43 protein-coding genes and 1 pseudogene (1 of these 44 running past the window's edge) are annotated in these 57,671 nt (G+C 65.6%); 28 read left to right on the forward strand and 16 right to left on the reverse strand.

All coding sequences use genetic code 11. The annotated features are described in order from the left end of the window. Positions 1-277 precede the first annotated feature (277 nt). The 10 genes from F2P44_RS16625 (at position 278) to F2P44_RS16670 (ending at position 23,940) form a co-directional block, all read left to right on the forward strand. Positions 278-2,974: a phosphocholine-specific phospholipase C gene (locus F2P44_RS16625; protein ID WP_167088168.1), complete on the forward strand. Its 2,697-nt coding sequence runs from the start codon at positions 278-280 to the stop codon at positions 2,972-2,974. Positions 2,975-3,000: 26 nt separating this feature from the next. Beyond that, on the forward strand, positions 3,001-3,654 hold the full coding sequence (locus F2P44_RS16630) for a hypothetical protein (protein ID WP_167088169.1): 654 nt from the start codon (positions 3,001-3,003) through the stop codon (positions 3,652-3,654). A 102-nt stretch (positions 3,655-3,756) separates the two neighbouring features. Beyond that, on the forward strand, positions 3,757-4,215 hold the full coding sequence (locus tag F2P44_RS16635) for a GNAT family N-acetyltransferase (RefSeq protein ID WP_167088170.1): 459 nt from the start codon (positions 3,757-3,759) through the stop codon (positions 4,213-4,215). 103 nt (positions 4,216-4,318) lie between these two features. Next, a complete protein-coding gene (gene mtoX / locus F2P44_RS16640; protein ID WP_308610180.1) occupies positions 4,319-5,647 on the forward strand; it encodes a methanethiol oxidase in 1,329 nt (442 codons plus the stop codon). Between the two features lie 10 nt (positions 5,648-5,657). Continuing rightward, entirely contained in the window at positions 5,658-6,311 is a 654-nt protein-coding gene (locus F2P44_RS16645; protein ID WP_370662709.1) for an SCO family protein, read from the forward strand. Between the two features lie 604 nt (positions 6,312-6,915). After that, positions 6,916-16,146 carry an SdrD B-like domain-containing protein gene (locus F2P44_RS16650; RefSeq protein ID WP_167088172.1) on the forward strand — a complete coding sequence of 3,077 codons (9,231 nt, stop codon included), beginning with the start codon at positions 6,916-6,918 and terminating at the stop codon, positions 16,144-16,146. Further along, complete coding sequence (locus F2P44_RS16655) at positions 16,136-19,513, forward strand: porin family protein (protein ID WP_167088173.1); 3,378 nt, start codon at positions 16,136-16,138, stop codon at positions 19,511-19,513. Before F2P44_RS16650 ends, F2P44_RS16655 begins: the two co-directional genes overlap by 11 nt. A gap of 21 nt (positions 19,514-19,534) precedes the next feature. Further along, positions 19,535-20,566, forward strand: a complete 1,032-nt coding sequence (locus F2P44_RS16660) for an OmpA family protein (protein ID WP_167088174.1) — start codon at positions 19,535-19,537, stop codon at positions 20,564-20,566. A 397-nt stretch (positions 20,567-20,963) separates the two neighbouring features. Continuing rightward, entirely contained in the window at positions 20,964-23,018 is a 2,055-nt protein-coding gene (locus tag F2P44_RS16665; RefSeq protein ID WP_229423583.1) for a S9 family peptidase, read from the forward strand. A gap of 1 nt (position 23,019) precedes the next feature. Beyond that, positions 23,020-23,940 carry a YqhG/Tai3 family protein gene (locus tag F2P44_RS16670; protein WP_167088175.1) on the forward strand — a complete coding sequence of 307 codons (921 nt, stop codon included), beginning with the start codon at positions 23,020-23,022 and terminating at the stop codon, positions 23,938-23,940. 39 nt (positions 23,941-23,979) lie between these two features. On the opposite strand, the gene F2P44_RS16675 is transcribed toward F2P44_RS16670, so the two are convergent. Both F2P44_RS16675 and F2P44_RS35575 read right to left on the reverse strand, forming a co-directional pair. After that, entirely contained in the window at positions 23,980-25,164 is a 1,185-nt protein-coding gene (locus F2P44_RS16675) for a glycosyl hydrolase family 18 protein (RefSeq protein WP_229423584.1), read from the reverse strand. Positions 25,165-25,218: 54 nt separating this feature from the next. Further along, the gene (locus F2P44_RS35575) at positions 25,219-27,081 is read right to left on the reverse strand and encodes a glycoside hydrolase family 64 protein (protein WP_229423585.1); all 1,863 of its coding nucleotides are present in this window, start codon (positions 27,079-27,081) and stop codon (positions 25,219-25,221) included. An 824-nt stretch (positions 27,082-27,905) separates the two neighbouring features. Between F2P44_RS35575 and F2P44_RS16685 the strand changes: the two genes are divergently transcribed. Continuing rightward, a complete protein-coding gene (locus tag F2P44_RS16685) occupies positions 27,906-28,280 on the forward strand; it encodes a YajD family HNH nuclease (protein WP_167088176.1) in 375 nt (124 codons plus the stop codon). Positions 28,281-28,659: 379 nt separating this feature from the next. Beyond that, positions 28,660-29,595 (forward strand): calcium-binding protein, encoded by a 936-nt coding sequence (locus F2P44_RS16690; protein WP_167088177.1) that lies wholly within the window; start codon positions 28,660-28,662, stop codon positions 29,593-29,595. Positions 29,596-29,653: 58 nt separating this feature from the next. On the opposite strand, the gene F2P44_RS16695 is transcribed toward F2P44_RS16690, so the two are convergent. The 4 genes from F2P44_RS16695 to F2P44_RS16710 are packed head-to-tail and all read right to left on the reverse strand — an operon-like array spanning position 29,654 to position 31,491. Then, positions 29,654-30,070, reverse strand: a complete 417-nt coding sequence (locus tag F2P44_RS16695; RefSeq protein ID WP_167088178.1) for a hypothetical protein — start codon at positions 30,068-30,070, stop codon at positions 29,654-29,656. 27 nt (positions 30,071-30,097) lie between these two features. Beyond that, positions 30,098-30,850 (reverse strand): DUF4386 domain-containing protein, encoded by a 753-nt coding sequence (locus tag F2P44_RS16700; protein WP_167088179.1) that lies wholly within the window; start codon positions 30,848-30,850, stop codon positions 30,098-30,100. Between the two features lie 41 nt (positions 30,851-30,891). Then, entirely contained in the window at positions 30,892-31,149 is a 258-nt protein-coding gene (locus F2P44_RS16705) for a hypothetical protein (protein WP_167088180.1), read from the reverse strand. 9 nt (positions 31,150-31,158) lie between these two features. Then, a complete protein-coding gene (locus tag F2P44_RS16710) occupies positions 31,159-31,491 on the reverse strand; it encodes an ArsR/SmtB family transcription factor (RefSeq protein WP_167088181.1) in 333 nt (110 codons plus the stop codon). Positions 31,492-31,868: 377 nt separating this feature from the next. Here F2P44_RS16710 and F2P44_RS16715 point away from each other — a divergent pair, with 377 nt between their 5' ends. From F2P44_RS16715 to F2P44_RS16755, 10 genes and pseudogenes are all read left to right on the forward strand, one after another. Continuing rightward, on the forward strand, positions 31,869-32,987 hold the full coding sequence (locus F2P44_RS16715; RefSeq protein ID WP_167088182.1) for an acyl-CoA dehydrogenase family protein: 1,119 nt from the start codon (positions 31,869-31,871) through the stop codon (positions 32,985-32,987). Between the two features lie 10 nt (positions 32,988-32,997). Continuing rightward, positions 32,998-33,852 (forward strand): phosphate/phosphite/phosphonate ABC transporter substrate-binding protein, encoded by an 855-nt coding sequence (locus F2P44_RS16720; protein WP_167088183.1) that lies wholly within the window; start codon positions 32,998-33,000, stop codon positions 33,850-33,852. Beyond that, a complete protein-coding gene (locus F2P44_RS16725; protein WP_229423586.1) occupies positions 33,830-35,032 on the forward strand; it encodes a ferritin-like domain-containing protein in 1,203 nt (400 codons plus the stop codon). Before F2P44_RS16720 ends, F2P44_RS16725 begins: the two co-directional genes overlap by 23 nt. 74 nt (positions 35,033-35,106) lie before the next feature. Beyond that, positions 35,107-35,487: a hypothetical protein gene (locus tag F2P44_RS16730; RefSeq protein WP_167088185.1), complete on the forward strand. Its 381-nt coding sequence runs from the start codon at positions 35,107-35,109 to the stop codon at positions 35,485-35,487. A 31-nt stretch (positions 35,488-35,518) separates the two neighbouring features. Further along, positions 35,519-35,935 (forward strand): hypothetical protein, encoded by a 417-nt coding sequence (locus F2P44_RS16735; RefSeq protein ID WP_167088186.1) that lies wholly within the window; start codon positions 35,519-35,521, stop codon positions 35,933-35,935. Positions 35,936-36,126: 191 nt separating this feature from the next. Next, positions 36,127-36,861 carry a PEP-CTERM sorting domain-containing protein gene (locus tag F2P44_RS16740; protein ID WP_167088187.1) on the forward strand — a complete coding sequence of 245 codons (735 nt, stop codon included), beginning with the start codon at positions 36,127-36,129 and terminating at the stop codon, positions 36,859-36,861. A gap of 64 nt (positions 36,862-36,925) precedes the next feature. Continuing rightward, positions 36,926-37,075, forward strand: a complete 150-nt coding sequence (locus tag F2P44_RS35580) for a hypothetical protein (protein ID WP_229423587.1) — start codon at positions 36,926-36,928, stop codon at positions 37,073-37,075. A gap of 12 nt (positions 37,076-37,087) precedes the next feature. Continuing rightward, positions 37,088-37,438, forward strand: a pseudogene (locus F2P44_RS35585) (protein-export chaperone SecB); the annotation flags it as partial. A gap of 124 nt (positions 37,439-37,562) precedes the next feature. Beyond that, on the forward strand, positions 37,563-37,748 hold the full coding sequence (locus F2P44_RS16750; RefSeq protein WP_167088188.1) for a hypothetical protein: 186 nt from the start codon (positions 37,563-37,565) through the stop codon (positions 37,746-37,748). Between the two features lie 24 nt (positions 37,749-37,772). Next, a complete protein-coding gene (locus F2P44_RS16755) occupies positions 37,773-38,354 on the forward strand; it encodes a hypothetical protein (protein WP_167088189.1) in 582 nt (193 codons plus the stop codon). A gap of 106 nt (positions 38,355-38,460) precedes the next feature. Here F2P44_RS16755 and F2P44_RS16760 read toward each other — a convergent pair whose 3' ends face one another. Next, complete coding sequence (locus F2P44_RS16760) at positions 38,461-39,726, reverse strand: GNAT family N-acetyltransferase (protein WP_167088190.1); 1,266 nt, start codon at positions 39,724-39,726, stop codon at positions 38,461-38,463. A gap of 288 nt (positions 39,727-40,014) precedes the next feature. Here F2P44_RS16760 and F2P44_RS16765 point away from each other — a divergent pair, with 288 nt between their 5' ends. Then, positions 40,015-40,743: a YhbY family RNA-binding protein gene (locus F2P44_RS16765; RefSeq protein WP_167088191.1), complete on the forward strand. Its 729-nt coding sequence runs from the start codon at positions 40,015-40,017 to the stop codon at positions 40,741-40,743. Then, the gene (locus F2P44_RS16770) at positions 40,740-41,069 is read left to right on the forward strand and encodes a hypothetical protein (protein WP_167088192.1); all 330 of its coding nucleotides are present in this window, start codon (positions 40,740-40,742) and stop codon (positions 41,067-41,069) included. The genes F2P44_RS16765 and F2P44_RS16770 overlap by 4 nt, the downstream gene beginning before the upstream one ends. A gap of 97 nt (positions 41,070-41,166) precedes the next feature. On the opposite strand, the gene kefC is transcribed toward F2P44_RS16770, so the two are convergent. The 4 genes from kefC to F2P44_RS16790 are packed head-to-tail and all read right to left on the reverse strand — an operon-like array spanning position 41,167 to position 46,057. After that, positions 41,167-42,975 carry a glutathione-regulated potassium-efflux system protein KefC gene (gene kefC / locus F2P44_RS16775; protein ID WP_167088193.1) on the reverse strand — a complete coding sequence of 603 codons (1,809 nt, stop codon included), beginning with the start codon at positions 42,973-42,975 and terminating at the stop codon, positions 41,167-41,169. 25 nt (positions 42,976-43,000) lie between these two features. Next, positions 43,001-43,558 carry a glutathione-regulated potassium-efflux system oxidoreductase KefF gene (gene kefF / locus F2P44_RS16780; RefSeq protein ID WP_370662705.1) on the reverse strand — a complete coding sequence of 186 codons (558 nt, stop codon included), beginning with the start codon at positions 43,556-43,558 and terminating at the stop codon, positions 43,001-43,003. Continuing rightward, positions 43,555-44,874, reverse strand: a complete 1,320-nt coding sequence (locus tag F2P44_RS16785) for a glycoside hydrolase family 18 protein (RefSeq protein WP_167088194.1) — start codon at positions 44,872-44,874, stop codon at positions 43,555-43,557. Before F2P44_RS16785 ends, kefF begins: the two co-directional genes overlap by 4 nt. Before the next feature lie 13 nt (positions 44,875-44,887). After that, the gene (locus F2P44_RS16790; protein ID WP_167088195.1) at positions 44,888-46,057 is read right to left on the reverse strand and encodes a DUF5009 domain-containing protein; all 1,170 of its coding nucleotides are present in this window, start codon (positions 46,055-46,057) and stop codon (positions 44,888-44,890) included. A 210-nt stretch (positions 46,058-46,267) separates the two neighbouring features. On the opposite strand from F2P44_RS16790, the gene F2P44_RS16795 reads away from it, so the two are divergent. After that, positions 46,268-46,879 (forward strand): PEP-CTERM sorting domain-containing protein, encoded by a 612-nt coding sequence (locus tag F2P44_RS16795; RefSeq protein ID WP_167088196.1) that lies wholly within the window; start codon positions 46,268-46,270, stop codon positions 46,877-46,879. Positions 46,880-46,938: 59 nt separating this feature from the next. Here F2P44_RS16795 and F2P44_RS16800 read toward each other — a convergent pair whose 3' ends face one another. Both F2P44_RS16800 and F2P44_RS16805 read right to left on the reverse strand, forming a co-directional pair. Beyond that, entirely contained in the window at positions 46,939-47,229 is a 291-nt protein-coding gene (locus F2P44_RS16800) for a hypothetical protein (RefSeq protein ID WP_167088197.1), read from the reverse strand. A gap of 184 nt (positions 47,230-47,413) precedes the next feature. Then, positions 47,414-48,283, reverse strand: coding sequence for an alpha/beta hydrolase (locus tag F2P44_RS16805; protein WP_167088198.1), 870 nt, complete (start codon positions 48,281-48,283; stop codon positions 47,414-47,416). Between the two features lie 167 nt (positions 48,284-48,450). Between F2P44_RS16805 and F2P44_RS16810 the strand changes: the two genes are divergently transcribed. Beyond that, the gene (locus F2P44_RS16810; protein ID WP_167088199.1) at positions 48,451-52,482 is read left to right on the forward strand and encodes a response regulator; all 4,032 of its coding nucleotides are present in this window, start codon (positions 48,451-48,453) and stop codon (positions 52,480-52,482) included. On the opposite strand, the gene F2P44_RS16815 is transcribed toward F2P44_RS16810, so the two are convergent. Next, positions 52,445-53,275, reverse strand: a complete 831-nt coding sequence (locus F2P44_RS16815; RefSeq protein ID WP_167088200.1) for a universal stress protein — start codon at positions 53,273-53,275, stop codon at positions 52,445-52,447. The genes F2P44_RS16810 and F2P44_RS16815 overlap by 38 nt on opposite strands. Before the next feature lie 173 nt (positions 53,276-53,448). Here F2P44_RS16815 and F2P44_RS16820 point away from each other — a divergent pair, with 173 nt between their 5' ends. Further along, positions 53,449-56,139: a bifunctional acetate--CoA ligase family protein/GNAT family N-acetyltransferase gene (locus tag F2P44_RS16820; RefSeq protein ID WP_167088201.1), complete on the forward strand. Its 2,691-nt coding sequence runs from the start codon at positions 53,449-53,451 to the stop codon at positions 56,137-56,139. Positions 56,140-56,333: 194 nt separating this feature from the next. Here F2P44_RS16820 and F2P44_RS16825 read toward each other — a convergent pair whose 3' ends face one another. Next, on the reverse strand, positions 56,334-56,993 hold the full coding sequence (locus F2P44_RS16825) for a carbohydrate kinase family protein (RefSeq protein ID WP_167088202.1): 660 nt from the start codon (positions 56,991-56,993) through the stop codon (positions 56,334-56,336). 30 nt (positions 56,994-57,023) lie between these two features. Continuing rightward, entirely contained in the window at positions 57,024-57,353 is a 330-nt protein-coding gene (locus F2P44_RS36590) for a PfkB family carbohydrate kinase (protein ID WP_167088203.1), read from the reverse strand. A 188-nt stretch (positions 57,354-57,541) separates the two neighbouring features. On the opposite strand from F2P44_RS36590, the gene F2P44_RS36595 reads away from it, so the two are divergent. Beyond that, on the forward strand, positions 57,542-57,671 hold the 5' portion of the coding sequence (locus tag F2P44_RS36595) for a GNAT family N-acetyltransferase (RefSeq protein ID WP_167088204.1). The gene runs 125 nt beyond the window's last position; 130 of the gene's 255 nt are visible here — the first part of the coding sequence; it begins with the start codon at positions 57,542-57,544; the stop codon falls past the right edge of the window.

Below are 57,671 nucleotides of genomic sequence, written 5' to 3' on the forward strand. Positions count from 1 at the left end.
TAACTTCTGCACCATCCGCTCCTGCCTCGACACCCTACGCAAACAAGGGCACAGCATGCTGGAAGTGCTGCGCCGTGCATTTGCTGGCGATCCGATCAGGCCAACTGCGTAGCGGCTGAATAGTTACTTTAAGTGCTGCAAGCGGTGCCTCGAAGCGGAATCCATGTCGGAAAGTCCCACTTGGCGTGACGGTCACGCCATCGGCGCCGTGCTGACACGCTGCTGTCATATTTGGCAACTATGATCGACAACTTTCCAGCGCATCCACGGAGCACCGATGTCCACCAGCCGCCGTACCTTTCTCAGCCTGGCTTCAGCCGGCGCCGCCAGTTCCTTGTTCCCCGGCCTGATCCGCGAAGCGCTCGCCGTGCCGGCCAATAACGTGACCGGCACCATCGCCGACGTCGAGCACGTGGTCATCTTCATGCAGGAAAACCGCTCCTTCGACCACTATTTCGGCAGTTTTCCCGGGGTGCGCGGTTTCGACGATCCGCGCGCGATCACGCTCCCCGGCGGCAAGCCGGTCTGGTACCAGCCCGACGCCGCCGGCGGCCATGTGCTGCCGTTTCACTTCGACGCCAAAAACACCAGCGCGCTCTCGCTCGGCACCGACCACTCTTGGAAGGGCTCGCAGGCCAGCTGGCAGGGCTGGGATGCCTGGGTCAAGAAAAAGTCGCCCCAGAGCATGGGCTATTTCGACCGCGGCGACCTGCCGTTCTACTACGCGCTGGCGGATGCCTTCAGCATTTGCGACGCCTACCACTGTTCGATTTTCGGCCCCACCGATCCCAACCGCTTTTACTCGCTGTCGGGTACCAGCCGCGGGCGCATGGGGGCGCTGGGCGGGCTGTACAACGTGAGCGGCGCTGGCTATTACAATAACGATCCCGCGCGCGACAACCTGGCGCCCGCCGTCACCGCCAGCGCACCCACCTGGCGCACCTATGCCGAGGTGCTGGAAGCGAACGACGTCAGCTGGAAGGTCTACCAGGAGTGGGATAACTACGGCGACAATTACCTGGCGTATTTCCGGCAATTCCGCGTCAATCCGGACGGCAGCCGCCTTGCGCCCGACAGCCCGCTGGCGCGCAAGGGAAGGGCGCTGGCGCCCGGCTCGACCGAGGCCAATTCGCGCGGCACCAAAGGCGACTGGCTGGTCGCCGACTTCGCCAGCGACGTGCGCGACAAGCGCCTGCCCAAGGTGTCGTGGATCGTCGCGCCCAACGACTACACCGAGCACTCGCCCAACTCGCCCAATGCCGGCGAAAACCTGACGGCGCGCCTGCTGGCGGCACTGGTGGCCAATCCGGCGGTGTGGTCGAAGACGGTATTCCTGCTGACCTACGACGAGAACGATGGCTTCTTCGACCATGTGCCGCCGAATATTCCACCGCTCGATCCGTCCATGGGCCGCACCACGCTGGCCGAGATCGGGGCCGATGAAAACCTGGCCGGGGTGCCGGTCGGGCTGGGTCCGCGCGTGCCGATGCTGGTCATTTCGCCATGGAGCAAGGGCGGGCGGGTGTGCTCGCAAGTGTTCGATCACACCTCCAAGCTGCGCTTCCTGGAAGAATGGCTCACGCTCGGCCTGAAAAAGAACCGTGCCAGCGTCACGCTCGACAATATTTCGCCGTGGCGGCGCGTGGTGTGCGGCGACCTGACCTCGGCCTTCGATTTCAAGTCGCCCAACAGCGCCTGGCCGGCCAGCGTGCCGGCGTCGACCCGCTACGAGCTGGTGTCCGGCAAGCCCTATCCGGCGCCGCCGGCGCAGCAGAGTTTGCCGCTGCAGGAACCGTGCAAGACCGTCACGCGCACGCGCCATGCCTGTGCGCTGCCGTATGTGCTGAGCGCGCACGCGGCGGTCACACCCGGCAAGCAGCTGGAACTGTCGCTGCACAACAGCGGCAAGGCTGGCGCGGCCTTCATCGTGTATTCCAGCGTACGCAGCGACGGGCCGTGGTACTACACGGTCGAAGCGGGCAAGCGCATCGACAGGGAAGTGTGGAACTGGAGCGGCGGCCAATATCACCTGAGCGTGACTGGTCCCAATGGCTTTCTGCGCGAGCTGGCCGGCAATCTGGCGGCCAGCGCCGCGCGGCCGGAAGTGCAGCTCAACTACGACCTGGCTGGAGGCAACGTGGAGCTGCTGCTGTCGAACGCGGGCGGCACGGCGGCCTGCACCTTCACCGTAGTGGACAACGCTTACGGCGCCGGCGCGACCACCTGGACGGTGGCGGGCGGCCGCCAGCAACTGGTGCAGTGCCAGCTGGCGGGCAGCTTCGGCTGGTACGACTACAGCATCGGCTGCGATGCCGATCCGCGCTTCCTGCGCCGCGTGGCGGGCCATGTGGAGAGCGGGGCGCCGGGCCGCACCGATCCGGCCATTGGCGCCAACCGGCGCCGCGTGGTGCTGACGGCCAGCGCATCGGTAATCCAGCGCGGCGCAAGCCTGGGCGTGACCTACGCGGCGCCGGCGGGCAAGCGCGATCCGAAAAACTGGGTCGGCCTGTTTGCCGCCAACGTCACGCCGGGCAGCGCCGGCCAGGCCGCGCTGCAATGGGCCTACGTGCCGGCGGCGAACGGCACCCACACGTTCACGACGGCGGCGCTGGCGGTGGGCGACTACGCCGTCTGGTATTTCCACCAGGGCGGCTACACGGCCCTGGGCGAGGCGGTGACGGTGAGCGTGACGCAGTTTGCCACCAGCACGCCAGCGCTCACGCGCGGCGCGCCGCTCGTGTTCACCTTCGCGATTCCGGCCAGCCGCGTCAGCGCCAAGAACTGGATCGGCGTGTACCGCGCCGGCACCGCGCCGGGGGCGGGTAGCTCGGCCATCTGGCAGTACGCGGCGCAAGCCGGCGCCAGCGTCACGTTCGACAGTAGCAGCCTGGCGCCGGGCACCTACAGCGCCTGGCTGCTGCACAACGATGGCTATGGCGTGCTGGGCGGGCCGCTGGCCGTGAGCGTCGCATGATGTCTTCACTTCATCGGAAAACCAGTATGTTCAAGCACATCCATCGGTTCGTCATCGGCACCACCTTGCTGGCGCTGTGGACGGCCGGCGCCAGCGCGGGCGTGCTGCGCATCGGCCAGCGCAGCAGCCTGGAACAGGCGGGCCAGATTTTGCAGCGCAGCGACTTCGACGATTTCGGCGCGGGCTTTCACTTTCCCGGCAGCGCCTTCGCGCGCGGCGGCATCCAGTACACTTCCGCCGAAAACCTGGTGGTGGGCGCTGGCAGCGGCCTGTCCATCGGCCAACGGCGGGCGGTGATGTCGAACGAGTACTGGTCGCCGATCAGCGCCAGCATTGCCAGCGAGGTCCCCTATACCTTGTTCGGCTTCGATGCGGCGGTCACGCAGGGCACGGTCGACCTGATCGTGGCCACCAACCTGGGCAGTTATCGCTTCGATGGCATCGCCTTGCACGATGGCGCGCGCAGCCTGGACTTCCTCGGTTTCCAGGCCACCGGCGGCGAGTATTTCACCGGCTTTGAATTGCGCAGCATGGGCGAGGGTTACCTGGCCGGCATCACCAACGTCGCCCTGGGCAGGACGGGCACGGCGCTGCCGGAGCCGGGAGGCATGGCCTTGTTCCTGCTCGGCGGGGGCATGCTGGCGCTGGCGGGAATCGCCCGGCGCCGTGCCGCGCGCTGACAGCCTGGGCGTCAACAAAAACACGGCGCGCGCGTTGGTGGTTATGATGATGCTGGAGCCGCGCGCTCCGTGTCAGCAACAACCTCCAACAAGAAAATGCACATGAAAAAAATCACCACCCGCCTGGCGACGATGGATGACATCGACCAGCTCGCCGTCATGTTTGACGCTTACCGCGAATTCTACGAACTCGCGCCGGACCTGGCCTTGTCGCGCCAGTTCATCCTCGACCGCATGCTCGGCTGCGAATCGGTGCTGATCCTGGCCGTGGATGAAGAGGGCGTGGCCGCCGGTTTCTGCCAGCTCTATCCGACCTTTTGCTCGCTCGCCGCGGCGCCCATCTACGCGCTGTACGACCTGTACGTGCGGCCCGAGGCGCGCAAGCTCGGCGCCGGCCGCGCGCTGCTGCTGGCCGCCGAGGCGCATGCCATGCGCAACGGTGCCGTGCGGCTCGACCTGACCACCGCCAAGACCAACCTGGCGGCCCAAAGCCTGTACCAAGCCCTGGGCTGGCAACGCGACGATATTTTCTTCGCCTACAGTAAAACTCTGGCTGCGTAGCTTGATCTGGCGCAAGCCCAGGCGATATCTTTTTCACCCATTGCGGAGCAGGGTCAAACAGGCGTACATTAGCGTCTTCATAAGCTTGATCAGGAGATCAGCAATGGGTTCCAGTAAATTGATGCGCTTGAGTTTGCTTGTAGCTGTCGCCCTGGGCGTCACCGCCGTTCCGCTCGCCTCGCGGGCGGATGAAACCTGTAATTCCCCGTACATGTCGGGCCTGATCAAGGGGCAGGAAGATTTCCTGTACGTGTGGACCCTGGGCGTGAAGGGCGTGGGCGACGGCTTCGACAAACTGGTCACCATGGATGTCAATCCGGCCTCGAAAAAATTCGGCCAGGTGATCGGCCACGTTTCGGTCGGCAAGCGCGGCGAAGCCCATCACATGGGCTTTACCGATGACCGCCGCTTCCTGTGGGCGGGCGGTCTGGACGATAGCAAGATCTATGTGTTCGACGTGCACACCAACCCGGCCAAGCCGAAGCTGGTCAAGACGATCGACGACTTCGCCAAGCGCTCCGGCCTGGTCGGTCCGCACACCTTTTATGCGCTGCCGGGACGCATGCTGATCGGCGCGCTGTCGAACGACAAGGACCGCGGCGGCGTGACCGGCATGGCGGTCTACAACACCAAGGGCGACTTCATCGCCAGGCACGCGATGCCGACCACCGGCGGCGGCGACGGCTACGGCTACGATATCGCCATCAGCCCAAGCAAGAACGCGATGCTGACATCGAGCTTTACCGGCGCGGTGAACTACATGACCGATCTGGGCAAGCTGATCAAGGACCCGGCCGCCATGAAGCAGTTCGGCAACACCATGGTGATGTGGAACCTGAAATCGATGCAGCCGGAAAAAGTGCTCAACGTGCCCGGCGCGCCGCTGGAAATCCGCTGGTCCCTGAACGAGGGCGACGAGTGGGCCATCACGGCCACCGCGCTGACCTCGAAAATCTGGCTGGTCAAGAAGGATGCCAGCGGCGCCTGGCAAGCCAAGGACGTGGCCACCATCGGCGACCCGGCCAAGGTGCCGCTGCCGGTCGACTTGTCGATCACGGCCGACGGCAAGGGCTTGTGGGTGAATACCTTCATGGATGGCACCACGCGCTACTTTGACATCAGTAATCCGGAAGCGCCCAAGGAAACCTATTCCAAGCGCACCGGTTCGCAGGTGAACATGGTCTCGCAAAGCTGGGACGGCAAGCGCCTGTACGTGAGCAGTTCGCTGCTGGCCAACTGGGACAAGAAGGGCGCCGACGACGAGCAGTTCGTCAAGCTGTTCGCCTGGGATGGCAAGGAGCTCAAGGAAACCTTCAAGGTCGACTTTGCCAAGCTGAAACTGGGCCGCGCGCACCACATGAAGTTCGGCGCCGCAGGCGCCAAGCTCAGCGCTGATGCGGGGCAGGGCGCAGCGCGCATGGCGGGCCGCTGACTTGCGGCGTGTGCACGGGTGGGCGCTGGCGGCACTGAGCGCGCTGGCGCCGTACGCGCTGGCGGCGCCGGCGCGCCAGTTCGTGCTGCCGGCGCCGGGCGCCTACAAGCTCGAACGCATCCTCAAGGCGCCTGACGGCGTCGTCCTCGACAGCGACGGCAGCCGTCACCGGCTGGCGGAATACACCACCGGCAAAGTCACGCTGTTTTCCTTCATCTATACCTACTGCACCGACGCGCGCGGCTGTCCTCTGGCCTACGCGACCTTGCATACGCTCAAGAAAACCCTGGGCAAGGATGCGCGCACGCGCGACCGGGTGCGCTTTGTCAGCATGAGTTTCGATCCCACCTACGATACGCCGCCCGCCATGCGCAGCTACGGCGGCGCGGATGCGCGCGACCGCGCCAGCGTGGAGTGGCGCTTCCTCACCAGCCCCGCCAGCGCCGCACTGGCGCCGCTGCTGGACGGCTTCGGCCAGGATGTGTCGGTGGCCGCCGAACAGGCGCCGGGGCAGCGCCTGCCGACCCTGAGCCACCTGCTCAAGGTCTATCTGATCGACGCTTCCGGCAGCGTGCGCGAAATCTATTCCACCTCGTTTCTTCAGCCCGATGTGGTGCTGAACGACATCCGCACCTTGCTGCTGGAAAACGCCCCCAAGCGCTGAGCAATACTGCGTTTATAGCAATAAGATATTTATGTCAATTTCCAAAAAAGTATAAATTATGGCGAAACGCATGTTTTTCGTGATGGCTTAATATTGCTTTTAAGAAATTCCAACTTGGCAGCTTGTGTTGTCTCCGCTGTAAGGGCGCTCCGCACGGACCGTCCGTCATAGGGGAAACCTGGGTCAAGACGCGCGCCCGGCGCCAGCCGGGACGCCGTCTTGACGCTCCTATGACGCGCCCATTTTCATTAAAAAATTCCCTTTTGGAAACATCTAGAATGTTAATACTATGCGCACAGAGTTGTCGGTGTTGCATATTTGTATCATTTCCATTAAGAACTTTGTAAGTCGTTGCTTATCTGAATATAATGTCGACGCGCAAGAAAAGTGTTGTCGATGCATCCATGTCCGCAGTGTGCCTTTCCTCCGCGTCGTTCCCGTTTTAATTCCCAATCGCAAAGCGATGCCGTGTGCATGGCGGGCGATTTGTTGTCGTCCGCATTCTTAATTGATGAAGCCAATAATGTTCAAAAGCGCCTTACAAGTGGTGAAGTCCCGATCCTCGCGTGTGTTCGCATGCCTGCTCCGGGTATCAGCGATTGCCTTGCTGGGGCTGCCTTTGCAGGCAGCCGCGGTCGACCTCCTGATATCGCAACTGACCGACACGCCCGACCCGGCCGTGCGCGGCGGCACCATCCTGTATTCCGCTTCCGTCACCAACAACACCAGCGACGTCGCCAATAACGTCAAGGTGGTGTTCACGCTCGATCCGCAGACCAGCTTCGTGTCGGTGTCCGATCCGGCCTGCGTGCACGATGCGGGCACCAACAAGGTCACTTGCAGCTACGCCAAGGTGGCGGGCGATGGCGCCGGCGCCGGCACCGCCGACCTGCTCGACATCGACCTGACCGTGCGCACCCTGGCCACGGCCGGCCAGACGGTCAACCTGCTGGCGGCGGTCAGCACCACCGATGCCGACAGCAACGCCGGCAACAATTCGCTGTCGCAGCTGACCACGATCGACAACGGCGCCGACCTGTCGCTGGTGCTGAACGGCTCGCCCGCCAGCCTGATGGCCAGCGGCACGCTGGTGTACACGGCGAACCTGACCAATAACGGTCCCGATGCGGCCGGCGCCACCCGTGCCACCTTCACCCTGAGCCCGAACCTGAGCTACCTCTCGGCGGCCGGTTCCGGCTGGTCGTGCGGCGCGGCGGGGCAGGTGGTGACGTGTAACCGTCCGAGCGCGGCCAAGGGCGCCTTGCCGGACATTATCATCAACACCAAGGCCACCGGCACCATCACCGGCACCATCACCAGCACCGGCGTGGTGACCATCAGTGGCAGCGCGACCGACTTCAACAACGCCAACGATGCCTCGTCGGCGAATACCACCATTACCGTCGGCACCGACCTGGCCGTGACCAAGACCGTGTCCCAGGCCCTGGTCGGCAGTGGCCAGCCGGTCAGCTTCACCCTGGCGCCACGCAACCTGGGCCCGATGCCGGCCACCAACGTGGTGGTCAGCGACAGCGTGCCTGCCGGCTTCGCCATCATCAGCGCGAGCGGCACCGGCTGGACGTGCACCGTCAACGGCCAGAACGTCAGCTGCACGCGCGCCAGTTTCGCGGTCGGCACGCTGCAGGACATCGTCATCAGCGCCACCGCGCCTGTGGTTGCCGCCCAAACCGCTGCCACCAACAGCGCCAGCATCGGCAGCGATACGCCGGATGGCGACCTGACCAACAACAGCGGCTCGGTCAACATCAGCATCGTGCCGGACGGCGTCGATCTGTCGATTACCAAGGCCAAGACCCCGAATCCGGTGGCGCAGGGCGCCAATATGGTCAGCACCATGCGCGTGACCAATCACGGCCCGCGCGCGGCCGCCGTCGGCGAAGTCAAGATCGTCGAAACCTTGCCGCCCGGTGAAACCTTTGTCAGCGCCAGCGGCGCCAACTGGAGCTGCGCCGCGCAAGTCGGCCAGGATATTACCTGTACCTATAACGTGGCACTGGCGCTCAATGCCTCGACCTCGAACCTGGGCCTGACCACCACCGCCACCCTGTCCGGCACCCTGACCAATACCGCCTGCGCCGTGTTCACCGATAGCGGCGGCGTGCAAGCCGATCCGGTGCCTGCGAATAACTGCGCCAGCGCCACCTCGGTATCGACCCTGACCCCCAACTCGGCCGACTTGCAGCTGACCAAGAGCGCCGCTCCCGGCACCCTGGACTGGAATGCGCCGACCATCACCTACCTGTTGACCATCACCAATGCCGGTCCGGCCGAATCGACCAATGTGATCCTGTCGGACTTGATTCCTGGCCATATCGCCGGCAAGACCGTGGTGAATGCCTCGAAAACCGGCGGCACCAGCCCGGCGGGCTTCACCTGCACCACCGGCGCGATGGTCACCTGTTTCCTCAGCAGCGGCACCATGGCGCTCGGCAGCACGGTGGAAATCAGCGTGACGGTGACCCGTCCGCTGCTCGACAGCAGTGGCGAGCCCGGCAATAAATGGGTGAACTCGGCCAGCGTGCGCTCCAACGTACAAGGCGATCCGGTGCCGGCCAACAACGTCGCCACCGCCGACGTGATCGTCGACCCGGTCGCCGACCTGACCATCACCAATACCGTCACCCCAGGTTCGGTGCCTGCCGGTACCAACGCCACCTACGTGTTGACGATCAATAACAACGGTCCGTCCACGGCGAATGGCGTGACCGTGGTCGATGTATTCAATATTCCGGAAGGCTCGATGACCTTCATCTCGGCCGTCGCCAGCAATGGCGGCAGCTGCGCCTATGACGCCGCGGCCAAGACCCTGAACTGCACCATGGGCAACATGGCGTCGGGCGCGACCCGCACCGTGACCATCACCGTGCGTCCCGACTATATGGACAACGCGCCGAATCCGCGCAATATCGGCAGCACCGCCACGGTGGCCACCAGCAGCAACGAAAGCGACTACGCCAACAACAGCGGCACCAATGCGCTGGCGGTCACCGCGGCCACGCTCGACCTGCTGGTCAACAACACCGACAACGTCGATCCGATGGGCTTCGTGCCGGCTGCCGCCGGTCCGGTGTTCCCGGACAATGTGGTCACCTACCGCAACACCATCACCAACCGGGGTCCGTCGGTGGCGACCCACCTGGTCCTGACCTATGTGATGAAGCCGCCTGTCGGCAAGAGCATGACTTTCCTGGGCGGCAAATTGCTGCCGGACGGCCAGGTGTATACCAATTACTGCACCCAGGTCGGCAATGCGGTCACGGGTCCGGCGCAGATGAGCATCACCTGCAATTTCCCGACCAGCGACATCTTGATGGGCAACAACGCCAACACCGACTTGTATCTCGACTTCCACGTGGACACCCAGCCGACCGGTTCGGGCGACACCTACCAGTCGACCGTCAGCGTGTCGTCGCGCGAGCCGGAACAACTGATGCCGAACAACTCGGCCGACCAGAGCACCACCATCAAGATGCGCGTCGACCTCAAGCTGACGAAAGCCGCGTTCGCCTATAACGGCAGCACCAATGCGCTGGCCACCGCGGTGCAGCTGCGCGAACCGTTCTTCTGGGTCCTGACCCTGAACAACGCCGGTCCCGGCAACAGCAGCGGCACCGTCGTCAGCGACAGCCTGCCAGCCGGCCTGACGCTGTACACCGGCGGCGCGGCCGCGCCCTACAACGCGGCGCCATACACCGCCGGCCTGACCTGGAGCACCAACAACGGTGCCCCGACCAGCGGCACCTGCAGCGCGGGCGCCACGATCAGCTGTAACGTCGGCCTGCTGGAAAGCGGCAAGGCGGCCACCGTGCGCATTCCCGTGATCGCCACCGCCGTCAATGCGGCGTTGGAAAACTGCGGCAACGCCACCACCAACGATGTCGAGCGCAGCGCGGTCGATAACCGTGGCTGTGCCACCGTTGCGGTGCAGCGCTCCTCGATCGCCGGCTTCGTGTATGAAGACGGCAACAACGACGCGGCCAAGGGCGCGGGCGAAAACGGCATTACCGGCGTCACCCTGCGTCTGGATGGTGTCGATATCTACGGCAATACCGTCACCAATGTCACCACCACCACCACGGCTGGCGGCGCCTATCTGTTCGACAACCGCTCGCCAGGCACCTATAAAGTGACCGAAGTGCAGCCCGCCACCTACCTCGATGGCAAGGAAGCTGCTGGCAGCGTGGCCGGCACCGCCAGCGACGCCAGCGGCGACGAGATCAGCAACATCGTCCTGCCGGCTTCCACCAACGCCACCGGCTACCTGTTCGGCGAACTCAAGCCGGCGACCCTGTCGGGCTTCGTTTTCGTCGACCTCGACACCGACGCCGTGCGCGACGTGACGAACGTACCGGCCACCGACGAAAGCGCGGGCGTGACCAGCGTGACCATGACCCTGACCGGCACCGATGATCTCGGTCCGGTGAACGCCACCGTGCCGACCGGCGCCAACGGTGCGTACAGCTTTGCCAACCTGCGCCCTGGTACCTACCAGGTGGTGCAGGCGACCCTGCCGGGCGTGACCCACACCGGCATGACAATCGGCAGCAAGGGCGGCAATGACGGCGCGACCGCGCTGGCCGCCAACACCCCGGTCATCGGCGCCACCAAGCGCACCATCGGCAATGTGCCGCTGGTGGCGGGCGACGCCGCCGTCAACTACAACTTCGGCGAAAGCGGGCAGGGCCTGGGCGGCATCGTCTATGCCGACCTGAACAACAACGGCATCAAGGATGCGGGCGAACCGGGCATTGCCGGCGTCTCGGTCACCCTGTCGGGCAATACCTCGACCGGCACCAGCGTGTGCGTGGCGATTTCGCCAAATCCGTGTACCATCGTCACCGACAGCAGCGGCGGCTACGGCTTTGCCGGCCTGCCAGCCAGCGATGCCACCGGCTACGTGCTCACCGAGCAGAGCCAGGCCAGCGCGCCGCTGTCGAGCTACGCCGACGGCATCGACACGGTCGGTACCGTCAATGGCGTGGTACGCGGCAGCAAGACCAATGACAGATTCAGCGGCATCGTGATCGGCACCGGCCAGTTCGGCAGCAATTACAACTTCGGCGAATCGTCCGCCAGCCTGGCGGGCAAGGTCTACCTCGACGCCGACCGCAGCAATACCCTGAACGGCGCCGACACCCTGCTGCCGGGCGTGACCGTGACCCTGTCGGGCACCACCGCGACCGGCGCCAATCTGTGCACCATCGTGAGCAACTGCGTGGGCACGACTGACGCCAACGGCAACTACTTGTTTACCGGCCTGCCGGCGAGTAATGGTGCCGGCTATACCGTCACCGAAACCCAGCCGGTCGACTTCATCGATGCCACCAACACCCTCGGCACCGGCGCCACCGTGCCCGGCAACCTTGGCTTGGCACCCGGCAACAGCGCCTTCACCGGCGTCGTGCTCACCGGCGGCCAGAAGGGCATCGATTACCTGTTCGGCGAAGCCACCGGCAAGCTGAGCGGCTTTGTGTATGCCGACAAGAACAACAATGGCACGATGGATGCGGACGAAAGCGGCATTGCCGGCGTGACCCTGAACCTGAGCGGCACGGCGGCCAGCGGCGGCAATGCCTGCGGCACGCCGACCTGCGTGGCCACCACCGGCCCGGACGGCGCGTACACCTTCAGCTTCCTGCGTAACGCCAACGGCGCCGGCTACACCGTCACCGAAACCCAGCCGGCCGCTTACCTCGACGGCATCACCCGCAAGGGCAATGTCGGCGGCGCCGCCTGCGCGGGCTGCGTCGATAACGTTGCCAACGTGATCGGCACGATTGCGTATGCCGTTGCGACCACGCACACCGACTTCAACTTCGGCGAACTGGTGCCGGCCAGCATCAGCGGTACCGTGTATGCGGACAGCAACCAGGATGCCAGCGTCACCACTGGCGAGCAGATCGCCGGCGTGACCGTCACCCTGAGCGGCACCGACGACCGCGGCGCGGCCGTCAGCCTGAGCACGACCACTGCGGCCGATGGCACCTACCGCTTCGACAAGCTGCGTCCGAGCAGCGGCGCCGCTTACACCGTGACCGAAACCCATCCGGCCGGCTACAACGACTTCCCGGGGAACACCGGCAGCCAGCCGGGCACCATCGGCGGCATCACGACCGGCGTGGCGGTACCGAACAGCATCGGCGGCCTGCCGCTGGCGCAGGGCGACAATGGCGTGAACTATAACTTCCGCGAAATCGGTGCCAGCATCGCCGGCGCCGTGTATTTCGACGCCAACGACAACGGCGTGCGCGACACCGGCGATACGCCGCTGGCGGGCGTCGTCGTGCGCCTGACCGGCCCCGTGCCGCGCACCACCGTCACCGGCGCCGATGGCAGCTTCCTGTTCACCGGCCTGATGGCTGGCACCTACACCGTGCTTGAAACCCAGCCGGGTGGCGTGTCCGACGGCATCGATGCCGCCGGTTCGGTTGGCGGTACCATCAATGCCCCGAAAAACAGCATCACCGGTATCAATCTGACGCCGGGCACGGCCGCCGTGAACTATCTGTTCGGCGAGCGCGGCGCACCGAACACCGGTTCGCTGGCCGGTACCGTGTATGTCGACACCAACAAGGATGGCAAGCGCGACAGCAACGAGCAATTGCTCAACGGCGTCACCCTGACCCTCAAAGGCAGCGACGGCACGCTACGTACCGTCCAGACCGATACCAATGGTAATTACCTGTTCCCGGTGCTTGCGCCAGGCACATACACCCTGGTTGAAACCCAGCCAGCCGGCCTGTCCGATTTCGAGGCTGCCACCGGCACCAAGATCGGTACCCTGGGCGGCGGCACTGCCGGGCTGAACACGGTCGCCACCATCGTCATTCCGCCAGCAGGCGGCGCGGCGACCGGCTACGACTTCCGTGAAATCAATCCGGTGAGCACCGGCCTGGCCAAACTCGGCGGTACTGTGTACGTCGATGGCAACAAGAACGCCAAGCGCGAGCCTGGCGAAGCCTTGCCCGGCGTGACCGTCACCCTGACCGGTGTCGATGCGAATGGGGTCGCCATTCCGGCGCGCACCACCGTCACCGGCGCCGACGGCAGCTATCTGTTCACCGACCTGGTTCCGGGCACCTACACGGTGGTCGAAACCCAGCCGGTCGCCTATGGCGACTTCCCGACCAACACCGGCAGCGCCCTCGGCACCGTCGGCGGCACGCTCGACAAGGGCCCGAACAAAACCACCGCCATCGTGCTGGTGGCCGGCACCGATGCGCGCGACTACGATTTCCGCGAAGCGGGCAGCAGCCTGGCGGGCGTGGTGTACCGCGACGATAACCACAACGGCGTACAGGACGCCGGCGAGCCAGGTATTGCCGGCGTGCCGCTCAGCGCCATCGGCGGCAAGGGCGAAGCAGGCCGTGCCACCACCGATGCGGATGGCCGCTTCCTGATCGTCGGCTTGCCGGCCGACACCTACAGCCTGGTGGAAACCCATCCGGCCGGCTACACCGATGGCAAGGAAACCCCGGGCAAGATCGCCGGCGTGGTCGTCGGGTCGGTCGACAACAGCGCCTTCGACAACACGGCGCCGAAGAACACCATCTCGGCCATCAAGCTGGGCGTGGCCCAGGATGGCACCGATTACCTGTTCGGCGAACGCCGCGCGCGTCTGGAAGGCTATGTATATGTTGACGCCAACCACAACGGCCAGATGGACGCGGGCGAAACCCCGTTGCCGGGCGTGCACGTGAGCATGACGGGCATCGACGCCTGCACCATGGGCTGCGTGGCCGTCACTGGCGCCGATGGCAAGTATGTGTTCGAGAACCTGGTTCCCGGCCGCTACACCCTGCTTGAATCGCAGACCGACCTGCCAACCTCGAAGTACATGGATGGCAAGGAAACCGCTGGTGTCGCAGGCGGCAAGGTCGACAACAGCAGCTTCGGCACCGCGCCGTCGCAAAACACGATCGCCCAGTTCGACGTGACGAACGACATCATCGCGGCCAATGGCGGCGTGGTGGGCGGCTACCTGTTCGGCGAACGCCTGCGTCCGGGTCCGGCAACCCGCGCCCCGATCATCAGCGGTTACGTCTGGATGGACCGCGGCCACACCCGCAACCGTCCCGAGAACCATGAAGGCGTGAAGGATTGGACCGTGGTCCTGACCCAGAACGGCAAACCGGTTTGCACCGTCAAGAGCGATGCCAAGGGCTACTACCAGTTCGACAGCCTGCGTTGCCCTGGCTACGAAGGCACGGGCTTGCCGACCGGTCCCGGTTTCGAGATCGTGTTCACCAAGGATGGCAACGGCATGCCGATCGTCCCGACCTCGGCCGGCAATGCGGGCACGCCGGTGGTAGGCAAGATCACGGGCATTACCTTGACCGACAACAGCGACATTACCGAGCAGAACTTGCCGCTGACCCCGTCTGGCGTCGTGTACGACAGCGCGACCCGTCAACCGGTGCGTGGCGCGGTCGTGAGCGTGACTGGCCCGGCTGGTTTCAACCCGGCGCGTCACTTGCTGGGCGGCGTGGAAGCGCTCAACCAGACCACCGGCAGCGATGGTGTGTATCAGTTTGGTTTACTGAACGATTTCCCGGCCGGTGTCTACAAGCTGGCGATCACCAGCTATCCGGTCGGTTATGTACCGGCTGAATCGGCGAAGATCCCGGCTTGCCAGGGTGCCGCCAGCGTGATGGCCAGCACCAATGCGGCGCTGATCCAGAAATCCGACGGCGCTCCGGCGCCCGGCGTGAACCTGCACAAGCCGAACGCTTGCGTCGGTGCGGTGCCGGGCGGTGCGGACACCACCCAGTATTACTACACGTTCACCGTGGGCACGAATGGCGCCCCGGTCGTGAACAACCACCTGCCGATCGACAAGATCGAAGCGGCTGGCCTGGCGCTGACCAAAACCGGCGACAAGCAGCAGCTCGAATTTGGCGAAAGCCTGCTGTACACCGTGACCGTGCGCCAGACCAGCGGCAGCGCGGTAGCCCAGGCAACGGTGCGCGACAGCCTGCCGGCCGGCTTCTCGCTGGTGCCTGGCACCGTGAAAGTCGATGGCAAGCCGGTCGCCGATCCGGTGCCAGCGCTTGGCCCGGTCCTGGCCTTCAACCTGGGTCCGCTGGCAAGCAACAAGCAAGCCGTGCTGACCTACCGCCTGCGTGCCGGCGTCGGCAGCCTGCAAGGCGATGGCATCAACCGTGCGATTGCCTACGCCTGTAACGTGGCCGGCGGTTGCGTCACATCGGGTGCTTACCAGCCGCTACCGGGTGCGTACCCGTCCAACAAGGCCGAGTACAAGGTGCGCCTGAGCGGTGGCGTGTTCACCGAGCAAGCCTGCGTGGCCGGCAAGGTCTTCGTCGACTGCAACGGTAATTCGGTGCAGGACAGCGAAGAGCTGGGCGTGCCGGGTGTGCGTCTGTACCTGGAAGACGGGACCTCGTTCACCACCGACGTGGAAGGCAAGTACAGCTTCTGCGGCCTCTCCCCGAAATCGCACGTGCTCAAGGCCGACAGTTTGACCTTGCCACGCGGCAGCCGCTTGACCACGACCAGCAACCGCAACCTGGGCGATGCCAATAGCATCTGGCTGGACACCAAGAATGGCGAACTGCTGCGCGCTGACTTTGCCGAGGGTTCGTGCTCGGCGCCGGTCATCGAGCAGGTGAAAGCCCGCCGCAGCCAGGGTGGGGGACGCGCGCCGGAAACCGAAGCGCCACGCCTGCCTGGCCTGAAGTTCGACAGCAAAGCACCTGCCGCGCCGCGGCAGGCGACCGACAGCGCCAACCAGGAACTGGTCAAGCCACGCCAGGGAGCAATCCCTGCCGGCGCGGGAGAAGCCCGTGCGCAATAAGCAACCATCCCGCCTGGCCCAGATGAACACCATGACGAACAAAAAACTTCTTCTTATTCAACGCCGCGGCACCGGTCGCCTGCTGGCGGGTGCGCTGGCGGTGGCCTGCGCTTTCCCGAATGCCGGCGCGCAAGCGCTGCCATCGGCCCCGGCCGATGCCGGCCTGCGTGCCCAGATGGCGGCGCCGCAACTGTGGAGCGGGCGTCCCGTAGGGCGTCTCGATGCTAGCGCAAAGGTCGCGCGCATCCTGGTCGAAACCGACCGCGACGGCGTGCCGGCCGACGGCCAGTCGCCGGTGCGCGTGAGCGTGCAGGTGCTGGGCGACGATGGCCAGCCGCTGGCCGATGACGTGCTGCTGACCTTGGAAGCGTCGGCCGGGCGCATCCTGCTCGACGGCAGCGCCACCGATGCACTCGGCCCGCAAAGCGGCGACGCCGACAAGGTCACGCCCGGCGTGCAGCTGCGCGTAAAAAACGGCAAGGCGCAGTTCCGCCTGCTGGCCCCGGCCGCCGCGCAGGAAGTCTTGCTGCGCGTTGACGGTGGCAAGATCAGCACCCAGGGTGTGATTACCTTCGTTCCGGAACTGCGCCAGATGCTGGCCGTGGGCTTGATCGAAGGCGTCATCAGCAAGCGCCGCCTGAACGCCGGCGACCTGGCGCCAGCGCGCTTTAACGATGGCTTTGAACAAGACATCACGCGCTGGAGCCGCCAGTTCAACAGCGGCAAGGCCAACGCCAGCGCCCGGACCGCGTTCTTCGTCAAAGGCACCATCCTCGGCAGCAAGCTGTTGACGGCCGCCTACGATTCGGACCAGCAGACCAAGGAAAAGCTGCAGCGCGACATCAATCCGAACGAGTTCTACCCGGTCTACGGCGACAGTGCCACTACCGCGTTCGACGCCCGCTCGGCCGGCCGCCTGTACGTGCGCGTCGACGACAAGAAAAGCTATGTGCTGTACGGCGATTTTTCGACCAGCGAAGGCAGCATGTCGTCGGTTCCCGGCCCGAACACGGGCATGGAAGCGCGCAAGCTCGGCCAGTACCAGCGCACCGCCACCGGCCTGCGCGGCAACTGGGACCTGAAACGCGGCAACCTGGGCGGCTTTGCCTTCCACGACAATGCCAAGCAGGTCATCGAAGAATACCGAGCCAACGGTAGCTCGGGACCGTTCGCCGTGCGCAACAATGGCGCGCTGACCAATTCCGAGCGCGTCGAACTGATCGTGCGCGACAAGAACCAGACCGACCTGGTCAAGCAGGTCACGCCAATGCGCCGCCTGGACGACTACAGCTTCGAGCCGTTTTCTGGCCGCATCCTGTTCAAGCAGGCCGTGCCATCGCTCACCCCCGAAGGCGACCCGCAATCGATCCGCGTGACCTACGAAGTGGAGCAGGGCGGCGACGAGTTCTGGGTGATGGGCGTCCATGGCGAATACCGCCTGAGCGACAGCATCAGCGTCGGCATGGCTGCGGTGGACGACAAGAATCCGCAATCGCCTTACCGCTTGCACAGCGTCAACGCGAGCGTGCAACTGGCGCCAAAAACCAGCATCGTGGCCGAATTCGCCCAGAGCGAATCGACCAGCTACACGGCCAACGGGCAAGTGTTCACTACCCCGAGCGGGCAGGCGGGCGAGCTGTCGAGTTCGGCGTCGGGCCAGGCTGCGCGCGTGGCGCTGTCGCACAAGAGCGACGCCTTCGACATGCGTGCCTACTGGCAGCGTGCCGACGATGAATTCAACAATACCGCGGCTGGCATCAGCCCCGGCCACAGCGATGCCGGCGTGAATGTCAGCGCCAAATTCACGTCCACCACCACGGTGTACGGCAGCGCGCTGCAAAGCAAGGATCAGCAGGTTGTGGCCCAGCGCGATGCCGTGCGTGTCGGCATGCTGTGGAAGGCCGACCCGCGCCTGACCCTGGACTTCTCCCTGCAACACATGAAGGAAGAGGGCGAGCTGCGCAACCAGGTCGGCATGGCCAGCAACACCGGCGTGGTGTCGAACGCCAACGGCTTGAACCCGAGCGGCGGCTTCTTCGGCTTCGGCAACACCAACAGCGCGATCAGCCCGGTCAACGGCAGCACCATTACCGCCTTCGCACCGGTTGGCGCGACCACCACGCCGGGTACGCGCGGCACCTTGGATGCCAATACGGTGGCGATCGGCGCGCAGTACAAGGCGACCGATTCGCTGACTCTGACCGGCGTGATCGAGCATGGCGTATCAAGCAGCGACCAGAAGCGTTACGAGCTGGGCGCGCAGTATCAATTGTCCGAGCGCAGCCGTGCGTATGCGCGCTACGAGAACCAGACCGGTCTCGCATCGCGCTACGCCTTGAATCCCGCCGAGAAGAGCAATGCCTTCGTGGCCGGTGTCGAATCGACCTACCTGCCGGGCGCCAGCATCTTCTCCGAATACCGCCTGCGCGACTCCATCGACACCCAACTGGCCGACGGGCGCGACCTGCAACTGGCCAGCGGCGCGCGCAACACCTGGAACCTGTCCGAAGGCCTGGCCGTGAGCACCAACGCGGAATACCTGCACGTGTTCGACGGCCGCCAGCAAAAGGGCGTGGCCCTGGCGACGGCGCTCGACTACACCGCCAATCCGTTGTGGAAAGCGTCGGTCAAGCTCGAATGGCGCCGCCTGTTCGACAGCCCGGGCGACATCGGCAACCAGTCGCAGGACCAGTGGCTCAACACGCTCTCCTTCGTGCGCAAGCTCGACCGCGACTGGACCGTCCTGGCCCGCAACTACGCCCTGCTGGCGCGCAACAACGACGACCTGAGCGGCAAGCCGCTGGCCAACAGCCTGCAGGAACGCGCGCAGCTCGGTTTCGCCTGGCGTCCGGTCGACCGCAACCAGTTCAATGGTTTGGCGCGCTACGAGTACAAGAACGTGCGCGACGGTGCCCGTGCCGATGGCGACAACTATGCCGCGCACATCGTCTCGACCCACCTCGACTACCATCCGAGCCGTCCGTGGTGGAGCACCGGACGCCTGGCCGCCAAGACCAGCCGCGAACGCAACCTGCCGCAGGGCCAGCAGACCTACAGCGCCTGGATGGCATCGGGCCGCGTGGTGTACGACATCACCGAAAACTGGGATATCGGCGTGCTCGCCGCCTATCTGCACAGTCCGCAGAACAAGGGCAGCAGCCAGTATGCGCGCGGGGTCGAAGTCGGCTATCTGGTCAAGGAAAACCTGTGGCTGTCGGCCGGCTACAACGTGAGCGGTTTCCGCGAACGCGATCTGAGTGCTGCGGACTACACCTCCAAGGGATGGTTCGTGCGCCTGCGCTTCAAGTTTGACGAAAATGTATTCAAAGGCAAGGACCCGGACGCGAATCGCGCGCTGGCCCGCTAATTTCCTGACATGAGAATGACAATGAAACCAACCATTATTTCCCGCCCGCGCGTTGTGCTGTTCGCCGCCATGGCTCTTGCCGTTCAAGGCGCCTTGGCGCAAACGCTGACCGCGCCGGCGGAGCGCATCTCCGACCAGGCGATCGTGGCCGACCAGGCTGGCTACAAGGCCTTGCAGCAGCGCGTGAAAGCGCTCAACGACAAGGGTGTCCCGGTCAGCAATTACTATCTGTCGAAGGCGCAGTGCTGGCTCGACGTGTCGCTGCATGAATACACCCGCAACGACCGTTCCGCCTTCCCGCAGCAAGCGTTGGCGCAGGGTGCTGCCATCGTGGGCGCGCTGGAAACGGGCGCCACGCCCAATCCGGGCGACCAGACCCCGCTGGTGAACGACGCGGCCAAGCTGCGCGACGACCTGTGGGCGCGCTTCGGCGCAGTCAAGAGCGGCGCCGGTTTCAGCTGTGCGGCGCAGAAGGTTGCTTGCGCCGAAGTCGAGCTGGTGCATGCCGGTAACGAATTCAATCAGCAGGGCTGGCGCCATGCCAACCCGTACATCCAGATTGCCGAAGACAATCTGCAAGCGGCGCAGGCCTCGGCTGCTGCTTGCGGCGGTGCGCCTGTGGTTGTGAGCAAGATCGAGCCGGGTACGCCGGCCCCGGCGGTCGTGGTCGAAAAACTGACCCTCGCGGCCGACGCCTTGTTCCGCTTCGACAAATCGGGCTTGCCTGACTTGCTGCCGGCGGGGCGCGCGCGCATCGACAGCATGATGATCAAGCTCGATGGCGTGTATGCCCAGATTTCCGGCATCAAGCTGACCGGCTACACCGACCGCCTGGGGACCGAAGCGTACAACCAGCCGCTGTCGGAAAAGCGCGCGGCGACGGTGCGCGAGTACATCCTGGGCAAGGGTTTTGCGGGCGAGATCGTCAGCGCCGGCAAGGGTGAAGCGGACCAGGTCGAGGCTTGCACCGGTGTGGCGCCGCGCGCCGCGCTGATCGGCTGCCTGCAACCGAACCGCCGCGTCGAAGTGGAAGTGACCGGCATCAAACGCTAAGACTGGCTGCCTCCGGTCAATGCCGCAGCATGTCAACAGCCGAACCGGGGTCTGACCTCTGATTAGAAAGATTTTTAATCAGAGGTCAGACCCCGGTTCGGTTTTGCGTTAACGCGACGGTTTGGTCGCGAATACGGCACGCGCTGATACTCCGAAACGAATGGGGAACGCGATTGGGGTTCAGAGCTTTAATTGGCAACAAAATTGTTGCTAATGAGAGCTCTGACCCCGGTTGTAGGAGGTTTTACAGTGGCTGTAGGAGTGGCTCTGCGGCCCCGGCTCCATGTCGGTGGTTGGCTGCAAGACACGTTTTTAGCTGCCCAGCGCAATCGAACTTGGTATGATGCCGGGGCCATGTGGTTCTGCTGGCACTTTCATGACTCTTGGGGATGATGCAATGATGGGACGTTTGTTCATATTGGGGGCAGCCACACTGGCTGCCGGTAGCGCGCTGGCTGCGCCGCGCGGGTTCACGGTCGAGGATCTGGTGAGGATGGAACGGGTCGGCGCGCCAGCCCTCTCGCCCGACGCCTCGCGCGTGGTGTACACGGTGCGCAGCACCAATATGGAGAAGAATCGCGGCAATACCCAGCTGTGGATGATCGACTTGCGCAGCGCCAAGCCCACCCCGGTCAGGCTGACCGAAGGCGAGTCCAACAGCACCGATCCGGAATGGTCGGCCAAGGGCGACGCCATCTATTTCCTGTCGGCCCGCTCGGGTTCGTCGCAGGTGTGGCGCCAGCCGGCCGCTGGCGGCGCGGCCGTCAAGGTCACCGACCTGCCGCTCGACGTTGAGAATTTCCGTCTGTCGCCGGCGGGCGACCGTCTGGCCATGAGCCTGGCCGTGTTCCGCGATTGCACCGACCTGGCTTGCACCAAGACACGCATGGACGAGAAGGCCAAGAACAAGGCCAGCGGCAAGGTCTACGACCGCCTGTTCGTGCGTCACTGGGATACCTGGGCGGACGGCCGCAACAGCGTGCTGTACTCGGCCCCGCTCGATGCCAGCGGCAAGGTCAGCGCGGCGCCGGTGAGCCTGTCGGGCGGCATCGATGGCGACGTGCCCTCGAAACCGTTCGGCGACCGCGAGGAATACCGCTTCAGCCCGGACGGGAAAAGCGTGGTGTTCGGCGTGCGCGTGGCCGGCAAGACCGAAGCCTGGTCCACCAATTTCGATATTTACCAGGCCAATGCCGCCGGCGGCGCCGAGCCGCGCAACCTGACCGCCGACAATCCGGCCTGGGACAGCAAACCGGCGTTTTCACCGGACGGCAAGACGCTGGCCTACCTGGCCATGAGCCGGCCCGGCTTCGAGGCCGACCGTTTCCGCATGGTGTTGATGGATGTCGCCAGCGGCAAGAAGCGCGTGCTGGCGGAGAGCTGGGACCGCTCCATCGCCGACTACAAGTGGCGCGACGATGGCAAGGCCCTGCTGGCCACGGCCGACGACGTCGGCCAGCATCGCCTGTTCTCGATTGATGCGGCCAGCGGCAAGGTCACGCCCCTCAGCGACAAGGGCTATGTCAGCGCTTTCGATACGCGCGGCAAGACGGTGGTGATGGCGCAGGCTCATCTGCAATCGGGTGCGCAACTGTTCAAGAGCAGCAACGGCGGCGCTGCAAGCCAGCTTACGCAGTTGAATAGCGAATTGCTGGCGGACGTGCGCTTCGGCGAGTCCGAGCAGTTTTCCTTCACCGGCGCCAAGGGCGAGACCGTCTACGGCCACGTGATGAAGCCGTGGAATGCCACCCCCGGCGTCAAGTATCCGGTCGCTTTCCTGGTGCACGGCGGCCCGCAGGGCAGCTTCGGCAATGCGTGGAGCTACCGCTGGAATCCGCAGACCTACGCCGGTGCCGGTTACGCGACGGTGTTCATCGACTTCCACGGTTCTACCGGCTACGGTCAGGCGTTCACCGATTCGATCAGCGGCGACTGGGGCGGCGCGCCGCTGGACGACTTGAAGAAGGGGCTCGATGCGGCTGTGAAGAAATTCCCATGGCTGGACCGCGAGCGCAGCTGTGCGCTGGGAGCGTCCTACGGCGGCTACATGATGAATTGGATCGCCGGCAACTGGTCGGACGGTTTCCGCTGCCTGGTCAACCACGACGGCGTGTTCGATACGCGCGGCATGGCATACGCGACCGAGGAACTGTGGTTCACCGAGTGGGAAAACAAGGGAACTTACCTGGACAATGCGGCGGCGTACGAGCAATTCAATCCGGTGCATTTCGTGAAGAACTGGAAGACGCCGATGCTGGTGGTGCAGGGTGACCTGGATTTCCGCATTCCGACCTCGCAGGCGCTCGGCACCTTTACCGCGCTGCAGCGCCAGGGTATCGACAGCAAGCTGCTGGTGTTCCCGGACGAGAATCACTGGGTCTTGAAGCCAGCCAATTCGGTACTGTGGCATAACACGGTCAAGCAATGGCTCGACCAGCACCTGGCGCGCTGACATGCCACGCTACAAGAACCGCGTTCTTGCGGCGGCGCTGTGTGGCGCACTTGCCCACAGCGCCGGCGTGCTGGCCGCGCCGGCCGCCAGCGTGCCGGAGGCAAGCACGCCGGTCGCACTGATCACGGCGTTTTACCGCGACTACTTCGCCAATGAGGCGGCGGCGAGGAAACGTTATCTGGACAGCGGCGCTTTCTATTCGGCTGGTGCGCGCAAGCTGCTCGCGGACAACGACTTCGCGTGCCGAAAGGTGGCGCGTGGGGACGATATGTGCGGCTATGGCGCCGATGCCGACAGGTTTCTCGATGCCCAGGACAGCGATGCGGACCTGACCTTGGCGTCGTCCGGCTTCACGGCCAGGCCGGTCGGGGCGAACGCGGTGGATGTGTCGTTCAGGGTGTTTCCCAAGGCGGCCGATTCACGGCGCACCATGCGCTACGTGGTGGTGCGGGAAGGCGGCCAGTGGCGGGTCGATGATGTGCTGCGTCCAGTCAAGGGCGTGTATACGGCCAGGAACAGCATGCGTCAGGGCATCCTGAGCGAGATCGCGGCTATTTCCAAGGCTGCGCTCGACGTTGCCGATGCCTCAAGCTGGGTCAACACTTATGTGGAAGAGCAGCAGGCGGACCGGTTTGCGCGCTTTGTCGCGTTCCCCGTGACGGTCTGCGTCAAGCAGGATGCATGCGTGCCCTATGCGCAGGACGATGCGCGTTTGCCGGCGCTGGTAAAGACCTTGCACGATATCTACTTCAAGGCCGGGGCGGCCCAAAAAGGCTTGCCGGCAATCGCCGCCGGCAAGCAAGGCGCGGGTGCGCCCAAGGAAGATAGTGTGGTGCGCAGCGGTCCGTTCGACTACACGTTCCGGCATGGCGCGTGGTGGCTGTCGCGGATCGATCCGCAGCGGGCGAGCGCTCCACGATAAGCCGTCGCCGTTCCCGCCCTGGCGCGGGAACGATGGCTATTACGGGTTGATCAGCGGCGCAACGCCGTTGGCGAAGGGCCAGCCCTGCGCTTCATCGGTATGAATACTCCAGTCGAAGCCGCCGCGAATGTCCGGGTGGTTGGCCTTGACCTGCTTCCAGGTCGTAATCGCCTGGTCGCGGGTCATGTAGTTGGTCGCGTTATCGATGCCGAAGCCGACCACCACATGGCTTGCGCCCAGCAGGCTGACCCACTGCCTGATGTTTTCCACCACATACGCCGGATTGGCGAGGTCAGGCCCATCGTAGTATTGCGGCGCGGCGTAATCGAGCGCACCGGCAGCCGCCATCGCGCGGCAGAATTCCTTGTCGACCGGATTCCATGGTGCCGGTGGCGCGGAAATGATGAAGCCCGGGAAGCGTTTCTTCAGTTCCAGGCTGATCCAGATCATTTCCGCGGTGTCCGGCGTCTGGTTGCCTTCGAAGGTGTTCCAGTCCATGCCGTCGATGCCGCCCAGCTGCGCGTGGATGGCGGCGATGCTGTTGACGAAGGTCTGCGATTTGCTGCGGTTCGGGAAGCTCATGCCGTTGCCGGCGCCGCCGACCGACAGGATGATCTTGCGGCCCTGGGTGCTGCGCGCGTACTGAATGTCGGCTTTCAGCTTGGTCGCCGCGCCACGGCCGTTGCCGGGCGCGCTCCAGGTGACGGCGCCGGTGCTGCCCGGCGGGCCGCCCACCGGGGTGGCGGCGAACAGGTAGATCAGGTTATAGCGCGCATTGACGTCGCGGATGCGCAGCGGCGATGGGGTCCAGTTCGGGTAGTAGCCGGCGGTGATCTTCTTCGCTGCGGCGACGCCGCACGTGGTCTGCGCCCAGTACCAGGTGCTGATCGTGGGCGTGGTGCCATCGCTGCCGTTGCCGGCGACCTGCACCACCTTGTAGTAGAGTCCATTCGGCGCGTACAACACCACCGTGCCCAGCGGGTAGTTGATGCCCGCGCTCCAGGTGACGGCGTTGCACGGCGCCACGGCGGCCGATGCGCCGGCGGCCGTGCCGACGCCCTCGGCTTCCCCGGGGCTGGCGCTGGCCGCCGCGTCGAGCGTCATGGCGCTGGGCCGGGCGGCGCTGCTGTTGGCCGGGGCGCTGTCGGACGCGCCGCCGCCGCAGCCGGCCAGGATGGCGCCGCCGATGGCTGCCATGCCCAGGTATGTCAATAAGTTCTTCATGTCGGTACCCGTAAAAAAGAGGGGAAGGGCGGCCGCCGGCCGCCCCGGCGCGGCTTACCAGCCGATGGTCACGGTGGCCGTGGTCGGCGCGGTGGTATGCACCGACGAGCTGTAATTCCAGACGTCGTCGTAGGCGAAGCCATAGGCCAGCTTGTTGATGCTGTGGTCGTGCCAGAACTTGGCATACCAGTTGGCCGGCTGGCCGGCCGGGTAGAAGTAGGCCGCGTTGCCCCAGTGCGCCGGATCTTCCACCACGTGGCGGTTGATTGCCGCGCACAGCTGCGCCTGGATCTGCAATTGCTTGTCATAGGCCGGCGTGCCGCCGACGGTGCCGCTGGCGTCGGCCAGGGTACCGCTGCCGAGCAGCGCCATCGCCGTGGTCGGCTTGCGCACCCTGTAGGTGCCGGCGCCATCGGTGAACTCGAACACGCCGTTGACCACCTGGCCGCTGAAAGTGCCTTGCTGGTTGGTGAAGACCAGTTTCTGGTTGGTGTATTTGTTCCAGATGGTATTGATGTAGCCGTCGAGGTAAGTCGCGTTGGCGCCGCCGTTGTTGAAGCTGGCGTGGGCCGGCGCGATGATGCGGTACGGCGCGTACGGCGCCTGGCCGAGGCCCTTGAACTGGGCCGGAGCGCTGGCGACGAATTGCGAGATCAGCGCGGCGCGCGTTTCGGTTTCACCCACGGTCTGGTCGTAGCCGCCCAGGCCCTGCAAGCGCAAGGTGACAGGAAAGCCAAAGTGGTCGACCCGGGTGGTGTTGCCGAAGAAGCCGCCCTTGGGCACGATGGCCATCTCGACGAAATCGAAGTAGACGTCGATATTCGGATCGGAGGGATTTTCGATGTTGGCGCCGGCGTAGCCGAGGTTGCCGTTGACGTCGGCATTGACCTGGATGTACATCGGGCTGCCGACGCTGAGCAACAGGCGCGCCGAGTTGAGCGGTGGGATGGTGATCGACTTGAGCTGCGCAATGGTGTGGAAGTAATTGGTGTAGGGCTTGCCGTTCTTGCTGAGCGCGCCGTTGTCGCTGAGCGCCATCGGCACGAAGCGGCCGGCCGCGTCGACGTGGACGAATTTGCCGCTGGTCCAGTCCTTGCCGATGATGGCCCAGTACACCTGGCTGTCCGGATATTGTCCGCGCGTGCCGTTGACCAGCTTGAAGGTGGTCAACTGGTTCCAGGTGCCCGGATCGGGGGGCGGGGTGGAGCCGGACGGCATCGGTACGCCGGGCAGGTAGCAGCGTTTCGGCACGCCCGGAATCGGGTCGCCGAACACGCCGCTGTTGCAGTCGGCGCCGTTGCTCAAGGTCCTGGTGAAGAACTTGCCATTGGCGCCGTACAGCAGCACCTGGGTGCCGCTGAAATTGCAGCGCCCGTTCTCCGTGGCGCAGCGGGTCCAGCTGGTGGGCGCGCGGTCGCAGTGCTTGGCCGTGCCGGGCAGGGGATCGCCAAATGCTGCCGTGGTACAGGCGGCGCCGCCGGTCACGGTTTGCGTGACGTAGGTGTTGCCGGCCCCGAAGCGCACGGTTTCGGTGTCGCCGAAGCCGCACTGGCCGTTTTCATTGGCGCAAAACGCGAAGCTGCTGGTGATTTCGCAGTGCTTGGCCACGCCAGGAGCCGGATCGACGCCGAAAGTGCCGCTATTGCAGGACGCGGCCCAGTCGAACTTCTTGCTGGTGAAGCTGGAGCCGGCGCCAAAGCGCACCGTCTGGTTGCCGGTGAAGATGCAGTCGCCATTTTCGTTGGCGCAGAAGGTCCATTCGGTGCTCGAGGGCGCCGAGGAGGAGGCCAGCGTCGTCGCCAGCGTGGCGGCTCTGGGTGTGCCGATGGCGGCGCTGCCGGATGGTGTGCCGCTGAAGCCGCTCAGCAAACCGATGCCGAGCACGCCGAGCGAGAGGAATTGAAGCAGTTTTTTCATGGTGCGGTCACCTCGTGGAAAGTGGCCGTTGCCTGCGCTGGACGATGATGCATGACGGCGGCCTTTGTGGTTGATGCGCGATGCGCAGTGGTCGGAACCGGCCGCCTGGCCGGCTCCCGCGAAAACCCGCTGTGCAGCATCCGGATGGGTGCCGTCACAAGGGGGAGACGTTGCTTGAACGATTGTGTGTCTGGATGGATGCCGGATATGGGAGCGCTTCCAATGTGGATGATGGTTTGGTATCGAAATATCGCAGCAGGCAAATATTTCACTCAGGACTTGTATTGGGTTGATAGGACGGGATCTGGAACAGATCGTCGGGGATGTTGCAGTATTACCGTCTATTAAAGCGAGGTCAACAGAGGTGAAACGCAATCTAACTTGAGGGCTGGTAAGAACAGATGGGGCGGCGGAATGGATTATTGACCAAGTAAAATCCGGCGAATGGCAAGATGCTTTGCGCCTGCAAGGGCAGCCCGACAAGACCACTTGGCCATGGACGTTTTTCCGGCCGCAGCAGGGCCAGGCCGGCATGATGGGACGGTCTTCCATACCACTTGCATCGCAATGCAGGCAGGCAATGCCTGTCGACGATCGAAAGTTGGCCGGCTTGATGGGTGGCCCGGACAGTGCCAAGGCAATGGGCGGCTTGCTGAATTAGTGAAAATGATGTCTTCTGGCGGCCACAGATTGCCTGTTTTCCGGTGATATTGCGATGGCCGATACGCCGGGCGAGCCGCCCGATCCGCTCGACCCCCGCCGCAAACTCTGCGACAATCCGCTTTCTGCCGCAGCATGCGGCAACGTGATAGAAAGCCCTGTGTATGACATTGCCTAAAAAACCCGACGCCGCCCGCCTCGACAAGATCGTGGCCGAGGCCCGCAAGGCGGCGGAAACGCGCGAATCCGGCTACCGTGCGCGTTCCCTGAAGATGTATCCGTGGATTTGCGGGCGCTGCATGCGCGAGTTCACCAATGCGAACGTGTCGCAGCTGACCGTGCACCATCGCGACCACAACCACGACAACAACCCGCCCGATGGCAGCAACTGGGAGCTGCTGTGCCTGTACTGCCACGACAACGAGCACTCGCGCTACCTGGAAGCGGACCGCGGCGCCGGGCTGCTGTCGGCCGAGGTGGCGCCGGCCACCCACAACCCGTTTGCGGCCCTTGCCGGGCTGATGAAGAAAAAGGATTGATCCGGCGGCAGCGGCGTCGCTGCTGCTCAACAAGGACGGTGTGCCGGCGGCCGTGCCGGCATGGTTCTTCTTCCAGCACATGTCGACTGTCGCATGGGCGGCGCCATGGCTGCCCGCGTATCCATCACCGCCATGCGCATTGAAACACGCGTGAGCGCATTCGCCGGGCGCGCAGCGCACCGGTTTCGCTGGCCCGGCGCCCATGGCCGCGGACTCAAGCGGTTCAAATTGTCACTTATCAACATTTCCCCCTCGCATGAGTGACTTGCGTCCATAAAGTTTCCCAATGAAAAGTTATATTTACCGGGTGTCAAGCTGATGCCGGGTGCCGGCCGGCCCGGCCGCCCGCGACCCGTGTCGCCCTTTTCTTGGAGAACTCATGACCACCACCGTACGCAGCCCTCTCGACGCCCTGTACGCGGGCGACCCGTTCGTGCTTTGGAACATGGACCAGAGCGTGGCCGTGTCCGCCGCCTTTGCCTCCCTGTCGCAGGCGTCGGCAGACGTCGACATGGAAGCCATGATCCTGAGCGGGGACGATGGCGCCACCGCATACTGGTTCCTGCCGGAGGATGAATTGCTGTCCACCCTGTGGACGGGCGAGTACGACGGGGAAGGCAGCGCTTTCGAGGTAGTCATCGGCGTGCAGGCCAACGACATCCTGCACGGCCGCGAGGGCGCCGACCTGCTGTTCGGCCAGGATGGCGACGACCTGCTGCAGGATGTGCGCGGCAATAACCTGCTCGACGGTGGCGCCGGCGACGACCTGATCGAAGGGGCGGGGCAGAGCCTGTACGTCGGCGGGGCGGGCAACGACGACATCACCGCCTGGGGCGCCGATTTCACCATCGCCTTCAATCGCGGCGACGGCCTCGATACGGTGAACTTGTGCGCGCGTGGCATGGCCACCATCTCCCTGGGCGGCGGCATCGGCGAAACGGATGTGGCGCTGAGCCGCTCGGGCAGCGACCTGATGCTCATGACCGGCGCGGCCGAGGGCATGCTGCTGGCCGGCTGGTACCAGCGTCCGGCGCCGGACAGCTTCCGGCTGCAGGTGATCGATGCCGGCCCGGCCGGCCCGGTCGTGCTCTACGACTTGGTGGCGCTGATCGCCGCATTTGATGCGATGCCGGATACATGGCATCCCGTCGCGCTGCTCGACCAGTTCCGCCTGGCGTCGGACGACAGTCCGGCCGGCGGCGCTCTTGCGCTGCTCTATGCAAGCGATCGCGGCGGCATCGGGATCACCGGCGCCAGCGCCGCACTCTGGTATGACGCCTTCGGCCACAGCGACAGCCTGGGCATGCTCTTGTGAACGCCGATGCGGCATCGTGCGGCCGGGCTGGCGCACGATGCCGCGCGCATGCCCGGTCTCAGCGCACGCTGGCCGACCACGGCGTGCCCGGCGCCCGCACATATTCACGCGCGATGTAGCCCCACGGCAGTACCAGCGGCACCAGCACGATGCCGAGGACGCAGGCGAACAGGGTCTCGGCGGCATACGCGTCCAGGCCCGGTCCCATCCACATCGGCAGGGCGAAGGCGACGACCCAGATGATCTTCCAGGCCAGCTCGAACAGCAGCAGCGGCAGCATGCGCAGCGGATAGCGCAATCCCAGCAGCGACAGCAGGCATAGCGCTCCGAGCAGCGAGCGCACCACGCTGCCGGCATTGGCCGTCACGGCCGGCGGGGCGATGATGGTGGGCCACATGGTCAGGCCCAGCCCCACCACCAGCAGCAGGTACATCGCTCTTAACAGGGACAGTCTCAGGGTACTCATGTCGTTCATGGTGCGGCTCCTTGTGGTGTGCTACGGTCAGTGAAAGGTGAGTGATGGCGACGGCGCGGCGCTGCGCTCCCACGCCGCAATGTCGAGGCCCTTGAACAGCAGGCACAGGCAGAACGCGCTCTCGCCGAGGAAAGATGGCACCAGGATCGCCGGGAACAGCGTGCCGTGCAGGGCAGGGGAGAGCACCATGATGAAGGTGTTGAGCAGGTAGCACAGGCCGGCGAGCTGCATCAGCGCCCCGACCGGGGCCGGGAAATAGCCGGATCTGCGGATCAGGTGGCCGACGATCAGGCACTCTGCCCCGAAGAACATCAGCGCCACCGCGAACGCATACGAGTGGCCGACAATTGCCAGGTAAGCCGTCGCCTGCGCCTGCTGCATATCGATGCCGAGGTGGGCGCCGGCCAGCAGCGGGGTCAGGGCGCCTTGCAGTTGCAGGGCGCTGACGCTTTCGACCGCCAGCGACACCAGCGCAAAGAACATGGCCAGCAGGGTCAGGTTGCGGTTCACCGGACGCAGCAGCACATACCAGGCCAGCGACAAGCCGACCGCGCACAGCAGCAGCAATAACTGGCCGGCGATGCCGACGCGCCACAGCCATTCCGACGCCACGATGCGCTGGGCTGTCTCGGCCGCGTTGCCGGCCACCACCAGGCTGTTGCGGATCAGCGTCTCGCCCAGCAGCCCGATGACGATGATGACGAGGTACAGCGCGCCGGCGATGCGCGCACAGCGCTGCGCATCCTTGCCGCCGAGTTCAATTCCTTGCTGGTACGGCATGGTGTTCTCCCTGGTGAGATGATCGAATCGGCGGTCGCCGCTTACTCGACGTCGCGCAGCATTTTCTCGATGGCGGCCACGCGCGTTTTCAGCTCCGCCAGGTTGCCGTTGATGACCGCCAGCGCGGCGGCGGTTTCGGTCTGGGCCGCGGCTGCCTGCGCCGCGAGCTGGCGGTATGCGTCGTCGCTCGTCAGGCGCGCTTTGGCCTGCTGGATGGCGGCGACATACTTCATGCCGAAAATGAGCAGGACGGTGACCAGCGGCAGGCCGATGGTGATCAAAAAAACGTGTTCGGACATGGTGTTGGCCTATTTCTCAAGGTTGGTGGTAAGGGACTTCACTGCCTCGGCAATCGCCTCGGGCGTCAGCGCCACGGCGAAAGCGGCCGCTTCAAAATAATTGAGCGCCTTGCCATCGTGCGACAGTTCGAGGCGGCTGGTAACGAGGCCGGCTTGTTCGAGTTTCTGGAGATGCAGGTGCAGCAGCGGCCGGCTGATGCCAATGTCGCGGGCAAGCTGGCTGACGTAATTGCGTCCGCCCGCTGCCAGGGCCGCAATGATGCGCAGCCTGTGCGGATTGGCAAGTGCCGACAGGATCGCCAGCAACTGGTCTCCGTCGATTGATGGTTTATTTTCTTTCACCTGTAAAGAATATCTGACACATGACAGGTGGTCAAGCGAATTTTTCGGCGGCTGTGTACTGCGCCGGGAGGGCAACGCCCCTGCCGGGCGCGGCGCGACTCTGATAGACTGCGGCAACTGTTGTGTTTGTCTTGAACCAGCCCGCCGTAACGCCGATGTCAGCTCCCCTGGAACGCTGAACCGGGTCAGACGGCCCGCGTGCGGCTGGGTCGATGTGCAAACGCGGCAAAAGTACCGTTTCCAAGCGCTGCCGCCGGGCAGGTCGAGCAGAACTTGTCGAGGTGCGCGTCATTGCCCGGCTCCCGTCCGGAGCCTTCCTTGTCTTGTCCCTGTTCGCGCATCCGGCGGCATTGATCCGCCATTTTCACAGGGATGCCATGTCTTACCTCCAAACACTCGACACTGTTGTCACCACCATCGTCCTGCCGGCCGCGCCGGCCACCGACCGCGATGCCGTGTTTCCGCGCGCCGCCATCGATGCGCTGGGCCAGGCCGGCCTGCTCGGCCTTGTCAGCAGCAAGGACGTGGGCGGCATGGGCCTGGGCCTGCCCGAGGCCGCGCAGCTGATCGAGCGCCTGGCCAAGGCTTGCCCGTCGACGGCGATGATCGTCTGCATGCACCTGTGCGCGGCCACCGTGCTGGAAAAATTCGCTGGCGAGACCGTGCGCCGCGACGTCGCCGGCGGGCGTCACCTGAGCACCCTGGCCTGGTCCGACAGCGGCTCGCGCAGCCACTTCTGGGCACCGGTCGGCACGGCGCGCCAGGAGGGTGACCACATCGTCATCGATGGCAGCAAATCGATGGTCACCGCCGCCGGCGAAGCCGATTCGTACGTCTGGTCGACCGCGCCGGTCGCATTGGCGGGCGCCAGCACCCTGTGGCTGGTCGACAGCAAGAGCGCCGGCCTGAGCGAACCGAAAGCGTTCGACGGCATGGGCTTGCGCGGCAACCGTTCCTCGCCACTGAGCGCCACGGGCGTGCGGGTCGCGCCGGCCGCCATGCTGGGCGTCGACGGCGGCGGCTTCGACATCATGATCGGCGCCGTTCTGCCGGTGTTTTCGACCCTGATCGCCTCGTCCTCGCTGGGCCAGATGGACGCCGTGCTGGAAGCGGCATGCGCGCACGCCGCCGGCAGCAAATTGGAACACCTGGGCAGTTCGCTGGCCGAACTGCCGACCATCCGCGCCTACCTGGCGCGTGCCCGCATCCAGGCCGACATGGTGCGCACCCTGCGCGACGACACGCTCGCCGCGCTGGCGGCCAACCGTCCGGACGCCATGCTGCGCGTGATGCAGGTCAAGGCGGCAGCGGCCGAAGCGGCACTGGAAGTGACCGACAGCGCCATGCGCGTGTGCGGCGGCGCGGCCTTCCGCAAGGATGTCGGCATCGAACGCTACTTCCGCGACGCGCGTGCCGCCTCGGTCATGGCGCCGACCTCCGACGTGCTGTTCGACTTCATCGGCAAGGCCGTCTGCGGCATGCCGGTATTCGGTTAAGGGGCGCGCGATGAACACACCATTGATGATGGGCGCGGTGGCCTACGCACCGAAAGTCGTGACGATCTGGGAAGGCTTCAAGGAGTACTTCCGGCGCCATGACTTTGAATTCGATTACATCCTGTACTCCAACTACGAGCGCCAGGTCGAAGCGCAGTTCGACGGCAGCATTGCGCTGGCGTGGAATTCACCGCTGGCCTGGGTGCGGGCCGAGCGCATGGCGCGCGCACGCGGCAAGCAAGTGACGGCATTGGCCATGCGCGACAGCGATTGCGACCTGAGCTCGGTGCTGGTCGCGCGCGCCGCGCCGCTGGTGACGCTGGAACAGCTCAAGGGCAAGACGATCGGCTTCGGCGCCATCGACTCGCCGCAGGCGCACCTGATTCCGCTCGACCTGCTGCGCCAGCACGGCATGCTGGCCGGGCGCGATTACACGGCGCGCCGCTTCGACGTCCTGGGCGGCAAGCACGGCGACCATATCGGCGGCGAACGCGATGCCGCGCTGGCCCTGATGGCCGGCGAGATCGACGCCGCCTGGATGATCGACAGTAACCACATGGCCTTCTCGCGCGAAGGCGTGCTGCCGGCCGGCGCTACCGCGATCCTGGCGCGCACGGCGCCGTTCGACCATTGCAATTTCACGGTCAGCCCCGGCGCCCCGACGGAAAAAATCGCGCGCTTCGGCGAACTGCTGCTGGCCATGAGCTGGGACGATCCGGACGTGCGTCCGCTGCTCGAACTGGAAGGCTTGAAGACCTGGCTGCCGGGGCGCGTGAGCGGCTACGACGCGCTGGTGCGCGCGGTGGACGACGAGCGCTTCTACGATGCGGAAGGGAAGATCCTTGCAGCCGACTATCGATATTGAGCATCTCGGCTTCGACGCCGGCGCCCATCTGCTGGTCAAGCATGGCTTGCAGCAGCTGGCGCCGGGCGAGGCGCTGGCCGTCACCGGCAGCGGCGCGGGCTGGGACGGCCAGTTGACGGCCTGGTGCCGCAGCCAGGGGCACCCGTGCGCGGCGCTTGAGGTGGACGGGCGCAGATTGGTGCGCGTGACGCGCGGCGGCGCTGAAGCGGGCCGCTGGCGCGCGGCGCTGCACAGCGGCCACGCCGATCCGCGCGTGGAAGGCGCCATCGCCGCGCAGGCCAAGGCCCAGTGGGGCCTGGCGGCACGCGGCGCGACGGTGGAGGCGGGTTCGCCGGCCATGCAGTTCCGCCTCGACCAGAAGGAGGAAGTGTGGGCCGAGCGCGCCGCCGACCTGTACGCGCAGGCCGCGGCGGCGCAGTGGGACCCGGAGACGGCGATCGACTGGAACGCCGAATTCACCTTGCCCGACATGGTCGAAGACGCAGTGGTGCAGGTGCTGACCTACATGATCGAAAACGAGGTGGCGGCGCTGGTGGTGCCGGCGCGCTTTCTGGGGCAGGTGCATCCACATTTCCGCGAAGTGCAGGCGGTGCTGGCGATCCAGGTGGCTGACGAAGCGCGCCACATCGAGGTGTTCACGCGCCGCGTGCGCCTCAAGGGCCGCGAGCCGGGCCTGTCGACGGCGGGCGGACAAAGCTCGCTCAAGACGCTGCTCGACGAGCAGGATTTTTCGGTGGCCGAATTTTTGCTGTCGGTACTGGGGGAGGGGACCTTCGTCAGCCTGCTGCATTTTCTGCATGCGTACGCGCCCGATCCGGTCACGCGCCAGATCGCACGCCTGGCCGCGCGCGACGAAGCGCGCCATGTCGCCTTCGGCATGACGCACCTGGCGGCGCGGCTGGAACGCGAGCCAGCCTTTCGCACGCGCCTGGCCCATGCGGTCCAGTCACGCAACGATGCGCTGGCGGCCAGCTCGGGCTTGAACGAGGAAGTGTTCGATGCGCTGATCCTGCTGGCGGCGGGCGCAATGACGCCAGCGGCGGTTGCGGCCGGCTACCTGCGCGTGCAGCAGCTGATGGTGGACATGGCCGAAGGGCGCCAGTCGCGCCTGGAGCGGCTGGGTTTTTCAAAAGCCGAGGCGCAGCAGTTGTCGGCCCTGCATACGCGTAATTTCATGTAGCGTCAGCAGAAATAGGATGATCTCGGCAGCAACGTGGTGTCCTCGCCTGCGGCCGGCTTGTACTGGATGACAGCATGAACGTTGATGTTCTTGTCCGGATCGACCGTTTTGTCGATGACCACCAGCCCGGCTGGGTTGAGTGCAGTTTGCTTGACGCGGACGGAAGCCGCCACGTCGTTGTCGAAAAAGGGCCGGTCGTCTGCGCCGACCCTCTCTGGGCGGATAGCCATTACCCGCAGCCTGGTACGATTCTTTGCACGCTTGAGACAGAGTGGATCGATGAACGCGGCCGGCGCCTGGCGCAAATCGATACCGGCTTACCCTGGTGCGTGACATCGACGACGGGACAGTCGCGCTTTGCCGTGCTGGCGGAACAGATCGCATCGCGGCCCGCAAGGCGAGCAGGGGAGCACGATGAACCGAACCAGCTGCTGGCCGGCACAGACTCCGGCTGAGCCCGGATAGTGCATCTGACATGGATGGAAAATGGCATTGGAAGAGCTACTTCAAGAACTCAACCGTGGCGGCGGGTGGGACTGGTGCATCCGGTCCTTTGATGGCTGCTCGCTGAGCCTTTCGGCAGGAAGTTCGTCGTCGTACGCGCAGCACGTGGTTGCGTTTCACGGCGTCTGCTACCTCGCATGCCCCACCGAGTTCAGCCACCCCACGTTTCGCGTTGCCAGCACGGCTGAGCGCCTTTCACTGAGCGCGCAGGTGGCAGTCGACGAGGACGACACGGTGGTTGCCATCGATGCCGACAGCTCGGTTGGGATGGAACCGCTGACGTTTTTTATCGTTGCCACGTCGGCGACACTTGCCGCAGCCGGAGGCGTAGCGACGACGCGTGCCGCCCTGGTCGGCGCAAAAGCCTGGCCTTATCGCGCCAACAGCGTTGGGAAGTGACGGCGCTGGCCATGCGCGACCAGGAAGTGGGTGCATCGACCAGACACGCCACGCGCCGGCCGCGTGGCAGCTGTAGCGCAGCGCGGGAAAATGCTGGCAATCGTGCATTTTTGGCAGTATTAACTGGTAAGCTTGCCTGGGCAGGTGCATCCGCCCTGCCTTGAAGTCGATGACTCTTGGGGAGAATTCCGATGCTCGTATCCAAGTCCCACCTCACCGCTTGCGCGCTGGCTGTCGCGCTCAGTAGCGCTGCCGGCCAGACCGGCGCCGCCAGCGCGTCCGTCCAGATCAGCAATGTCTGGATCGAACTGATCGACCTCGATCCGAACGACCAGATCACGCCGTGGGTGCAGTTCGGCTACCGTGACGTTGCCATGAATGCCAACCTTAACGATGGTGGGGAACTACAGGAAATTTTTTGGCCGGGCAGCGTGCAACTGAGCAGACCCTACGGCGAGGCGGCGGCCATGGTGGGGGACGGCATCATGCGTTCGAGCGCGCAGATCCGCGATTCGCGCCTGGCGGGCGGCGCCCGTGTCTCGGCGCTCGGTTCGGACTGGCGCATGTTCGAGCTCTCGCCCAACACGCAACTCAAGCTGACCTTGTCGGTATCGCTGCAAGCTGATTACGGCCTGGGCGAGAGCAGCCGCGCGGTGGCGTCGATCTACGGCTATGTCAGCGCCTTCGACCAGTCGGGCACCCCGGACCAATTCGACGACAAGCTCCAAAACTTTTCCGGCGCGCGCACGCTCGATTACCGCTCGACGCTCAGCACCGGCCAAGCGGCTGGACATGGCACCATCGGCTGGGCCGCCTACAGCTACGCGCAGGGAAGCGCCGCGCCAGTGCCGGAGCCGGCAAGCTACGCCATGCTGCTGGCCGGCCTGGCCGCCATCGGTGCCTGCCGCTTGCGGCGCCGGGACTGACTGCCTGCCTTCGCTGCGGGGGGGAGCCTTTGCTCACTCGCAGCATCAACTGAAAGAACCAAACATGAACATGCAACTGCGCGCACTGCGCCCGGCCGCCGCGATCGCACTGCTGGCGGCGCTCGTCACCCCGGCCGCCTGGGCCGCCGACGCCAAAGCCGAACCGGTATTCGGCGTGCAACGCCTGTATTTGAAAGACCTGCGGATCGAATAGCCGAATTCACCGGCCATTTTTCTCGACAACGACAAAGCCCCTCAAACCGACGTGAAACTGAACGCCGGATCGGAAAAGATTGCGAGCGAGGCTTACGAGGGCTGGGTCAGCATCACGGTAACGCACAAGATCAATGGCAAAACCGCCTACGTCGTCACGGCGAAACAGGCCGCTATGTTCGACATCAAAAACATTCCCACCGCTCAAATCGCCCCGCTGCTGGGAATCGGCCTGCCGAACATCGTCTATCCGTATTTGCGGGCGAATGTTGCCGATGCCATCACGCGTGCCGGTTTTCCTCCGGTCCATCTGGCGCAAGTCAATTGGGAAACCTATTACAAGCAGCAGCGCGCCGGAAAATAGCGCCGCACCCGGCAGACGTAGCGCCGACGCCTGCCGCAGCCGTATGATCGCGCTCCGCCAGGTGCTGGCGGAGCGCGGCGCCCACGCGCAGTGTCGCCGCTTGACTTCATCAAATGGATGTGACATGCGAATCAAGGAAATTGCGGGACTGACGTTATTGGCATGCTCGTCGCTGGCCTATGCGCAGCAGGGTAAACCGGATGGATTCGGGACGGCGCTTCCGTCCGGCCTGACAGCGAACAAGCTGGTCGCCTTGATTGCGCCCGGCCGCGACGCCTCGCTCGCCACGCTGGTCGGCGCCAAGGCATAGCCTTATCGCGCCAACAGCTTCGTCGTGATTGCCTGTTTTGCCCAGAGCAAAAAGGAATTCGCCTCGGACCGGCAATCCAGCAAGGAGCCGGGCTGTAAAAAATATTACCAGCCCGGCCAGGCGCCTGACTATCTCGACAAACCGGTGTACCTGGGCGTCGTGGAATATCAGGCGCGAAGTGCGGGGCCGACGCTGGTGGCCAGTTACGGAAAGCCTTACGATATAAAAACCAGCTGGAAATTTTCCGGCATCGAGGGGCCGGAGGGGAAATTCACGACTCCGGGCAGCCAAGACAGCGACCTGATGCCGGAAGAATATCGCCGTTTCGATTTCGCCCCGTACCAGATTACACCGATGGAAACGGCCATCGGTCTGCGCCTCGGATGGCATGACGCTTATGCCGGCGGCGCGGCATATTTCGAAGCCCTGTCCCTGTTCCGGCTCGACGGCGGCAAGCTGGTCAATATCCTGTCGGAACCGATCTCCTTCCACAAGGATCTGGCCGGTGAATGGAACAAGGATGGCACCCGGGAGCGGGATGTCTCGGAAGAGCAGAATGTGTTGTCTGTTCTTCCAAGCAAGACCAACGGGTACGCGGATCTCTAGCTAAAAACCCTGAAGAGCAAGTGGAAGCAAGTCTTCGTGTGGGACAGCAAGGCCGCCAGATATATGCCCGTACAAACGGCGCCGGCCACGCAAAAACACTGACGTGTCAGGCCGCCTTCGCGGCTGCCTTTTTGAACGGGCTGCGTTCGGGCGCGTCATCGTGCTCGATGCCCAGCAGCAGGTGCTTGATCATCTTGTTGAGCACCGGCTGGCGGTGCCGTACCAGGATGCCGAAGGTCTGCGGCTTGGCGCCCAGGGCCGCTTTCGGTTCGAGCGCGGTGCGGCCGAACGACACCTGCTTGCAGCCCATCGACAAGGCGTCGGCAATGCCGGCGTGCAGCAGGCGCAGATAGATCGGCAGGTCGGCCGCGGCCGCGCGCTGGAAGCCGATGTGGTACGCGATCGACGTCTCGCCATCGGCCACCGAGATCAGGAAGCCGAGCATCTCGCCGTCGCGCTTGAGCACGCTGCAGCGGAAACGCTCGCCCGCCGCCTTCTGTAGCGCCGGGAAATACTCGGGGCGCAGCTCGAAAGGGCGGAAGCCGGCGTTGACCTGCACTTCCTTGTAGAGCCCGTGAATCTGCTCTTGCACGGCATCCAGGTCGCTCAGCTGTTCGAGCGTGCAGGCCGCCTCGTCCAGCGCCTTGAAGACCGCGTTGCGCACGCTGCTGCGGTACTTGGACGCCAGGCTGGCCAGGTAGTCGTCGTAATGCTTCCAGTCGTCCTGCAGGGCCAGGACCATGTTCGGTTCCGTTTCCACGTAACGGTAGCTCAGGTGTTCCAGGTGCGCCGCATGATCGGTATGGGGCGCGTGCAAGTCCTTGATCATGATGAAGTGGGTCTTGCCGACCAGCTTGTCGGCTTGGCGCACGCGGTACAGCACTTCGGCCACGCCGTGCCAGGCCAGCTTGGGATCGGCGCCGGGCGCGAGGGCGATGCCGTGCTGGCCGAAGGTCAGCAGGTTGCCGCAGCTGAGGATGCGCTGGGTGGTCTTTTTGGCCAGCTCGTCGAGCGGGCCGGGGCGGACCGAGGCGGCCTGGCTCTTGTCCGGCCGCGCCTGCGCCAGGTTGAGTTCGGCGATCTGCATATACACGGCCGCGACCGGCATGCGTTCGGCACCGGCGCCGCTGTAGATCAGGGCGTAGCGCGGCGACAGGTTGTGCGGCAGCACCTGTTCGAGCGACTTGAGGTAGGCGAAGGACATGAAGAAGCCCGAGTGATCCGCCAGCGCTTGCCATGCGGTGGCGTCGAGCATCTCGATGGAATCGGCGATGGCGTAGTTCAGGTCGGCGGGGCCGCGCAGGCGCTTGCGCTCGCGGCTGCGTTCGGACAGCGCGGCTTTGATGGAGCGGAGTTTTTCAGGGATGTTCATGGAGGTATTATTATCGTTATTGAAATGCCGGTGAGCGCGATTCTACAGCGCTGGCGGAGACAGCGGTAAGTACGGCGGGCATTCAAGGCATGACGCCACGGGCGCGGCATCGGTCCTCAGGATCGGCCGCAAGCGGCGTCATCGGCAGTGACGCGCGCTCGCGGGGGAGGGACGGCGGGGTTGGCCCGACGTCCTGCATCGGTCAACGGCCCCAAGGCGGGCCCGCCGGCCCGGCCCGCAACGACGGCATCGGCGCGATATGCTACGCTAGAGCGAGGCGAGCCAGGAGTGTCGCGTCTCCTGATGCCCCCTGAATGGTCCGTTGCTGCACGCATTTTCTTTCGCGGAGAGATGCCCTTGGATGCTATTTGCCGGGAATGGTTTAAGACCGACACTGTCAAAGTAAAAGTCGAACTAGACAATGCTGATGAATTTCTGTCTGCGGAAGAGATAGCGGAACTGACTGGCGCACCAAAAGATAGCGACATCGTCGTTAGTCGCGTCGGGGATGTCATCCAATTCCGCATACGCAATCCAATTTTCGCTGAAGATATGTTTCGGTATCTGACGGCGGATGCCGATGGGCTGTCATATTATCTGACCAATGTTGTCATGGTGCTGAAAGACGAGTTCACAAACATGGGTATCGGGCCCAGGTGCGTAGTAAAAGAAATTTACTGTGCTCGCTCACTTCATGAAGAGTTGCCGATTCGCTGTATAAAGCTTAATGGCGTGGGGGATTACGCGTCTTTTCATTGGGCGAAAGATCCGCTTCGAGGTTATTACGTTTGGCCGTGTATGGGGTTTGATGCGGAAATCCCCGATGCAGTCAGAACAAGGCTGCCCGAAAAATACCGTGAGAAACGTCGCCTCAGTGATTTGATGCTCGACGAAGGAGGGCGGAAGGAATGGTTGCGCCACGGCGAATCGGTCAAGCTTGCTTTTGATCTTGACCCGGGCTCAGTCAGCTGGGAAGTGCTGTCACACTATGTGAGAGAAAAAGGAATTGAATTATGAAACGCAATTTACTTCTTGCGGTGAAGAAAAATACTGCACCTATATCAAATAAGGAGTTTGACGAATTTCTGCTGCGACAGCACGGAACTTTGTCGAAGGAAAATGCAAGTGCCGATCCGGGCGCGCTGGACCGAGTGGGAGCGGATGCATTGAAATTGAAAGAGAAGGGAGCCCCTCAGTCCACTGCGAATCATGTGGGCAAAGACTTGACGCGATCAAAACCGCGTCAAGTATCGGACCAGACAGTCATATTGAGCAAGACAGACGTATTGAACAAGACAGACACCCTGTCTCTGCGCTCAAAGAAGAAAGTGGCTGACACCTGATTGCAGATAGCCGGGCACTTTCTTGCCTGGTGATGGCGGGGCGGCTGTTGACGATCGGTGATCGTTCCCGAGACCTTTCCTGCGCCCCCGGCACTGGCTACGTCCCATCCCACCCGTTCTGCTTGTCATCCTCGGCCAGTTCCGCATCCATCGCGAACATGGCTTCGAGTTCCTCGCGCGCCTGCTTGGCCACCGACAGGAATTGCTCCTTGTCCTTGTAATACGGATACATCTTGTCCAGGCTGCGCAGGTTGAACATGCGGAACTTGCTGGCCGCCTGGCGCGCCTGGTATGCCCCGAATCCGAGCTCGTGCAGCACATCGCGCCCCAGCATCAGCGCCGCCTCGAACGTTTCGCGCTGGATGATGGTCACGCCGCGGTCGCGCAGGTCGAAATAATGGGTCACATTGCGCGCCCGCGCCATGATTTTCAGCTTGGGAAACTCGCGCCGCACGGCATCGACCAGCTTCAGGCTGTCGTCGATATCGTCGACCGCCACCACCAGGGCGCGCGCCCGCGCCGCCCCGGCCGCATGCAGCAGGTCGACCCGGGTCACGTCGCCGTAAAACACTTCGCTGCCGAAGCGGCGCACCAGGTCGATCTGGTCCGGGTCGTGGTCGAGCACGGTCAGCTTGACGCCGTTGGCGGTCAACAGGCGCCCGACGATCTGGCCGAAGCGCCCGAAGCCGGCAATGATCACATGCTCGTCGTTGGGCGCGATCTTGTCGGCCTGGCGCTTCTTGTCGGCCCGGTAGCGCGGCGCGATCAGGCGATCGTGCGCGATCAGCAGCAGCGGCGTGACCACCATCGACAGCGCCACCACCACCACCAGCATCGAGGCCACCTCGGCGGAAAACACCTTGGCCGTCTCGGCCGCGCCGAATACCACGAAGGCAAACTCGCCGCCCTGCGACAGGATGAAGGCGAACAGCGCCTGCTGGCTGCGCGGAATCTCGGCCAGCTTGCTGATGCCGTACAAGAGCGCGATCTTGATGCACAAGAACGCCGCCACCAGGCCCAAAATCAGCCACGGCTGCGCCATGAACACGCCGAAATCGACCGACATGCCGACCGCGATGAAAAACAGCCCCAGCAGCAAGCCCTTGAACGGCTCCAGGTCGGTCTCGAGCGCGTGGCGGTATTCGGAATCGGCCAGCAGCATGCCGGCCATGAAGGCGCCCAGCGCCATCGACATGCCGACCCACTGCATCAAGAGGCCGATGGCAATCACCAGCAGCAGCGCGAAGGCGGTGAAAATCTCGCGCAGGCCGGTCTTGACGATGATGCGCAGCAGCGGGCGCACCAGGTGCCGCCCGGCGAAAATCAGGCCGCCGATGACCCCGACCACCTTGAGCATGCCCAGCCAGCCCTGTTCGCTGCCTTCGGCGGCGGCCACGCCCAGCAGCGGCACCACGGCAATCATGGGAATCGCCGCCATGTCCTGGAACAGCAAGATGGCAAAGCTGGCCGAGCCGGTCGGGGTGGTCATCAGGTTGCGCTCGTCCAGCGTGGCCAGGGCGATCGCGGTCGACGACAGCGACAGGCCCAGGCTGGCGATCAGCGCCACCTTCCAGTCGACCCCGGCCAGCATGGCGGCCACGCACAGGGCGCCGGTCACGCCCAGTACCTGGGCCGCGCCGCGCCCGAAGATGGCGCGCCGCATCGACCACAGGCGCTTCGGTTCGAGTTCGAGGCCGATCACGAACAGCAGCAGTACCACCCCGAATTCGGAAATGTGCAGGATATCTTCGACTTCGCCGATCAGGCCCAGCCCCCAGGGGCCGATGGCGATGCCGGCCAGCAGGTAGCCGAGCACGGCGCCCAGGCCGAGTTTTTTGGCGATCGGTACGGCAATCACCGCCGCCGCCAGGTAGATCAGTGCGTTAAGCAGCAAACCGTGTTCCATCGTTGCGAAGCTTTCTAAGGGGGATTCAGGCGCTGGCCAGCGCCGTCAGGCGAGCGACAAAGGCGTCGACGTGGGCGTCCAGCGCCGCCTCGCTCGATTGATGGGCGGCGTGCAGGATGTGCGGATCGATCCAGTCCATGCCGCACAGGGCGGCGATCTGGCGATAGGGCGGCAAGAACGCCTCGAACGGGTAGCCGTGCGCGGCGCCCGGGGCATACGCCTCGGCCGGGCTGCCGGTCGACGTCACCAGCCACAAGCCCTTGCCCTGCAGGGCGGTGCCGCCGGCGCCATAGGCCCAGCCGGGCACCAGCACCATGTCGACCCATTCCTTGAGCAGGGCCGGCATGCCATACCACTGGATCGGATGCAGCAGCACCAGGGTGCCGGCGTCGGCCAGCTGGTCCTGCTCGGCCGCCACGTCGATGTAAAAATCGGGGTAGGTATCGTACAGGTCGACCAGCTCGACCCCGGGCACGCTGCGCGCCGCCTCGACCAGGCGCCGGTTCACGCGCGAGCGCTGCGGCGCCGCGTGCGCGAACATCACCAGCACCTTGCGCACTGGCGCGGGAAGGGCGGCCGTCACTGCGCCTCAAGCATGGCTTTGGACAGCGCAAAGCCGGCGTCGTCCTGGTCCAGCGCCCACGACATCATGCCGCCCAGGCGGTTGTCGCGCACGTAGGCGGCCTTTTCCTTGATCACCAGCGGGTCGTCGTAGGTCCAGAAAATGCCGTTATCGTAAGTCCACAACTGCTTGCTGACCGGATGGTAGAACTTGGGCGTCTTGCGCGCGGCGAGGGTCGCGTATTTCTCGGTGCCTTCCTCGAAACCGCGCGCCGGGGCGCTCGCGCCCTGGTACAGGCCATAGCGCACCGGGGGCACGCCGCTCCAGCCGCGCGCGTAGAAGGGCACGCCGATGACCAGTTTCTTGGCCGGCACGCCCGCCTTCAAGAAGCGCTGCACGCCGCTGTGGACGCTCTGCTTGTCGGTGTCGGGGCTGCCCGGATCGGGGTACAGGTTCGAGTGAAAGCCGGTCGGGCCCTGCTTGTTCCAGCCGCCGTTGAAATCGTAGGTCATCAGGTTGATCCAGTCGAGCGACCTGGCGTACTTGTCCGGTTCGGTGGCGTCGGTAGTCTTGGCCCCGCTGTTGACGGCCGCCGTCAGGTAGTATTTCTTGCGCTGCTTCTTGCCCAGCGCATCGAGCTGGCTGCGGAACTCGGCCAGCAGCAGGGTGAAATTCTGCTTGTCCGAGGGGCTGATGGTGTTGTACGCCATCAGCGGCACGCCCGGATACTCCCAGTCGATGTCGAAACCATCGAACAGGCCGGCCGCCGCGCCCTTGCCGCCATGGCCGTTCAGCAGCGGCAGGTCGCCCTTGATGTACATATCGATGCAGGACGACACCAGCGCGCGCCGCAGCGGCGCGCTGGCGGCGCCGGCCGAGAACCAGCGCGACCATTCGGCGCCGCCGATGGCCAGCATCACTTTCAGCTTGGGATGCTTGGCCTTGAGCTGGCGCAACTGGTTGAAGTTGCCCGCCAGCGGCTGGGCCGGGCCATCGGCGCTGCCGTCGACCGATTCGCTGGCGCCGAAATGGTGCGCGTAGTCGAGCGTGGCGCGCATGCCGGCGCCGTCGCCGGCATCCTTGATGTCGCGCCCGCTATCGCAGCGGTAGGTATTGTCCGGCATCTTGTACAGATTGGCGAAAGCGTAGTTCAGGAACGTGAAGCGGCCTGCCACGCCGGCCTGGTCGAGCTGTTTCAGGCGAAAGCCTTGCTCGGTGCTCCAGGCCGTGTAGTAAGAGCCGACCTGGACCGGCGCGGCGGCAGGCGCGGCGCCGGCGCCGGCGGCGGCCAGCGCCACGGTAAAGGCCAGCGTGGTCGTGCGGGTAATGTGGGACATTGTTCCTCCTTGCTTAAATCTTCAGCTTGCAATTATGTATGTTCAGGCGCGCAACCACCAGCACGATCATGGCCGTAAACACGGCCCCGCTCAGCAGCGCACGATTGCCTTCGACCAGGGCGGGGCGCAAGTGCGCCCCGGCCAGGCTGATTACGGCGCCGATCGCGAACGGCAACAGATAGGTGATCAGCGGACTGGTCGCGGCCGGTTCGACCAGGACCGTCCAGCGGCGCGCCGCGCGCACTTCCACCAGCCAGTACAGCAGGGCGAACAGCGCCACGCACAGTGCGCCGCAGTATAAAGCCCAGGGCGGGGTGGCGCCGATCTTGGAGATGGGGTACCAGCGGTGCAGCACCCAGGCCGCCGCCGCCAGCGCGGCCGCGAAAACGGCGCCCTGGCGCAAGCGCAGCGCGGCGGCGCGCTGGCCGTCGAAAAACAGCAGCGCGCACACCAGCCCGGCCAGCACGATGAGGCTGTGGATGGCGTGGCCCGCCAGCGCCGTGCCGGTGCCGCTGCGGGTGCTCAGCATATACAGGCTCAGGCAGGCCAGCATGGCGCCCAGCAGCAGGGTGCGCTGGCCGCGCGCCAGCTGGTACAGCACGGCGGCGGCCAGATAGGCCCAGCCGATCAGGCCGAGAATGCCCCACCATTGCGGCGTCATCATGCTGACCCCGTCGGCGCCGCGCCAGGCCAGGGCCAGCGCCGCCAGCAGCGCCACGCCGGCTGCGCGCAGGCAGTGGTTGAGCAGGGCGTTGTCGAAGCGGTACACGCCCCACACCAGCAGCACGGCCGCGTAAAGCGCCAGCGACCAGGCTGCGATCGGCATGTGCATGGCTTGCTCGCTGTAGCCGGATTCGGCATTGACCATGAACACGCCCATCACGATCAAGGCCAGTGCGCGCCAGGCCGTGTGCCCGAACACCCGCAGCGCGCCGTCGCCGCGCGCGATGCGGCTGTGCACGCCGAAGGGAATCGACATGCCGACCGCGAACAGGAAGCCGGGAAACACGATATCGGCCAGCCCCATGCCGTCAGCCGCGCCATCGGCATGCAGCAGCCAGGCGGGCAGGCCGCGCGCGCCGGCCAGGAAGTTGACGAAAAGCATGAGTACGAAGGTGAGGCCGCGAAAGGCGTCGAGCGAGACGATGCGTTGCCGGGGCAGGTCGTTGAACGGGACGGGCATGGGCGCTGGGAGTAGGTTGTCGAATCCGCCAGTCGGGGGAGCTGTCCGGAAGACAAGATTATATCACCGGCCATGTCGGCATTCTTTACAGCCGCGTCGGGAGAAACCGTTAGTGTTGCGCTAAGTCGCTGAAAAGATGGACTACTTGTTGTGGGTACGCATATTGCTTGATGCCGGTATGGTTTTTTTCATAATAAATATGGAGAACATATGATAGGCAAAATGACTACGGCGGCTTGCCTGGCGCTGACCCTGGCCGGCGCGGCCCAGGCCGGCGTGATCGGCGCCGGCGGCTTTTCCGCCCCGACCGTGATCGATTTCGAGAATGCCGTCGCCGGCCCCATCGACAGCCAGTACGCGGCGCTGGGCGTGAGCTTCGTCAATTTCAACCTGGACCTGTTTGCCACCTCGCCGGCGCCGCCGAGCCGGGTGGCGCTCAAGTACGTCGATGGCTCGCCCAACATCGACGGCAGCATCCTGTTTTCCTCGGTGATCACCCGGCTGGGCGCGGACGCGAGCACCAATCCGGAAGATGACACGTTCATCGATGCTTATCTCGGCAATACCCTGGTCGGCAGTGCCTTCTTCGATACCGGCGGCGACGGCGACGACGGGTCCTTCATCGGCGTCGAATTCCTGTCCGGCTTTGACCGCGTGGTGTTCCGTACCTTGCCGGTCGTCAACGGCGCGCTGGCGCTCGACAACCTGCGCTTTGAAAACGTGGTGCCGCCTACCCCGGTGCCGGAACCGGGCAGCCTGACCCTGGCCCTGGCCGGATCGGCGCTGCTGGGACTGGTACTGGCGCGCCGCCGCGCGCGCTGAAAAGAGCGCCGCCGGGCGCCGGCCTATGGCGTCCGGTTGGCGTCGATGGCCGCTTCCAGTTAGCGCAGCACGATCGCCGGCGCATCCGCATCCATGCGCGGAAAATTGCCTTCCACATCGGGATCGAGGTCGGTCATGCCATCCGGGCCGAAGGTGAAGGCGCCCAGCACGACTTGTGCCGGCTCGCCGTAGGTGCAATGGCAATACATGCACACCACGCGCGCGCGTGGACGGCGGTCGGCCCCGCAAATGGGCAGCATCTGGAATTTGATGCGCACGCCGTTGAAGGTGGCTTCGATGCTGTCGTGGTCGAACTGGTCAGGCACCGAAATCGCGCGCAGCGCGCCCATCTCCTGGCATACCGCGTGCGCCCCGGTCAGCGAGCAGAACGCCTGGCGCAGGCGCGGGTTTCCATCTGCTGGAATTGGCTGCTTTGTTCACGCTCGGTCATGATGGGCTCCCTAGGCCGGACCGCCAGAAAGACAGGCCGGCACGCACCCCATCATACGCGCATGCCGCGCGCAGCCGTGTTTGCTACGCGGGCAGGGCGGCAGCCAGCGGGATGGCCCCGGACGGCTGGGCAAAACGCGTGCTCAGGAAGGCGGCGATGCGCTCCTGGGTCGTTTCCAGGTAGGGAATGTTCATGTGGTCCGAATCGGGCACGGTTTCGTCCAGGTGCAGCTGGCCCAGCTGGGCCACCAGCAGGTCGGTGTGCGAATGCGGCACGATATCGTCGAACGCGGCGCGCAGCACGTAGGTGGGCGCGGTCAGCGCGGAGGCGTACTTGACCGACTCGAAACGGTGGCGCAGCACATACTCGACCGGCACCGCGCGGAATTTGCGCTTGGCGATGGCCAAGATCGAATCGTAGGGCGTGATCAGCACCAGCGAATGGACCGGGCGCTCCAGCGCCACCTGCACCGCCACCCCGGAGCCCAGGCTGCGCCCGACCACCGCCACCCGCTCCGGGTCGACGTGGGCGCGCTCGGCCAGCCAGTCGAACAGCAGGCGGCCATCCTCGACCATATGGGCTTCGGCCGGTTCGCCGTGCGAATTGCCGTAACCGCGATAATTGATGGCCAGCACCGCCATGCCGGGAAACAGCTTGCCGGCGTCGCGCACCACCCAGGACACTTCTTCCGAGCGTCCGCCAAAATACACCACGGCCGGGTGCGGACCCGGAATCTGGGGCGTCATCAGCCAGCCCGACAGCTTGGTGCCGTCGCGCGCGCGCAGCACGATGGCGCGGGTGCGGTGGCCGCTGCTGCGCGGATTGTCGACTTCGCGCTTGACGGTCGGGTTGAAAACCAGCCGGCGCTGGCTGGCCGCAATGGCTGCCGTCACGCCCACCCACAGCACGCTGACGATGCCGGCCATGCCGGCGACTTTTCTGGAATTGTTCATAGGCATCAGTTTAACCGGGTTCCGGCGCCGGCGCGACGCAGCGGCACCTCCATCAAGCCCAGCGGTACGATCTCATCAATACGCGTGGCTGGAATACAACGATCGGAGCCGATGGCTAGGGGCTTTTTCCTGTGGTAACCTTTACCAGTCCGCACCCAGGCTTTCCAATGAAAAAATTCGTCTTTTCGGCCGAGCAAACCGCCGGCCTGTTCGTCGGCCTGCTGGGCACGCTTGTGGCGATGCGCTGGATTACCGGCAGCAAGACGATCGCCACCCTGATCCCGGGGTCGGCCCAGATGGGCATCAACAGCGCGCTCCTGTTCATCGCCGCCGGCGTGTGCTGCTGCCTGGTGCTGCCGCGCGCGCGCCCCAAAGCCTGGCACATGCCGCTCTGGCACGCCTGTGCGCTGCTGCTGCTGGTGCTGCCGGCGCTGGTGCTGGTCGAAAATATCAGCGGCCTGGACCTGGGCATCGACTTCGTGCGCGTACCCACCGCGCCCACCGCCAGCAACCCCCATCCGGGACGCATGGCGCCGAATACCTGTCTCGGCTTCCTGCTGGCCGGGATCGCCCTGCGCCTGGTGCGGCTGGCGCGCCGCAGCCGGCGCCAGGCCAGCCTGCTCACCTGCTGTGCGGCCGGCGTGACCGGGATCGGCCTGGCGGCCCCGGCCGGCTACTTCCTCAAGCTCGAAGTGCTGTACCGCATGGCGGCCTACAATGCCATGGTCACCCCGACCGCGGTCGGCATGAGCGTGCTCGGGCTGGGCCTGTGGTCGCTGCGCAACACCGTCGCCGTGCGCGGCGCCATTCCCGACAATGAAAAACGCATCACCGCGCGCGCCATCGCGGTGGTGGCGCTGGTGGCCGTGAGCGCCGGCGCGGCCGGTTTCGCCGCCATGCGCGACAGCTACGAAGAATCGATCGCCGACAATATGCGCCTGGCGGCCGTGAGCAGCGCCGCCACCGTCGGCAACTCGCTCGAAACGAGCTTGTGGTTCCCGCGCACCATCGCCAACCGGCCTTCGGTGAAGGGGCCGGTGGCGCGCCTGGCCGCCGGCGGCGACGATCCGGCCACGCGCGCCGCCCTGCTGCAGGCGGCCGAAAGCTACATGAACGCCGGCATCAGCGCGCTGCGCTTCGAGAGCCTCGATGGCCGGGTGCTGGCCGCCAGCGGCGCGTTCGCCGAGCCGGGGGCGGGCGCGGTGCAGCCGCTGGCCGCCAGCGGCCAGCGCGCGCGCCTGCTGTGGCGCGGCCGCTACGTGCTGGCCACCGAGAACCAGGTGCGCGACGGCGGGCGCGTGATCGGACGCATGCTGGCGGAACAGCAACTGCCGATCATCGACCGCCTGCTGGCCGGCATCCGCGCCGACAGCCCCTCGTCGGATGTGCTGCTGTGCAGCCTGGACGGCAAGGATGCGCTGTGCGCGCCGACCCGCTTTTATCCCAGCACCTTCCGCATTCCCATGTTCAAGCCGGATGGCAAGGTCAACCTGCCGATCAACGAAGCGTTGCTGGGGCGCACCGGGGTGACGGTCACGCGCGACCTGCGCGGCGTGGCCGTGTTTGCCGCCTACACCCCGATCCGCGAGTTCGGCCTGGGCGTGGTGGTCAAGAACAATCTCGACACCGTCTACCTGCCGCTGCGCAACAAGGCCAACACCCTGATGCTGATGCTGGTGGCCCTGATCGGCGTCGGCACCTCGATGCTGCTGATCCAGGTGCGCCCGCTGCTGGCCCAGCTGGTGCGCGAGCAGCGCCGCATCAAGGTGATCCTGGAGAACTCGAACGATGCCTTCATCGCACTCGGGGTCGATGGCTGCATCACCGACTGGAATACCGAGGCCGAGCGCACCTTCGGCTGGAGCGCGGCCGAAGCGATCGGGCGGCGCCTGTCGGAACTGATCATCCCGCCGGCCCAGCGCGCGGCCCACGAAGCGGGCTTCCTGCAATTTACCCGCAGCGGCACCGGCCCGGTCATCAACAACCGGATCGAAGTGGTCGCCCTGTGCCGCGACGGGCGCGAAATCCCGATCGAGATGTCGGTGGCCGCCTTCCACGTCGCCGACGGCTACGTGGCCAACGCCTTCGTGCGCGACATCAGCGAGCGGCGCCGCCTGGCCGGCGAGATCGCGGCGCGCGCCACCGAACTCGAACTCGAGCGCGACCGCGCCCAGGCGGCCAGCCGCGCCAAGGGCGAATTCGTGGCCAACATGAGCCACGAACTGCGCACCCCGATGAACGCGGTGCTCGGCATGACCTACCTGCTGGGACACACCGACCTGAAAGCCGAGCAGCGCAAATACCTCGACATGATCAGGAGTTCGGGCCAGTCGCTGATGGGGATCATGAACGACATCCTCGACTTTTCCAAGATCGAGGGCGGGCGCATGGAACTGGCCGAGGCGCGCTTCGACCTGGACGAAGTGCTGGCGGCGGTGGCCGACATCATGAGCGTGTCGGCCGGCGACAAGGACCTGGACCTGGCGATCGGGGTCGAGCCGGACGTGCCGCGCACGCTGGTGGGCGACGCACTGCGCCTGCAGCAAGTGCTGGTCAACCTGGCCGGCAACGCCATCAAGTTCACCGAGCACGGCGAAGTGAGCGTGCTGGTGGACGTGGCGGCGCGCGAGGACGACGGGATCGTGCTGCGCATCCGCGTGCGCGACACCGGGATCGGCATGGATGAAGCGCAGCAGGCGCGCCTGTTTACGCCGTTCACCCAGGGCGATTCGTCGACCACGCGGCGCTTCGGCGGCACCGGCCTGGGGCTGACCATTTCCAAGCACCTGACCGACATGATGAAAGGGACCATCGAACTCGATAGCGCGCCGGGACGCGGCAGCGAATTCGTGGTCAGCCTGCCGCTGCGGGTGGCGCCCGAGCAGGACGGGGCGGGCGCCCCGGACGCGCCGCTGGGCAGCCTGCGCCTGCTGGTGGTGGACGACAACGCCACCAGCCGCGACTACCTGTCCAAGACCATCGCCGGCTGGCGCTGGGAAGCCGAGGTGGCCGGGTCGGGCGCCGAGGCGCTCGAGATGGTGGCGCGCGCCGCCGCCGTGCAGCGCCACTACGACGTGGTGCTGCTGGACTGGCAGATGCCGGACATGAATGGCGCGGCCACCATGCGCGCGCTGCGCGAACGCATGCCGGCCGCGCGCTTGCCGATCGCCCTGATGGTCAACGCCTACGGGCGCGGCAAGCTGATGGAAAGCGACGCCGCCGGCCAGGCCGACGCCATCCTGAGCAAACCGGTGACCGGTTCCAGCCTGTTCGACACCATGCACGAAGTGCTGGTGCTGCGCGCCCAGGCCGGGGCCCGTCCGGCCGGCGCGCTGGCGGCCCTCAATGGCGCCGCCAGCACGGTGCGCCTCGATGGGGTGCGCCTGCTGCTGGCCGAAGACAATGAACTGAACCAGGTGGTGGCGCGCGGGATCCTGGAGAGCGTGGGCGCGCGCCTCGACATCGTCGGCAATGGCCAGCTGGCGCTGGCGCGGCTGGCCGCCAATCCGGGCGCCTACGACCTGGTGCTGATGGATATCCAGATGCCGGTGATGGACGGCTACGCGGCCGCGCGCCGCATCCGCGCCGGCCTGCGCCTGAGCTTGCCGGTGCTGGCGCTGACCGCCGGCGTGACCGAATCGGAGCGGCGCGCCTGCGCCGACGCCGGCATGAACGATGTCATCGCCAAGCCGATCGAGGTCGGCGAGATGCTCTCGACCATTGTGCGCCACCTGCCGGGATTGGAGCGTGCGCGGGCGCCGGCGCCGGCCGGCGTGGCTGCCGCTGCTGGCACGCCGGCCCTGCCGGTGCTGCGCCTGGGACCCCTGATCGACATCGCCAGGGGCAATCCGGAGCACCTGGCGGCGGTCGCCAACCTGGTACGGCGCGTAGTGGGCGAAGGCCACCAGCAGTTCGACCAGGCGCGGGTGCACTGGGACGGCGGGCGCGACCTTGAGGCCGCCATGGTGCTGCATTCGCTGCGCGGCGGGATCGGCAGCGTGGGCGCCAAGCGCTTCGCGGCCGCCTCGCTGGAGCTGGAACAGTCGCTCAAGGGCGAGCCGGCCGGCGACACCGCGGCCCTGTTCCTGCGCGCCGCGCGTGAACTCGACGCGGCGGTGGACGCGGCGCGCGAGTGGCTGGCGCAGCAGGAAGGCGCCAGCGCTAGTGCGACATCAGTACCGGCGCCGTCATCGACTTGAGGATGGTGGCCGTCACCCCGCCCAGCAGCAGTTCGCGCACGCGCGCATGGCCGTAGCAGCCCATGACGATCAGGTTGGCGTCGACATCGGCCGCCAGCGACAGCAGGGCTTCGCCGACATCGATGCTGGTGTGCTGGGCCATGACCTCGGCATTGATGCCGTGGCGCGCCAGGTACAGGGCGATGTCGGCGCCCGGCTGCTGGCCGTGCGCGTCGTCCGGATTGAATACCGCCACCGTGACCCGGCGCGCGCGCTTGAGCAGGGGCAGGGCGTTGGCCAGCGCGCGCGTGGCGGCGGTGCTGGCATCCCACGCCACCAGCGCTTCGCTGCCGATGACGGGAAACTGGCCGACATGCGGCACCACCAGCACCGGGCGCGCGCTGGCCAGCATGACGTATTCGGGCAGGCCGGGCGTCATGCGCGCGACCGGATCGTCCGGGTCGGACTGGCTCAGGACCACCAGGTCGGCATAGCGCGCCTGCAGCGCCAGCGCGGCGCCGGGTTCGTCGTCGACCAGGCGCCGCTCGAACGAGCGTACGGCGGCGCCGGCGGCGGCCCGCTCGAACTGGTCGAGGGCGGCGTTGGCGCGCCGGTTCAATTCTTCCATGTGGCTGGCCAGCACCGTCTGCATCAGGTCCGTGCCGCCATCCTGGTAGATATAGCGCGACACGCCGCTCATGGCCGCGCCCACCAGATGGGCGTTGCAGTCCGCCGCCACGGTGGTGGCGGCGCGCAGGCGCGCTTCGGCGTGGCGCGAATGATCGGCGTGGACGAGGATGGTCTTGTACGGCATGGCGGCTCCTGTTGGCTTGGATACTCCAGCGTAGGCCCTGCCACGGCGTCCGTCCAGCGTTGTCCGGCCTGCGCAAACCTTTGTTTTGTTTAATTTGATGCACATCAAGCGCGGCTGCGGCAGGGCCGTCTACGCTGTGCGCCCATCGCCAGGCACAATCAAAAGGGATCACCATGAGCGTCAGGAATTTGCACCAGCTGTTTGCGCCGCGCTCGGTCGCCATCATCGGCGCCTCGGCGCGTCCCAACAGCGTCGGCGCGACCGTGCTGCGCAACGTCATCGAGGGCGGCTTTACCGGCGCGGTTTATCCGGTCAATCCCAAGTACGACAATCTGGCCGGGCTGCGCGTATACGCGCGCGTATCGGCCTTGCCGGCGGCGCCCGACCTGGCCATCATCTGCACCCCGCCGGCCACGGTGCCGGGCCTGGTGCGCCAGCTGGGCGAAGCGGGCACGCGCGCGGCCATCATCCTGACCGCCGGCCTGAACGCGCTGCACGACGGCCAGGGCCGCACGCTCAGGCAAGCCACGCTGGACGCGGCCCGGCCCTACACGCTGCGCCTCTTGGGACCGAACTGCGTCGGCCTGCTGGTGCCGGGCATCGGCTTGAACGCCAGCTTCGCCCACACCGGCGCGCTGCCCGGCAAGATCGCCTTCGTCTCGCAATCGGGCGCGCTGGTGACCGGCGTGCTCGATTGGGCCAAGTCGCGCGGGATCGGCTTTTCCAAGTTCATTTCGCTGGGCGACAGCGCCGACATCGATTTCGGCGACCTGCTCGACTACCTGGCCAGCGATCCGCAGACCAGCGCCATCCTGCTGTACATGGAAGACGTGCGCCACGCGCGCAAATTCATGTCGGCCGCACGCGCCGCTGCGCGCAGCAAGCCGACCCTGGTGCTCAAAGCCGGGCGGGTGGCCGAAGGCGCCAAGGCGGCTGCCTCGCACACCGGCGCGCTGGCCGGCTCCGACGACGTGTACGACGCTGCCATCCGGCGCGCCGGCATGCTGCGCGTGCTCAGTACCGAAGACCTGTTCGCGGCCGTGGCCACGCTGGCGCACGCGCGCCCGCTGTTCGGCGAGAACCTGGTGATCCTGACCAATGGCGGCGGCCCGGGCGTGATGGCGACCGACGCCGTGGTATGCGGCAAAGGCAGCATGGCGCAGCTTGCGCCCGACAGCGTGGCCCGGCTGGACGCGGTGCTGCCGTCGACCTGGTCGCGCGCCAACCCGGTCGACATCATCGGCGACGCCCCGGCCCAGCGCTATGTCGACGCCTTGAACATCCTGCTGCAAGACCCGCAGGCCGACGCCATCCTGTTCATCCACGCGCCGACCGCGATCGTGCCCAGCGCGGACATCGCGCGCGCGATCGCGCCGATTGCCAAGGCATCCTCGCGCAACATCCTGGCCTGCTGGCTGGGCGGCAACGCCGTGGCCGAGGCGCGCGCGATCTTCAGCGAGGCCGGCATTCCCAGCTTCGGCACGCCCGAGGAAGCGGTCAGCGCCTATCTGCAGATCGTGCAGTACCGGCGCAACCAGAACCTGCTGATGCAGGTGCCGCCGGCCGCCTGCGACGAAGCGGTAGCCGACGCCGCCTCCGATCCCGCGGCGGCGCGCGCGCTGGTGCACAAGGCGCTGGCCGAGGGCCGCACCTTGCTCAGCGAGCCGGAAACCAAGGCGCTGCTGGCCGCCTACGGCGTCGCCGTGGTGCAGACGCGCAGCACGGCCTCGGTCGAGGAAGCGGTGGCAGCGGCGAACGCAATCGGCTTTCCGGTGGCGCTCAAGATCCTTTCGCCCGACATCACCCACAAAAGCGACATGGGCGGGGTGGTGCTCGACCTGGAAGACGCCAACGCGGTGCGCGCGGCGGCCCAGCGCATGAACAAGCAGCTGGCGCAATTGCAGCCGGATGCGCGCCTGGAAGGCTTTTCGGTGCAGCAGATGGCGCGCCGTCCGGATGCGCACGAACTGATTGTCGGCGTGGCCACCGACCCGGTGTTCGGCCCCGTGATCCTGTTCGGGCAGGGCGGCATCGCGGTCGAGGTGACGGCCGACCACGCGGTGGCGCTGCCGCCGCTGAACGTGGTGCTGGCGCGCGACCTGATCTCGCGCACGCGCGTGGCCAAGCTGCTGGCCGGCTACCGCAACCGGCCGCCGGCCAGCATGGACGCCATCATCGCCACCCTGATGCGGATCTCGCACATGGTGGCCGACCTGCCCGAGCTGGTGGAACTGGACATCAATCCGCTGCTGGTCGACAGCGACGGCGCGCTGGCGCTCGACGCGCGCATGCGGGTGGCCATCGCCGACCATTCGGCCAGCACCCTGGACCGGCTGGCGATCCGGCCCTATCCGCACGAGCTGGAAGAACGCATCGACTGGCAGGGCGAGTCGCTGCTGCTGCGCCCGATCCGCCCCGAGGATGGCGCGGCCCACGTGGCCTTCTTCAACGCCCTGAGCGACGACGACGTGCGCTACCGGATGTTCGTGCGGGTGCGCGAACTGAACGCTTCGCAGCTGGCGCGCTTCACGCAGATCGACTATGACCGCGAAATGGCCTTCATCGCCACCCGTCCGGGACCGGATGGCGCCAGCGAAACGCTGGGCGTGGCGCGCGTGGTGTGCGATCCGGATAACATCTCCGCCGAATTCGCGGTCACGGTGCGCTCCGACCTCAAGGGCCACGGGCTGGGGCAGCTGCTGATGGAAAAGCTGATCGACTACTGCCGCAGCCGCGGCACGCGCGAGATCGTCGGCGAAGCGCTGCCGCAGAACACCCGCATCGCCAAGCTGGCGCGTAAACTCGGTTTCGCGGTGAGCAAGTCGACCGAGGATGGTTCCATTCACATGCGCCTGCCCTTGTGAGCGGAGCGGGGGCAGGGGCGCGTGTGGTGCATGACGATAGGCTCAATGACCGCCTGCCTGCGCCGGAGGAGCGGTGCGAGGAAACGCCCCTTGTTCTGCCGGTTCTTGTTGTCAGGACGTCCTGGAAATCGTTGCGCCGGCCAATGGCGACGCGCCAGAACACCCGCATCACCAAGCTGGCCACATGGCAGGCATCACGCGGCGCGCCCGACCTGCCGCAGGAAGGCCTCCACCTCCGCCCTGGATGGCGGATCGCAGCCCTCACGCATCGCGTTCAGGCTGGCGACGGCGACGGCGTAGCGTCCCGCCTGTTCCAGCGCCGGCGCCGTGGCCCGGTCCAGCGCGGCGGCCGACAGCAGGTCCTGGCCGGCCAGGCTGGCGACCAGGCCCGCCAGGAAGCAATCGCCGCAGCCCACTATATCGATGACGGCCAGGCCGGACGGGGTGGCGATGCGCACCGACGCCGTGCGCGTCAGCAGCAGCGCGCCTTGCGCACCCAGGGTCAGGGCGATCAGGCGCACCGGCAGGGTGTCGAACAAGGCGCTGGCCTGCGCCAGCGGGTCGGGCCCGCCGCAGCCCAGGTGCAGCAGGTCTTCTTCGCTGACCTTGATCAGGTCGGCGTGGCGCAGCGCCGCCTGCACGCCTGCCGCGTAGCGCGCCAGGTCGGCGCAGGCCAAGGGCCGCACATTGGCATCGATCGACATCAGGGCGCCGGCGTCGCGCGCCGCCTGGATCAGCGTGAGAGCCTTGGCCAGGTCGTCCGGCACCAGGGCCAGGCCGCCGGTATGGAGCAGGCGCGTGCCCGGCGGCAGCGCCGCGCAGGCCTGGCGCGGCGTGATGTCGCGGTCGGCCACGCCCTGGCGGTGGAACGCATAGCTCGGCGTCTAGCCGGCATCGAGGGTGACGATGGCCAGCGAGGTGGGACAGGCGCTGCGCTGGCTGCTGGCCAGGGTCACGCCGGCGCCCTTGAGCAGGTCGGCGAAGCCATGCCCGAAGGCGTCCTGCGACAGGCGATTGAGGTAGGTGAGCGCCAGCGACTGGCGCGCGGCGGCCAGGGTGAAATTGCAGGCCGAGCCGCTGAGCGCGGCGCCGAAGCGCGCGTCCGGCATGGGGACCATGGCCTGCTCGACCTGGAGGGCGTGATCATCGATGGGGCGTGCACGCGCGCCTTGCTGGAGCAGTTGATGGCTGCCGTCGTCAGGTCGCTCGACCACGACAACTGGGCGGGCGTGGAGCGGCCCCAGGTCCTGGCGGGCATGATCGGCTCGGATGCGCGCGCCCTGGGCGGGGCCTTGCTGCCGCTGGACGACAGCGCGCTGCCCGGGCTGGCCACCGGGGCCGCCGTGCGCGCCGCGTCGTTCCACCGGGCAGAGGGGTACAACAGGCGCAGGCCGGGACGGGCGTGGTGTGCGATCCGGACAAGGTCGCCGCCGGCTTCGCTGTCACGGTGCGCTCCGACCTGAAAGGGCATGGCCTGGGCCAGGTGCTGATGGCAAAGCTGATCGCCTGCTGCCGCAGCCGCAGCTGCGGCG

Source organism: Massilia frigida, from assembly GCF_011682175.1.
Classification (GTDB): domain Bacteria; phylum Pseudomonadota; class Gammaproteobacteria; order Burkholderiales; family Burkholderiaceae_D; genus Telluria_A; species Telluria_A frigida.

Bases quoted from the DNA above. Each gene is read 5' to 3' on its own strand.
- F2P44_RS16720 (WP_167088183.1), top strand. From the start codon at position 32,998: ATGAACACACCATTGATGATGGGCGCGGTGGCCTACGCACCGAAAGTC.
- F2P44_RS16735 (WP_167088186.1), top strand. From the start codon at position 35,519: ATGGCATTGGAAGAGCTACTTCAAGAACTCAACCGTGGCGGCGGGTGG.
- F2P44_RS16785 (WP_167088194.1), bottom strand. From the start codon at position 44,874: ATGTCCCACATTACCCGCACGACCACGCTGGCCTTTACCGTGGCGCTG.
- F2P44_RS16675 (WP_229423584.1), bottom strand. From the start codon at position 25,164: ATGAAGAACTTATTGACATACCTGGGCATGGCAGCCATCGGCGGCGCC.
- F2P44_RS16665 (WP_229423583.1), top strand. From the start codon at position 20,964: ATGATGGGACGTTTGTTCATATTGGGGGCAGCCACACTGGCTGCCGGT.
- F2P44_RS16635 (WP_167088170.1), top strand. From the start codon at position 3,757: ATGAAAAAAATCACCACCCGCCTGGCGACGATGGATGACATCGACCAG.
- mtoX (WP_308610180.1), top strand. From the start codon at position 4,319: ATGGGTTCCAGTAAATTGATGCGCTTGAGTTTGCTTGTAGCTGTCGCC.
- F2P44_RS16820 (WP_167088201.1), top strand. From the start codon at position 53,449: ATGAGCGTCAGGAATTTGCACCAGCTGTTTGCGCCGCGCTCGGTCGCC.
- F2P44_RS16670 (WP_167088175.1), top strand. From the start codon at position 23,020: ATGCCACGCTACAAGAACCGCGTTCTTGCGGCGGCGCTGTGTGGCGCA.
- F2P44_RS16805 (WP_167088198.1), bottom strand. From the start codon at position 48,283: ATGAACAATTCCAGAAAAGTCGCCGGCATGGCCGGCATCGTCAGCGTG.
- F2P44_RS16630 (WP_167088169.1), top strand. From the start codon at position 3,001: ATGTTCAAGCACATCCATCGGTTCGTCATCGGCACCACCTTGCTGGCG.
- F2P44_RS16740 (WP_167088187.1), top strand. From the start codon at position 36,127: ATGCTCGTATCCAAGTCCCACCTCACCGCTTGCGCGCTGGCTGTCGCG.
- F2P44_RS16760 (WP_167088190.1), bottom strand. From the start codon at position 39,726: ATGAACATCCCTGAAAAACTCCGCTCCATCAAAGCCGCGCTGTCCGAA.
- F2P44_RS16705 (WP_167088180.1), bottom strand. From the start codon at position 31,149: ATGTCCGAACACGTTTTTTTGATCACCATCGGCCTGCCGCTGGTCACC.
- F2P44_RS16730 (WP_167088185.1), top strand. From the start codon at position 35,107: ATGAACGTTGATGTTCTTGTCCGGATCGACCGTTTTGTCGATGACCAC.
- kefC (WP_167088193.1), bottom strand. From the start codon at position 42,975: ATGGAACACGGTTTGCTGCTTAACGCACTGATCTACCTGGCGGCGGCG.
- F2P44_RS35575 (WP_229423585.1), bottom strand. From the start codon at position 27,081: ATGAAAAAACTGCTTCAATTCCTCTCGCTCGGCGTGCTCGGCATCGGT.
- F2P44_RS16770 (WP_167088192.1), top strand. From the start codon at position 40,740: ATGAAACGCAATTTACTTCTTGCGGTGAAGAAAAATACTGCACCTATA.
- F2P44_RS16810 (WP_167088199.1), top strand. From the start codon at position 48,451: ATGAAAAAATTCGTCTTTTCGGCCGAGCAAACCGCCGGCCTGTTCGTC.
- F2P44_RS16715 (WP_167088182.1), top strand. From the start codon at position 31,869: ATGTCTTACCTCCAAACACTCGACACTGTTGTCACCACCATCGTCCTG.
- F2P44_RS16700 (WP_167088179.1), bottom strand. From the start codon at position 30,850: ATGCCGTACCAGCAAGGAATTGAACTCGGCGGCAAGGATGCGCAGCGC.
- F2P44_RS35580 (WP_229423587.1), top strand. From the start codon at position 36,926: ATGAACATGCAACTGCGCGCACTGCGCCCGGCCGCCGCGATCGCACTG.
- F2P44_RS16660 (WP_167088174.1), top strand. From the start codon at position 19,535: ATGAAACCAACCATTATTTCCCGCCCGCGCGTTGTGCTGTTCGCCGCC.
- F2P44_RS16750 (WP_167088188.1), top strand. From the start codon at position 37,563: ATGCGAATCAAGGAAATTGCGGGACTGACGTTATTGGCATGCTCGTCG.
- F2P44_RS16625 (WP_167088168.1), top strand. From the start codon at position 278: ATGTCCACCAGCCGCCGTACCTTTCTCAGCCTGGCTTCAGCCGGCGCC.
- F2P44_RS16690 (WP_167088177.1), top strand. From the start codon at position 28,660: ATGACCACCACCGTACGCAGCCCTCTCGACGCCCTGTACGCGGGCGAC.
- F2P44_RS16815 (WP_167088200.1), bottom strand. From the start codon at position 53,275: ATGCCGTACAAGACCATCCTCGTCCACGCCGATCATTCGCGCCACGCC.
- F2P44_RS16695 (WP_167088178.1), bottom strand. From the start codon at position 30,070: ATGAACGACATGAGTACCCTGAGACTGTCCCTGTTAAGAGCGATGTAC.
- F2P44_RS16685 (WP_167088176.1), top strand. From the start codon at position 27,906: ATGACATTGCCTAAAAAACCCGACGCCGCCCGCCTCGACAAGATCGTG.
- F2P44_RS16800 (WP_167088197.1), bottom strand. From the start codon at position 47,229: ATGGGCGCGCTGCGCGCGATTTCGGTGCCTGACCAGTTCGACCACGAC.
- F2P44_RS16790 (WP_167088195.1), bottom strand. From the start codon at position 46,057: ATGCCCGTCCCGTTCAACGACCTGCCCCGGCAACGCATCGTCTCGCTC.
- F2P44_RS16795 (WP_167088196.1), top strand. From the start codon at position 46,268: ATGATAGGCAAAATGACTACGGCGGCTTGCCTGGCGCTGACCCTGGCC.